Annotated in this window: 50 protein-coding genes, 1 other RNA gene, 1 pseudogene and 1 riboswitch (2 of these 53 only partly in view); of the genes and pseudogenes, 28 read left to right on the top strand and 24 right to left on the bottom strand. The window is 63.9% G+C overall.

The window, feature by feature from the left end:
* From AC07WT_RS04375 to cobA, 5 genes are all read left to right on the top strand, one after another.
* A protein-coding gene (locus tag AC07WT_RS04375) for a DUF934 domain-containing protein (protein ID WP_494946183.1) crosses the window boundary here: on the top strand, window positions 1-388 show its 3' portion. It extends 161 nt beyond the left edge of the window; 388 of the gene's 549 nt are visible here — the last part of the coding sequence; its start codon lies beyond the left edge, outside the window; the stop codon is at window positions 386-388.
* A complete protein-coding gene (locus AC07WT_RS04380; RefSeq protein WP_494946184.1) occupies window positions 385-1,131 on the top strand; it encodes a phosphoadenylyl-sulfate reductase in 747 nt (248 codons plus the stop codon). The genes AC07WT_RS04375 and AC07WT_RS04380 overlap by 4 nt, the downstream gene beginning before the upstream one ends.
* A 123-nt stretch (window positions 1,132-1,254) precedes the next feature.
* Window positions 1,255-2,217 (top strand): sulfate adenylyltransferase subunit CysD, encoded by a 963-nt coding sequence (cysD, locus tag AC07WT_RS04385; RefSeq protein WP_494946185.1) that lies wholly within the window; start codon window positions 1,255-1,257, stop codon window positions 2,215-2,217.
* Between the two features lie 96 nt (window positions 2,218-2,313).
* Window positions 2,314-3,630: a sulfate adenylyltransferase subunit 1 gene (locus AC07WT_RS04390; protein WP_492591183.1), complete on the top strand. Its 1,317-nt coding sequence runs from the start codon at window positions 2,314-2,316 to the stop codon at window positions 3,628-3,630.
* A gap of 54 nt (window positions 3,631-3,684) precedes the next feature.
* Window positions 3,685-4,440 carry a uroporphyrinogen-III C-methyltransferase gene (cobA, locus tag AC07WT_RS04395; protein ID WP_494946186.1) on the top strand — a complete coding sequence of 252 codons (756 nt, stop codon included), beginning with the start codon at window positions 3,685-3,687 and terminating at the stop codon, window positions 4,438-4,440.
* A gap of 82 nt (window positions 4,441-4,522) precedes the next feature.
* On the opposite strand, the gene AC07WT_RS04400 is transcribed toward cobA, so the two are convergent.
* Genes AC07WT_RS04400 through lptF form a run of 3 tightly spaced genes read right to left on the bottom strand, consistent with a single transcriptional unit; the run spans window position 4,523 to window position 7,164 of the window.
* The gene (locus AC07WT_RS04400) at window positions 4,523-4,903 is read right to left on the bottom strand and encodes a sirohydrochlorin chelatase (protein ID WP_494946187.1); all 381 of its coding nucleotides are present in this window, start codon (window positions 4,901-4,903) and stop codon (window positions 4,523-4,525) included.
* Window positions 4,904-4,914: 11 nt separating this feature from the next.
* Window positions 4,915-6,063, bottom strand: coding sequence for an LPS export ABC transporter permease LptG (gene lptG, locus AC07WT_RS04405; RefSeq protein WP_492591112.1), 1,149 nt, complete (start codon window positions 6,061-6,063; stop codon window positions 4,915-4,917).
* A gap of 3 nt (window positions 6,064-6,066) precedes the next feature.
* On the bottom strand, window positions 6,067-7,164 hold the full coding sequence (gene lptF / locus AC07WT_RS04410; RefSeq protein WP_494946188.1) for an LPS export ABC transporter permease LptF: 1,098 nt from the start codon (window positions 7,162-7,164) through the stop codon (window positions 6,067-6,069).
* 137 nt (window positions 7,165-7,301) lie between these two features.
* On the opposite strand from lptF, the gene AC07WT_RS04415 reads away from it, so the two are divergent.
* From AC07WT_RS04415 to AC07WT_RS04425, 3 genes are all read left to right on the top strand, one after another.
* Window positions 7,302-8,813 carry a leucyl aminopeptidase gene (locus tag AC07WT_RS04415; RefSeq protein ID WP_494946189.1) on the top strand — a complete coding sequence of 504 codons (1,512 nt, stop codon included), beginning with the start codon at window positions 7,302-7,304 and terminating at the stop codon, window positions 8,811-8,813.
* Between the two features lie 64 nt (window positions 8,814-8,877).
* On the top strand, window positions 8,878-9,294 hold the full coding sequence (locus AC07WT_RS04420; RefSeq protein WP_492591109.1) for a DNA polymerase III subunit chi: 417 nt from the start codon (window positions 8,878-8,880) through the stop codon (window positions 9,292-9,294).
* Between the two features lie 98 nt (window positions 9,295-9,392).
* A complete protein-coding gene (locus AC07WT_RS04425; protein WP_494946190.1) occupies window positions 9,393-9,989 on the top strand; it encodes a DUF2486 family protein in 597 nt (198 codons plus the stop codon).
* 62 nt (window positions 9,990-10,051) lie between these two features.
* Here AC07WT_RS04425 and AC07WT_RS04430 read toward each other — a convergent pair whose 3' ends face one another.
* On the bottom strand, window positions 10,052-10,390 hold the full coding sequence (locus AC07WT_RS04430; protein WP_494946191.1) for a c-type cytochrome: 339 nt from the start codon (window positions 10,388-10,390) through the stop codon (window positions 10,052-10,054).
* 171 nt (window positions 10,391-10,561) lie between these two features.
* Window positions 10,562-12,235, bottom strand: coding sequence for a dihydroxy-acid dehydratase (gene ilvD / locus AC07WT_RS04435; RefSeq protein WP_492591106.1), 1,674 nt, complete (start codon window positions 12,233-12,235; stop codon window positions 10,562-10,564).
* A gap of 209 nt (window positions 12,236-12,444) precedes the next feature.
* Here ilvD and AC07WT_RS04440 point away from each other — a divergent pair, with 209 nt between their 5' ends.
* Window positions 12,445-13,437, top strand: coding sequence for a LysR family transcriptional regulator (locus AC07WT_RS04440; RefSeq protein ID WP_494946192.1), 993 nt, complete (start codon window positions 12,445-12,447; stop codon window positions 13,435-13,437).
* 113 nt (window positions 13,438-13,550) lie between these two features.
* Window positions 13,551-14,456 carry a prolipoprotein diacylglyceryl transferase gene (lgt, locus tag AC07WT_RS04445; protein WP_494946193.1) on the top strand — a complete coding sequence of 302 codons (906 nt, stop codon included), beginning with the start codon at window positions 13,551-13,553 and terminating at the stop codon, window positions 14,454-14,456.
* A gap of 160 nt (window positions 14,457-14,616) precedes the next feature.
* On the opposite strand, the gene AC07WT_RS04450 is transcribed toward lgt, so the two are convergent.
* The 5 genes from AC07WT_RS04450 to AC07WT_RS04470 form a co-directional block, all read right to left on the bottom strand.
* Complete coding sequence (locus AC07WT_RS04450; RefSeq protein ID WP_492591103.1) at window positions 14,617-15,348, bottom strand: SIMPL domain-containing protein; 732 nt, start codon at window positions 15,346-15,348, stop codon at window positions 14,617-14,619.
* 207 nt (window positions 15,349-15,555) lie between these two features.
* Window positions 15,556-16,014, bottom strand: coding sequence for an EVE domain-containing protein (locus AC07WT_RS04455; RefSeq protein ID WP_494946194.1), 459 nt, complete (start codon window positions 16,012-16,014; stop codon window positions 15,556-15,558).
* A 94-nt stretch (window positions 16,015-16,108) separates the two neighbouring features.
* Window positions 16,109-16,290: non-coding RNA, 6S RNA (gene ssrS, locus AC07WT_RS04460), on the bottom strand.
* A gap of 104 nt (window positions 16,291-16,394) precedes the next feature.
* A complete protein-coding gene (locus AC07WT_RS04465; RefSeq protein ID WP_492591101.1) occupies window positions 16,395-16,709 on the bottom strand; it encodes a cell division protein ZapA in 315 nt (104 codons plus the stop codon).
* Window positions 16,706-17,062, bottom strand: coding sequence for an ATPase (locus AC07WT_RS04470; protein WP_492591100.1), 357 nt, complete (start codon window positions 17,060-17,062; stop codon window positions 16,706-16,708). Before AC07WT_RS04470 ends, AC07WT_RS04465 begins: the two co-directional genes overlap by 4 nt.
* A 207-nt stretch (window positions 17,063-17,269) precedes the next feature.
* Window positions 17,270-17,527, top strand: a riboswitch (cobalamin riboswitch).
* Window positions 17,528-17,558: 31 nt separating this feature from the next.
* On the opposite strand from AC07WT_RS04470, the pseudogene AC07WT_RS04475 reads away from it, so the two are divergent.
* The 7 genes and pseudogenes from AC07WT_RS04475 to AC07WT_RS04505 form a co-directional block, all read left to right on the top strand.
* Window positions 17,559-19,121, top strand: a pseudogene (locus AC07WT_RS04475) (TonB-dependent receptor domain-containing protein); the annotation flags it as partial.
* A 27-nt stretch (window positions 19,122-19,148) separates the two neighbouring features.
* Complete coding sequence (locus tag AC07WT_RS04480; RefSeq protein WP_494948379.1) at window positions 19,149-20,195, top strand: FecCD family ABC transporter permease; 1,047 nt, start codon at window positions 19,149-19,151, stop codon at window positions 20,193-20,195.
* Entirely contained in the window at window positions 20,192-21,031 is an 840-nt protein-coding gene (locus AC07WT_RS04485) for an ABC transporter ATP-binding protein (RefSeq protein ID WP_494946195.1), read from the top strand. Before AC07WT_RS04480 ends, AC07WT_RS04485 begins: the two co-directional genes overlap by 4 nt.
* 60 nt (window positions 21,032-21,091) lie before the next feature.
* Complete coding sequence (gene cobT / locus AC07WT_RS04490; RefSeq protein WP_494946196.1) at window positions 21,092-22,153, top strand: nicotinate-nucleotide--dimethylbenzimidazole phosphoribosyltransferase; 1,062 nt, start codon at window positions 21,092-21,094, stop codon at window positions 22,151-22,153.
* A gap of 78 nt (window positions 22,154-22,231) precedes the next feature.
* Window positions 22,232-23,008, top strand: coding sequence for an adenosylcobinamide-GDP ribazoletransferase (locus AC07WT_RS04495; RefSeq protein WP_494946197.1), 777 nt, complete (start codon window positions 22,232-22,234; stop codon window positions 23,006-23,008).
* Complete coding sequence (gene cobC, locus AC07WT_RS04500; protein WP_494946198.1) at window positions 22,993-23,583, top strand: alpha-ribazole phosphatase; 591 nt, start codon at window positions 22,993-22,995, stop codon at window positions 23,581-23,583. The genes AC07WT_RS04495 and cobC overlap by 16 nt, the downstream gene beginning before the upstream one ends.
* A gap of 219 nt (window positions 23,584-23,802) precedes the next feature.
* On the top strand, window positions 23,803-25,218 hold the full coding sequence (locus tag AC07WT_RS04505; protein WP_494946199.1) for a Fic family protein: 1,416 nt from the start codon (window positions 23,803-23,805) through the stop codon (window positions 25,216-25,218).
* A 24-nt stretch (window positions 25,219-25,242) separates the two neighbouring features.
* Here AC07WT_RS04505 and AC07WT_RS04510 read toward each other — a convergent pair whose 3' ends face one another.
* The 4 genes from AC07WT_RS04510 to cobU form a co-directional block, all read right to left on the bottom strand.
* On the bottom strand, window positions 25,243-26,154 hold the full coding sequence (locus AC07WT_RS04510; protein ID WP_494946200.1) for a cobalamin-binding protein: 912 nt from the start codon (window positions 26,152-26,154) through the stop codon (window positions 25,243-25,245).
* Window positions 26,151-27,176, bottom strand: coding sequence for a threonine-phosphate decarboxylase CobD (gene cobD, locus AC07WT_RS04515; protein WP_494946201.1), 1,026 nt, complete (start codon window positions 27,174-27,176; stop codon window positions 26,151-26,153). Before cobD ends, AC07WT_RS04510 begins: the two co-directional genes overlap by 4 nt.
* 76 nt (window positions 27,177-27,252) lie before the next feature.
* Window positions 27,253-28,188, bottom strand: a complete 936-nt coding sequence (gene cbiB, locus AC07WT_RS04520) for an adenosylcobinamide-phosphate synthase CbiB (RefSeq protein WP_492591092.1) — start codon at window positions 28,186-28,188, stop codon at window positions 27,253-27,255.
* Window positions 28,188-28,742, bottom strand: coding sequence for a bifunctional adenosylcobinamide kinase/adenosylcobinamide-phosphate guanylyltransferase (gene cobU / locus AC07WT_RS04525; RefSeq protein WP_494946202.1), 555 nt, complete (start codon window positions 28,740-28,742; stop codon window positions 28,188-28,190). Before cobU ends, cbiB begins: the two co-directional genes overlap by 1 nt.
* A 241-nt stretch (window positions 28,743-28,983) precedes the next feature.
* Here cobU and AC07WT_RS04530 point away from each other — a divergent pair, with 241 nt between their 5' ends.
* Together AC07WT_RS04530 and AC07WT_RS04535 are read left to right on the top strand one after the other, a co-directional pair.
* Window positions 28,984-30,444, top strand: a complete 1,461-nt coding sequence (locus tag AC07WT_RS04530; RefSeq protein ID WP_494948380.1) for a cobyric acid synthase — start codon at window positions 28,984-28,986, stop codon at window positions 30,442-30,444.
* Window positions 30,445-30,596: 152 nt separating this feature from the next.
* Window positions 30,597-31,025: a DoxX family protein gene (locus tag AC07WT_RS04535; protein ID WP_494946203.1), complete on the top strand. Its 429-nt coding sequence runs from the start codon at window positions 30,597-30,599 to the stop codon at window positions 31,023-31,025.
* 148 nt (window positions 31,026-31,173) lie between these two features.
* Here the strand turns inward: AC07WT_RS04535 and AC07WT_RS04540 are convergent, their stop codons facing one another.
* Window positions 31,174-31,593: a PaaI family thioesterase gene (locus AC07WT_RS04540; protein WP_492591089.1), complete on the bottom strand. Its 420-nt coding sequence runs from the start codon at window positions 31,591-31,593 to the stop codon at window positions 31,174-31,176.
* A gap of 208 nt (window positions 31,594-31,801) precedes the next feature.
* On the opposite strand from AC07WT_RS04540, the gene AC07WT_RS04545 reads away from it, so the two are divergent.
* Window positions 31,802-32,440, top strand: coding sequence for a ParA family protein (locus AC07WT_RS04545; protein WP_494946204.1), 639 nt, complete (start codon window positions 31,802-31,804; stop codon window positions 32,438-32,440).
* A 99-nt stretch (window positions 32,441-32,539) separates the two neighbouring features.
* Here the strand turns inward: AC07WT_RS04545 and panD are convergent, their stop codons facing one another.
* From panD to AC07WT_RS04565, 4 genes are all read right to left on the bottom strand, one after another.
* A complete protein-coding gene (gene panD / locus AC07WT_RS04550; RefSeq protein WP_006048527.1) occupies window positions 32,540-32,926 on the bottom strand; it encodes an aspartate 1-decarboxylase in 387 nt (128 codons plus the stop codon).
* A gap of 52 nt (window positions 32,927-32,978) precedes the next feature.
* Window positions 32,979-33,812 (bottom strand): pantoate--beta-alanine ligase, encoded by an 834-nt coding sequence (gene panC / locus AC07WT_RS04555; RefSeq protein ID WP_494946205.1) that lies wholly within the window; start codon window positions 33,810-33,812, stop codon window positions 32,979-32,981.
* Window positions 33,813-34,023: 211 nt separating this feature from the next.
* On the bottom strand, window positions 34,024-34,899 hold the full coding sequence (locus AC07WT_RS04560; RefSeq protein WP_492591086.1) for a segregation and condensation protein A: 876 nt from the start codon (window positions 34,897-34,899) through the stop codon (window positions 34,024-34,026).
* 4 nt (window positions 34,900-34,903) lie between these two features.
* Window positions 34,904-35,089, bottom strand: coding sequence for a DUF3460 family protein (locus AC07WT_RS04565; protein WP_492591085.1), 186 nt, complete (start codon window positions 35,087-35,089; stop codon window positions 34,904-34,906).
* A 386-nt stretch (window positions 35,090-35,475) separates the two neighbouring features.
* Between AC07WT_RS04565 and AC07WT_RS04570 the strand changes: the two genes are divergently transcribed.
* Together AC07WT_RS04570 and AC07WT_RS04575 are read left to right on the top strand one after the other, a co-directional pair.
* Window positions 35,476-37,338, top strand: a complete 1,863-nt coding sequence (locus AC07WT_RS04570; RefSeq protein WP_494946206.1) for an autotransporter assembly complex protein TamA — start codon at window positions 35,476-35,478, stop codon at window positions 37,336-37,338.
* Window positions 37,339-37,366: 28 nt separating this feature from the next.
* Window positions 37,367-41,815 (top strand): translocation/assembly module TamB domain-containing protein, encoded by a 4,449-nt coding sequence (locus AC07WT_RS04575; protein ID WP_494946207.1) that lies wholly within the window; start codon window positions 37,367-37,369, stop codon window positions 41,813-41,815.
* A gap of 108 nt (window positions 41,816-41,923) precedes the next feature.
* Here AC07WT_RS04575 and metG read toward each other — a convergent pair whose 3' ends face one another.
* A complete protein-coding gene (gene metG, locus AC07WT_RS04580; RefSeq protein WP_494946208.1) occupies window positions 41,924-44,059 on the bottom strand; it encodes a methionine--tRNA ligase in 2,136 nt (711 codons plus the stop codon).
* Window positions 44,060-44,443: 384 nt separating this feature from the next.
* Window positions 44,444-45,097: a YiaD family glycine zipper/OmpA-like lipoprotein gene (locus tag AC07WT_RS04585; RefSeq protein ID WP_492591081.1), complete on the bottom strand. Its 654-nt coding sequence runs from the start codon at window positions 45,095-45,097 to the stop codon at window positions 44,444-44,446.
* Window positions 45,098-45,348: 251 nt separating this feature from the next.
* Here AC07WT_RS04585 and apbC point away from each other — a divergent pair, with 251 nt between their 5' ends.
* From apbC to AC07WT_RS04610, 5 genes are all read left to right on the top strand, one after another.
* Entirely contained in the window at window positions 45,349-46,437 is a 1,089-nt protein-coding gene (apbC, locus tag AC07WT_RS04590; RefSeq protein WP_494946209.1) for an iron-sulfur cluster carrier protein ApbC, read from the top strand.
* A 120-nt stretch (window positions 46,438-46,557) separates the two neighbouring features.
* A complete protein-coding gene (locus tag AC07WT_RS04595) occupies window positions 46,558-47,091 on the top strand; it encodes a superoxide dismutase family protein (RefSeq protein WP_494946210.1) in 534 nt (177 codons plus the stop codon).
* 388 nt (window positions 47,092-47,479) lie between these two features.
* Window positions 47,480-48,049: a dCTP deaminase gene (dcd, locus tag AC07WT_RS04600; protein WP_013338490.1), complete on the top strand. Its 570-nt coding sequence runs from the start codon at window positions 47,480-47,482 to the stop codon at window positions 48,047-48,049.
* Window positions 48,050-48,135: 86 nt separating this feature from the next.
* Window positions 48,136-50,421, top strand: coding sequence for an Orn/Lys/Arg family decarboxylase (locus tag AC07WT_RS04605; RefSeq protein WP_494946211.1), 2,286 nt, complete (start codon window positions 48,136-48,138; stop codon window positions 50,419-50,421).
* Window positions 50,422-50,423: 2 nt separating this feature from the next.
* The gene (locus tag AC07WT_RS04610) at window positions 50,424-51,179 is read left to right on the top strand and encodes a lysozyme inhibitor LprI family protein (RefSeq protein ID WP_494946212.1); all 756 of its coding nucleotides are present in this window, start codon (window positions 50,424-50,426) and stop codon (window positions 51,177-51,179) included.
* A 96-nt stretch (window positions 51,180-51,275) separates the two neighbouring features.
* Here AC07WT_RS04610 and AC07WT_RS04615 read toward each other — a convergent pair whose 3' ends face one another.
* From AC07WT_RS04615 to zwf, 3 genes are all read right to left on the bottom strand, one after another.
* On the bottom strand, window positions 51,276-53,192 hold the full coding sequence (locus AC07WT_RS04615) for a bifunctional transcriptional regulator/glucokinase (RefSeq protein WP_494946213.1): 1,917 nt from the start codon (window positions 53,190-53,192) through the stop codon (window positions 51,276-51,278).
* Window positions 53,170-53,889 (bottom strand): 6-phosphogluconolactonase, encoded by a 720-nt coding sequence (gene pgl / locus AC07WT_RS04620; RefSeq protein ID WP_494946214.1) that lies wholly within the window; start codon window positions 53,887-53,889, stop codon window positions 53,170-53,172. The genes AC07WT_RS04615 and pgl overlap by 23 nt, the downstream gene beginning before the upstream one ends.
* Window positions 53,890-54,069: 180 nt before the next feature.
* Complete coding sequence (zwf, locus tag AC07WT_RS04625) at window positions 54,070-55,533, bottom strand: glucose-6-phosphate dehydrogenase (RefSeq protein WP_492591074.1); 1,464 nt, start codon at window positions 55,531-55,533, stop codon at window positions 54,070-54,072.
* Between the two features lie 554 nt (window positions 55,534-56,087).
* Between zwf and AC07WT_RS04630 the strand changes: the two genes are divergently transcribed.
* Window positions 56,088-57,154, top strand: partial view of an ABC transporter substrate-binding protein gene (locus tag AC07WT_RS04630; protein ID WP_492591073.1) — the 5' portion only. The gene runs 181 nt beyond the window's last position; only the first 1,067 of its 1,248 coding nucleotides appear in the window; its start codon is at window positions 56,088-56,090; the stop codon falls past the right edge of the window.

The raw sequence follows: 57,154 nt of genomic DNA on the forward strand, positions 1-57,154 counted from the left end.
GCGCAGCGCCGCGGAAATCGGCGTGTGGCTCGCGCCGGATAGCGAACCGGCGGATATCGTCGGCGACTTCGACAAGATCGCGCTGATCGGCGTGGACTTCCCGGTGTTCCGCGACGGCCGCGGCTATAGCATCGGCCGTTTGCTGCGCGAACGTTACGGCTACAAGGGCGAACTGCGCGCGATCGGCGACGTGCTGCGCGATCAGCTGGCGTTCATGTTCCGCTGCGGCTTCGACGCCTATGCACTGCGCGCCGACAAAGACTTCAATGATGCGCTGAAGGCGTTCGACGAATTCAGCGTGCAGTATCAGGGCGCGGTGGACAATCCTTCGCCGCTGTTCCGCCGTCGTGCGGCGGCTGCTTCGGCATCGGAAAAGGTTTCGGCATGAGCGGCGCCCAATCGCTCACGCCGGAACTCGCTGCGAAGGTCGCGCGCCTCGATGCGCTGCTCGATTCGATCGCCGCGCGTCACGCGAACGTGAAGCTCGCCAGCAGCCTCGCCGCGGAAGACATGCTGCTCACGCACGCGATCCTTTCGCGCGCCGTGAAGATCGGCATCTTCTCGCTGAACACCGGTCGTCTGCATGCGGAAACGCTCGGCATGCTCGATCGCGTCAAAGAGCGCTATGGCTACGCGATCGAACAGTTTCATCCGCAGGCGGCTGCTGTCGATGAATACGTCAATTCGCACGGTCTGAACGCGTTTTACGAAAGCGTCGATCTGCGCAAGCGTTGCTGCGAAATCCGCAAGGTCGAGCCGCTGAACCGCGCGCTGTCGGATGTCAGCGCCTGGGTGACAGGCCAACGCCGCGAGCAATCGGTGACGCGTGCCGAACTGCACGAGGAAGAGCACGACGCCGCGCGCAATATTGCCAAGTTCAATCCGCTGACGGACTGGACCGAAGCCGAGGTGTGGGCTTATCTGAAAGCCTTCGACGTGCCGGTCAATCCGCTGCATGCGCGCGGTTATCCGAGCATCGGCTGCGAACCCTGTACGCGTGCGATCCGTCCCGGTGAAGACAGCCGGGCAGGGCGCTGGTGGTGGGAGTCGCGCGATACGAAGGAATGCGGGCTGCACATCACCACGATTACGCCGATCGTCGTCGGCAGTGGCGAAAACGCTTCTGCTTGACGCAGCGATGAAGTCCCGGTGAATTCAGGTCTTGGCTTTCAACCTGAACGCCGCACATACCGATTTGAATACTTCCGCGACGCGAGCAACCGCTCGCGTCGCGAACCAACGAAGGACCCAAATATGAGCACCACGCTCGATTCCACTGTCAACGCTCCGCTTGCCAACACGGCGAACCGGATGGATCACCTCGATTGGCTCGAAGCCGAGTCGATTCACATCCTGCGCGAACTGGTCGCCGAATGCAGCAAGCCGGCGCTGCTGTTTTCGGGCGGCAAGGATTCGGTCGTGGTGCTGCACCTCGCACTGAAGGCGTTCGGCCTCGGCGCGAACCGCAAGACCGTGCTGCCGTTCCCGCTCGTGCACATCGACACCGGCCACAACTACGAGGAAGTGATCGACTTCCGCGATCGTCGTGCACAAGAGATCGGCGCGGAGCTGGTGGTGGGTCACGTCGAAGATTCGATCAGGCGCGGCACGGTGCGTCTGCGCCGCGAAACGGATTCGCGCAATGCCGCGCAAGCGGTCACGCTGCTCGAAACGATCGAACAATATGGCTATACGGCGCTGATCGGCGGCGCGCGCCGCGACGAAGAAAAGGCCCGCGCGAAAGAGCGCATCTTTTCGTTCCGCGACGAATTCGGCCAATGGGATCCGAAGGCGCAGCGCCCGGAACTGTGGAGCCTGTACAACGCACGTCTGCACAACGGCGAGCACCTGCGCGTGTTCCCGATTTCGAACTGGACCGAACTCGACGTGTGGCAATACATCGCCCGCGAGCAGCTCGAACTGCCGTCGATCTATTACGCGCATCAACGCGAGATCGTGCGCCGCAACGGCCTGCTGGTGCCGGTCACGCCGCTCACGCCGATGCGTGAAGGCGAGAGCAGCGAAACCGCGTTGGTGCGTTTCCGCACCGTGGGCGATATCAGCTGCACGTGCCCGGTGGAAAGCGATGCCGACGATCTCGAGAAGATCATCGCCGAAACGGCCGTGACCGAAATCACGGAACGCGGCGCGACGCGGATGGACGATCAGGTCTCCGAAGCCGCGATGGAACAGCGTAAGAAGCAAGGTTATTTCTAAGCATGGGACCGGAGTAAGTGCTATGGGACCAGAGTAGGCGCTAAAGCGCCAACTCTGGTCGACACGCTAACTCAGGTCGACAGAGGAACAAGGAACATCATGAATATTCATCAACCAGAAGACCTCGGCGTGCTGCGATTCATCACGGCGGGCAGCGTGGACGACGGCAAGAGCACGCTGATCGGCCGCCTGCTGTACGACAGCAAGGCTGTGCTCTCCGACCAGCTCTCGGCACTGTCGCGCGCGAAGAACAAGCGCACCGTCGGCGACGAAATCGATCTGTCGCTGCTGACCGACGGCCTCGAAGCCGAGCGCGAGCAGGGGATCACGATCGACGTCGCGTATCGTTACTTCGCGACGGCGAAGCGCAAGTTCATCATCGCCGACACGCCGGGCCACGAGCAGTACACCCGCAACATGGTGACGGGCGCATCGACCGCGCATGCGGCGATCATTCTGGTCGACGCGACGCGCGTGACCTTCGTCGACGGTGTCGCGCAACTGCTGCCGCAAACCAAGCGCCATAGCGCGATCGTGAAGCTGCTTGGCTTGCAGCACGTGATCGTCGCGATCAACAAGATGGATCTGGTCGAGTACAGCGAAACGCGCTTCAACGAGATTCGTGACGCGTATGCCGATCTAGCGCGTCACCTCGGTTTGAGCGACGTGCGTTTCGTGCCGGTGTCGGCGCTGAAGGGCGACAACATCGTGACTTTGAGCGAAAGCATGCCGTGGTACGCGGGCGAACCGCTGCTCGACTTGCTCGAAGCGCTGCCGGTCGAAGTGCCGACAGGCCAGGCGCTGCGTTTTCCGGTGCAGTGGGTGGCGCGTCAGGACGGCAGCCAGGCCGACGATTTCCGCGGCTACATGGGCCGCATCGAAGCGGGCGAAGTGAAGGTCGGAGACACGATCGTCGTGCTGCCGGCGAACCGCGAAGCGACGGTTGCCGAGATCATCGCGCCGGTGCCGGGCGGCACTGCGCAAGTGGACCGCGCGTTTGCCGGTCAAACGGTGACGATCCGTCTGGCGGAAGACGTCGACGTGTCGCGCGGCGACACTTTCGTGCTGAGCGAAGCGGCGCCCGAGCCGGCGAAGAAGCTGGAAGCCGATCTGTGCTGGTTCGACGACACGCCGTTGTCGACGCAACGCAAGTATCTGCTGAAGCAGACCACGAACACCGTGTTCGCGCGGATCGGTGCGATCAAGGAAGTGCTCGACGTGCATACGTTGTCGCAAGCCATCGATCGCAAGGAACTGGCGATGAACGACATCGGCCGCGTTGCGCTGACGTTGCAAAAGCCGCTGGTGTGCGACGTGTACGACTCGCATCCGGGCACGGGCGCATTCGTGCTGATCGACGAAGCGACGCATCACACCGTCGCGGCCGGGATGATCCGGGCGTTTTCGGCGTAAGCGGGCGACGCGCAGCAGCGCACCGTCAGCGCCCTAACGAACAGGTTGACGCAAATGGGTAAGGTTTATTTGATCGGCGCGGGCCCGGGTGCCGCGGACCTCATTACGGTGCGCGGTGCGCGGCTGTTGGGCGCCGCTGATGTCGTCCTGCACGACGCGCTGGTCGAGCCCGCGATGCTCGACTATGCGCCTGCTCACGCGCGGCGGATTGCTGTTGGCAAGCGTTGCGGACAGCTTTCCACGGCGCAGCAGTTCATCAACAAGCAGATGGTGGATGCAGCTCTCGAGCACGATGTGGTGGTTCGCCTGAAGGGCGGCGATCCGATGTTGTTCGGCCGGGCCGATGAGGAGATGCGGGCGCTTGAAGCCGCTGGCATCGAGTATGAGGTCGTGCCCGGCATTACAGCTGCGCTGGCTAGTGCTGCATCCTTGAAGCGGTCTTTGACTCTGCGGGGCGTGTCGCGCAGTGTCGCACTGGCGACTTTTAGCCGTGCGCCGGGGTCCGACGAGATTCGCGAGCAGGTGAATGCGGATTCGCTCGTGTTCTACATGGGCCGCGATAGCGGCGTCGAGATTGCCCAGCAGTTGATCGACGCTGGACGGGCGGTGTCTACGCCGGTGGCGATTGTCGAGGCTTGCAGTACGGAGCGTGAGCGGATGCTCACTCTTACGCTGGAGGAGCTCGCTTGCGGCGAGGCGCAGAAGTGGGTCGATGTTTCGCAGCCGAGCTTGCTGATGATCGGGGAAGCATTTGCGGCTCGACAGCAGCAAGTTGTCCGCTCCGCGGATGGGATGTTGGTGGCGGCTTAAAGTTTTTCTTGCGCGGAGCACGGACCTTACACGAACCCTGCATGGACCCTACGCGGGCTATAAGCGCCGCGCAGCAGGACAGTTAAACCTGGCGGAGGCAATACGCCGCCACAGCGTCCAGTACCGATTCGTCCTCGCCGACGGCGACGGCGCACCTGATTTCAACAGACGGATGCAACTCGCGGCAGTGCTCGATTATCGCGGGGAGATCCTTCCTGACATGTCCGCCCTGCCCGAAAAAAACGGGCACAACGGTGACCACATTGCACCCGCCGGAGACAAGTTCTTCGACGGCGGTGGGCAAATCCGGATCCATCAACTCAAGAAAAGCCAGCTTTATCAGGGTAGGCTCGCCGCCAGAGGCCCGAGCAGCCCGTAGCTTGTCGGCCAGCCTCTCAAACGGCTCGCGCCAGCGAACATCCCTCGCGCCATGCGCAAACAGCACAATCCCATGCGTGGCCATGAAAAAGGCTCCTAATGGCGATCAACCCACTTCAACCCGACTAGCCCCAGCACTAGATATACCAAACCCGGCGTAGCCGCAGTCAAAGGCGCGGGCCACGTATTCAACGTACCGATATGCGAGAACAGCGTGTTGAACAGCTGAAAACTCATCCCCAGCATAATCCCGCCGAAAACCTTCACACCCACCACGCCGGCTCGCGTATGCAAATACGCAAACGGTAACGACAGCACCAGCATCACGAACACCGCAAACGGATACAGCAGCTTGCGCCACAGCGCAATCTCATACCGTTGGGTGTCCTGGTGATTCTCCGTCAAATGCTGGATGTAGCGGAACAGGTTGAACATCGACATCCGGTCCGGCGACACCAGCAGCACCGACAAAATCTGCGGCGTCAGTTCCGAGCGCAACGAGTACTCGGGCAAGGCCACCTGCTTTGCGCGATACACCGGATTCAACGCGTCGGCCGGGGTGCCCGGCGGCGGCGGCACGTCGAGCAGTTGCGTGTCGGTCACGCCGGTCAGTTGCCAATGTCCCGGCGGCTGGTATTTGCCGCTTTGGGCGATCCGCACGTTCGACAGACGAAATTGCGAATCGAACTCGTAAATCCGCACTTTGCTGATGGTCGCGTCGGGTTTCAACTCGCCGACGTTCACAAAGCGCGTCACCTGCTCGCCGTCCGCGCGCGCAGTGAGCGTGTCCTTCACCCAGACGCCCGACTCGAAATTGCTCGATACCGACGACCCCAGCGCCTCCAGCCGTACGCGCTCGGATAGCTGATCCGTGTACGGACCGACCACTTCGCCGATCAGGTAGGTGAGGAACACCAGCGGAATGCCGATCTTCAGCAACGAGCGCAGCGCCTGGTTGGTCGCGAGGCCCGACACGCGGAAAATCGTGTACTCGGAGTTCGCCGCCATCTGCGCGAACACGTAGATCGCGCTGATCAGCGCGGCCACCGGAATGATTTCGTAGAAACGCGACGGCGTTTGCAAGGCGACGCGCAGCACCGCGTACTGGAACTTGTAGTTGCCGTGGCCGACGGAGTTCAGTTCGTTGATCAGGTCGAAAAAGAAGAACAGGCCCGAAAACGCGAACAGAATGAAGATGAACGTGAGGTAGACCTGACGCGCGAAGTACTTTTCATAGATGCGCATCGGTCAGGCCCCCTGCGAACGGTTGAACATCGCTCGCGTGAACAGCGGCCGATTGCGCACGCGCAGCCAGAAAATGACCGCGACGACCACCGTCACCACGATATGCAAGCCCACGAGCCCAACCCCGAACGACATCCTGCCTTGCTCGATCCACGACTGCACCACGTTCAGCAGATTCGAATACGTCAGATAGATCAGGACGGCCATCACCAGATTGATCGTGCGGCTGCGCCGCGGGTTCTGGTGCGCGAGCGGAATCGCCAGCAGCATCAGGTTGATCGCGATCAGCGGCAGCCCCGCGCGCCACGCAAATTCGGCGAGGTTTTCGCGAGTCGGGTTGCGGAACAGATCGAGCGTTGGCGTGCCGGTGGTGGTCGGCGTATTGACGACCGGCTGGCTCTGGATCTTCACGCCATAACGTTCGAATTCCATGATGCGGAAATCGGGGTGCCCCGGTTCGCCGTCGTACCGGCGGCCGTTTTCCAGCACCACGAAGCGGTCGCCGTTCTTGTGCGTCTCGGTATGGCCGTTCTTCGACACCACCACGTTGAGCTTGCCGTTCTCGGTGCTGGTCAGGAACACGTTCTCCACGTGCCCCTGGTCGGGCGACATCTTCTCGATGAAGAACACCCGGTGGCTCGTGGCCGATTCGCGGAATTGCCCCGGCGCGAGCAGCGAGACCTCGTCGCGCTGCTGGAAACGCGCGCGGATCAGCTTGCTCTGCTGGTTCGACCACGGCCAGCCGACGAACACGAAGAACATGATGAGGATGACGATCGGCGTGGCGAACATGCCGATCGGCTTGATGAAGCGGGTCAAACTGACGCCCGAGGACAGCCACACGACCATCTCGGAGTCTTTGTACCAACGTGTCAGGACGAACAGGATCGACACGAACAGGGTCGCGACGAGCATGATCGCCAGATAGCCGATCACGGTCAGGCCGATCAGCACCAGCACGTCGCGCGGATCGATCTCGCCCGAGGCTGCGAAGCCGACGATGCGGATCATCATCGTCGTCAGCACGAGCGTGAGGAGAACCATGAACACGGCACCAGCCGTATACGCGAGTTCGCGCTGGAGGGAGCGTTCGAAGATCATTATTGATGACGAGAGGGGGCGCTCTCGGTGGCGCGCGGGTTGGTTCCCGTTACGCCTCCGGTGCAGCCGCCGCGGGAAAAATAGCGGATAATTGCGGCTTTCATCCTAAGCCCAGATTTTATCCGAGGATAAGCGCGATGGACTTTAGCATAAAAGCCTGTGATTGGACCAAAGGCTCGACAAACGGTTTCCTGACCGGGAAATCCGATTGCATCGTAATCGGCGTGTTCGAGTCGCAAACGCTCTCGGGCGCTGCACTGGAAATCGACGCGGCCACCAAGGGCCTGTTGACCCGCATCATCAAGGCCGGCGACATGGACGGCAAGGCCGGCACCACGCTGTTCCTGCACGAAGTGTCGGGTATCGGCGCCTCGCGCGTGCTGCTGGTCGGCCTCGGCAAACAGGACACATTCGGTCAGAAAGCCTACGGCGAAGCCGTGCGGGCCGCCTGGCGCGCATTGCTGGCCACCAAGGTGGTCCAGGTCACCTTCACGCTCGCCCAACTGCCGATCCTCGAGCGCTCGGCCGATTGGGGCGTGCGCGCGGCGATCCTCGCACTGCGCGAGCTGACCTACAAATTCACGCAGATGAAGAGCAAGCCGGATAACGCGGCGCGCGCGTTGAAGCGCATCGTCTTCAGCGTCAATACCGGCGACGAGAAAGCCGCCAAGCTTGCCGCGAAGCAGGGCGCCGCGCTCGCCAACGGCATGGATCTGACGCGCGACCTCGGCAACCTGCCGAGCAACGTCTGCACGCCGACCCACCTCGCCAACACCGCGAAGAAGCTCGCCAAAGACTGGAAGCTGAAGGTCGAAGTGCTCGGCGAAAAGCAGTGCGAAGCGCTCAAGATGGGCTCGTTCCTGTCGGTCACGGCCGGCTCGGTCGAACCGGCGCAGTTCATCGTGCTGCAGTACCAGGGCGGCGCCGCGAAAGCCGCGCCGGTGGTGCTGGTCGGCAAGGGCGTCACGTTCGATACCGGCGGCATTTCGCTCAAGCCGGGCGAAGGCATGGACGAGATGAAGTACGACATGTGCGGCGCCGGTTCGGTGCTGGGCACGTTGCGCGCCGTCGCGGAAATGGGCTTGAAAATCAACGTGGTGGGCATCATTCCAGCAGTCGAGAACGTGCCGTCGGCGACCGCCACCAAGCCGGGCGACATCGTCACCAGCATGAAGGGTCTGACGATCGAAGTGCTCAACACGGACGCCGAAGGCCGTCTGATCCTGTGCGACGCGCTCACCTATGCCGAGCGTTTCAAACCGGCCGCGGTGATCGACATCGCCACGCTTACGGGCGCTTGCATCATCGCGCTGGGTCATCACAACAGCGGTCTGTTCTCGAAAGACGATGCGCTGGCGGGCGAATTGCTCGACGCCTCGCGCGAAGCATCCGATCCGGCATGGCGTCTGCCGCTCGACGAAGAGTATCAGGATCAGCTCAAGTCGAATTTCGCGGACCTCGCCAACATCGGCGGCCGTCCGGCGGGCAGCGTGACGGCGGCGTGCTTCCTGTCGCGCTTCACCGAAGCGTATCCGTGGGCGCATCTGGACATCGCCGGCACGGCATGGAAGAGCGGCGCGGCGAAGGGCGCCTCCGGCCGGCCGGTGCCGCTGCTCGCGCAGTTCCTGATCGACCGTGCCGCACAATGACGCGTTGCAGTAAAGTTGCGAGCGCGGTTGCGAGCGCGGTTGCGGACGCAAAGCGGAGCCGCCGATGACGAGAATCGACTTTCACTCGAACGTCGGCGATTCGCTGCTGTATGCGTGCCGCCTGATCCGCAAGGCGTATCAGGCGGGCCAGCCGACCGTCGTGCTGGCCGAGCCGCCGCGGTTGCGGGCTTTCGACGAGCAGCTGTGGACGTTCTCGCCGCTCGACTTCGTGCCGCATTGCATGGCGGGCACGCCGCTTGCCGTGCAGACACCGATCGTGCTGGCGTCGAATCTCGATGACGTGCCGCACCATCAGGTGCTGCTCAATCTCGGCGCCACGGTGCCGGCGCAATTCGCGCGCTTCGAACGACTGCTGGAAGTGGTCGGTAACGCACACGACGAACTCGCTGCGGGCCGCGAACGCTATCGCTTCTACCGCGATCGCGGCTATGCTTTGAACAACTACAAGCAGGGCAGCTAGGTTCCATCTTCCGCGTCGCGCGGCGTCCTTTCCTGTCGTGCCGGATTCGGCGCGCACGCGGCCCTGCTTCAGCTTCGACTCAAACACGGAGGGTGAGCGTGTCCGATCCCAACGACAATTCGATCCCGGTTCTGCACGAGATTCTCGTACCGGGCGATCCTGCTCAGGCGCGCCACGAGCCGGGCGCGGAGGCTGCGCCGGCGACGCAGCCGGTGTCTGAACCCGTCACCGCAAAAGAACCGGCCTTTGCGCCGGAGCCTGCGCACGAGCCTGAACCGGCTCATGCGCATCCAAAAAAACGCTCGAAGGCCCACCCGCATGGGGATTCGCGGCACGGGCAGGAACCGGAATTTGCGCCGTCAGCGGGCGTGTTCGATAGGACTGAGCCGCTTGCGCCGGCCGAAGCGGGCGCGATCGTGCCGCCGGATATCGCTCATGAAGCGCCGGCGCCTGCCCAGCAGAGTCTGGATGCCGACGTGATCGCCGAACGTCTGCGCGGACGGTTCGCGGGATTTCTGTGGGGAGAAGGGCGCGGCATCATCGAAGCGCGCTGCCGCGAAGCGTTGCAGGAACACACTGCATGGCTCGTCAACCAGATCACGAGTGAAGTGGCGCTGGCGCTTGAAACGGAGATGACCGGCTGGGTGCGCGAAGCGGTTGAAGAAGAGATTGCGCGGCGCTCGGGCGGCGCGTAAGCGGGGGAGGCGGCGTATCTTTATCCGGGCGCCGCTATTCGAGCGCCTTCATTTGAGTGTCTTCATTTGAGTGTCATCACCCAGCTCGCCAGCATGGCCGCCTGATCGGGCGTGAGCTGCGTATTCGCGGGCATCGGCACCGCACCCCACACGCCCGTGCTGCCGTCCATGATCTTGTGCTTCAGATACGTAGCGGCATCTTCGCGTCCGGCATATTTCGCGGCGACATCGTGAAGTGCCGGTCCCATGAATGGACGCGTCACCGAGTGACAGCTCATGCAGTTCTGCTGCTGGGCAAGTGCGAGGCCCTGAGCGGCCTCCGCGTGAGCCGAACTGCCCGCGCCTGACGCGGCGGCCAATGCGCCGGCCACCGCAAACGCCGCATACGACATTGATTTCATTCTGGTCTCCGTCGGTGCAGGTGCCTGACTCGTGGTGCAGGCATTATAAAAGGAAAGGGGCGCACGGTTTTCCGTGCGCCCCTTTTGCGCTCTTACGAAACGCTATGCAGCGCTTTTCGTAGCGCCGAGCCGCCTCGAATCGAGGCGAGTCTGCGCGTCCTCAATGCACGTTCAGCCCGTCACCGCGCCCTTGTTGGCAGGCAGCGCCAGCGCGGAGTACTTCGCCAGCACACCGCGCGTGTAACGCGGCTTCGGCTGTTGCCATGCGGCGCGGCGGCGTGCCAGTTCGGCGTCGTCGATGTTCAGTTGCAGGAGCAGCTTGTGAGCGTCGATGGTGATCGAATCGCCTTCCTGCACGAATGCGATCGTGCCGCCCACGAACGCTTCCGGCGCGACGTGGCCGACCACCATGCCCCACGTGCCGCCCGAGAAACGGCCGTCGGTGATGAGGCCGACGGTTTCGCCCAGACCCTTGCCGATGATCGCCGAAGTGGGCGCCAGCATTTCCGGCATGCCGGGGCCGCCCTTCGGGCCGAGGTAACGCAGCACCACGACGTCGCCAGCCTTGATGTTGTCGGCCAGAATGGCTTCCAGCGCACTTTGCTCGTCGTCGAACACGCGAGCCGGGCCGGTGATGACCGGATTCTTCAGACCGGTGATCTTGGCGACGGCGCCGTCTTCGGCCAGGTTGCCCTTCAGGATTGCGAGGTGGCCTTCCTTGTACAGCGCCTGCTCGATCGGGAAAATCACCTGCTGGTCCGCGCGCGGCTTGCTCGGCACGTCCTTCAGTTCTTCAGCGATCGTCTTGCCGGTGATGGTGATGCAATCGCCGTGGAGCAGACCTGCGTCGAGCAGGATCTTCATGACTTGCGGAATGCCGCCGGCCTTGTGCAGATCGGTCGCCACGTATTGGCCCGACGGCTTCAGGTTACAGATCACCGGCACTTTCTTGCGCATGCGCTCGAAGTCTTCAATGCTCCATTCCACTTCGGCCGCGTGTGCGATCGCCAGGAAGTGCAGCACCGCGTTGGTCGAGCCGCCGGTCGCCATGATCACGGCCACGGCGTTTTCGATCGACTTCTTCGTGATGATGTCGCGCGGCTTCAGGTCCTTCTTGACCGCTTCGACCAGCACGCGTGCGGATTCGGCTGCCGAATCGACCTTTTCCTGATCCGGATTCGCCATGGTCGACGAATACAGCAGCGACATGCCGAGCGCTTCGAACGACGAGCTCATCGTGTTGGCGGTGTACATGCCGCCGCACGAACCCGTCGACGGGCACGCGTTCTTTTCGACCCCTTCAAAATCTTCCTGCGACATCCGGCCGGCGGTGAATTCGCCCACGGCTTCGAACGACGACACGATGGTCAGGTCGGTGCCTTTCCAGTTGCCCGGACGGATCGTGCCGCCGTACACGTAGATCCCCGGCACGTTCATGCGCGCGAGGCCGATCATGCCGCCCGGCATGTTCTTGTCGCAGCCGCCGATCACGACCACGCCGTCCAGCCACTGGCCTTGCACGCAGGTCTCGATGCAGTCGGCGATCACTTCGCGCGACACGAGCGAGTACTTCATGCCTTCGGTGCCCATCGACATGCCGTCCGAAATGGTCGGCGTGCCGAAGATCTGCGGATTCGCGTCGGCGCCCTTGACCGCGGCGACCGCCGCGTCGGCCAGACGCTGCAGGCCGGCGTTACACGGGGTGATGGTCGAATGGCCGTTGGCGATGCCGATCATCGGCTTGTCGAAATCTTCTTTCTGATAGCCGAGTGCGTAGTACATCGAGCGGTTCGGCGAACGCGCCACGCCTTGCGTGATGTTCTTCGAACGACGGTTGTATGCCATGGGGAACTCCAATCTGTTTTGTTTTGATCCGTACTGCGTGTTCGGTTGCTGTTTTCCGGCAATGTTTGTTGCGGTTTTTGCCTTGCCGACGTGGGCTGTCGGCTGCATCAGTCCAGTGTAGTTCTGACGCGTTGCGCAAGGATGCAGTTTTGCGAAGCGCGTGTCCAATATATTATTCAGGCTCGATTAGGTCGTAAAATGTATTAATCATGCTGCCTGCTATCCCCGATCTGCGCCAATTGCGCTATTTCGTCACCGTTGCTGAAGAAAAACACTTCGGGCGGGCAGCCGCGCGCCTTTCCATGACGCAGCCGCCGCTCTCGCAGGCCATCCGGGCGCTCGAGGAGACGCTCGGCGTCGAGCTGTTCGCGCGGACCAAGCGCTCGGTCGAGTTGACGCCGGTGGGCGCCGATCTGCTGCCCGAAGTGCAGCGCCTGCTGGCGAGCGCGGAGGGACTGCGGCCGTTGGCGCAGAGTCTCGCGCGCGGCGAAGCGGGCGTATTGTCGCTGGCGTTCGTCTCCACTGCGGATTACGGCCTGCTGCCGCTGTTGCTGCGCGATTTCGGCGCGCGTCATCCGCGCGTGCGGCTCGAGCTGACCGAGGCGACCAGTGACGTGCAGGTCGACGAACTGGTGGCCGGGCGCATCGATGCGGGCCTTGTGATCGCGCCGCTGCCGTCGCGGCATGCCACCGAGCTCTCATGGCTGCCGATCGCGCGCGAGCCGCTGGTGATCGCGATGTCGTCGGAGATGGCGGCGCGTTTGGGCAGTGTGGCCGGGTCTGACGCCGGGTCTGGCGCAGACCCGCAAGCAGAATGGCTGGACACGCCGATCAGCCTGCGCGACGTCGCCGATGCGCCGCTCGTGATCTTCCCGAGACGTTTGGCGCCAGGCTTTTATGACATCATTATGGATTGCTACGGCGTGGCGGGCCTCGCGCCCCGGGTCGGCCAGGAAGCGATCCAGATGCAGACGATCGTGAGCCTCGTGTCGGCCGGCATGGGTGTCGCACTGGTGCCGCAATCGCTGCGTAATCTGCGCCGCACCGGCGTCGTGTACCGGCCGCTCAGCGAATCGGTGCCGGCGATCGAGACCGGCCTCGTCTGGCGCACGGCGGAGGTGAGCCCGGTGTTGGCGGGCTTCATCGAGATCGTGCGCGCGCATGCGGCCACCGTCGAGCCATATGGCGCACCGCGTACGTAGGTCTGCCGCGAACGCATTTCACGCCGAACCGTCCAATGCTTGCGCTGCACGATGCGCACGCCGCGCGCTACTGGAAAATCCGCTTCTGAACCTGAACTGCCCATAACAACACGATGCTCATTCACCCGAATTTCGACCCCGTTGCCATTCATCTGGGGCCGCTCGCAGTGCGCTGGTACGGACTGATGTACCTCGTCGCGTTCATCGCGGCGATCGTCGTCGGCCGGTTGCGGCTGCGTTTGCCGTACGTCGCCGCGCAAGGCTGGACCGCCAAAGATATCGACGACATGCTGTTCTATGGCGTGATCGGCACCATTCTCGGCGGACGGCTCGGCTACGTGCTGTTCTATAAGGCGAGTTTTTATTTCGCGCATCCGCTCGACATCTTCAAGGTGTGGGAAGGCGGCATGTCGTTTCATGGCGGCTTCCTCGGCGTGACGCTGGCGATGGTGCTGTTTGCGTATCAACGCAAGCGCTCGTGGCTGCAAGTCACCGATTTCGTCGCGCCGATGGTGCCGACCGGGCTTGCGGCGGGACGCCTCGGCAACTTCATCAACGGCGAGCTGTGGGGCCGTGTGACCGATCCGTCGGCGCCGTGGGCGATGCTGTTTCCGGGCGCCGCGCCTGATGACGCCGCTTGGCTCGCCGCGCATCCGCAGCTGGCCTCGCAATGGCATCTGAACGAAGTGTTCGCTCAATATCACATGCTGCCGCGCCATCCGTCGGAGCTGTATGAGATCGCGCTCGAAGGCGTCGCGCTGTTCTTCGTGTTGTTCTTTTTCTCGCGCAAACCGAAGCCGACGGGCGCGATTTCCGCGGTGTTCCTGATCGGCTACGGCCTCGCGCGCTTCACCGTGGAGTTCGCGCGCGAACCGGACGATTTCCTTGGGCTTCTGGCAATGGGACTCTCGATGGGCCAGTGGCTCTCGCTGCCGATGATTCTCGCGGGCATCGTGATACTGGTGTGGGCGTATCGCCGCGCGCGCCGTGAACCAGCTCAGACGGTCGGCGCGAACTGATCGCTACGGTTTGTCGTTTGTGTGGTTCCATGGTCATGCGCGCCGTGAAGCGGCGCGCGCGGTCGGCGCGAACTAACGCTACGCTTTATCGTAGCCAATAAAAAACGCCACGGCATGCCGCGGCGTTTTTTTTGCAGTAGTACGTGCGGCGTAAAACGCGTTATTTCATCTGCACCGAACCTGACACATTGACCGTCACCGTGGACGTGCCGCCTTCGATCGGCACCGGCGCCGAGGCCTTCGCGTCGGCGCTCATCGCACGTGCGCTCATCATCATCATCGGGCGCGGCATGATGCCGTTGCGCCCGACGTTGACCTCGCGGATCGAATAGCCGCTGTAGCCGAACGCCTGTGCCGACGAAGAAGCCTGCTCGCGGAACGACCTGATCGCTTCGCCGGTGAGCTTCTGTTCGGCGGCGCGCTGCGCTTCAGGCGACAGCGAGAATTGCACGTTGCCGACCTGCATGATCGATGCCATCTGACCCGCGAGCTTCGACGCGGCGGCGAAGTCGTGCGATTCGAGCACGATTTCCGTGCGGCCGCGCCACGCGGAAATACGGCCGTCGCGATCGGTTGACGGATAGATCGAGAACGAACCCGTGCGCGCGGTCACGCCATTCACGCCCTTGGCTTTTTGCAGCGCCGAATCGGCGCGCTGATTCAGCGTTGACGTGAGTGCCGACGGATCGCTCGCTTCCTGCTCATAAAACAGCGTGATATCGACGACGTCTTGCGGCACTTCCGCGCTGGCCTGCGCATTCAGCGACAGCACGCCCGAGGGCTGATATTGTGTCACGCCTTGCGCGCGCGCCATGGCCGGCGTCAATGCGAGGGCGGCAGGGGCCACGCACACGAGAGCGAGTGCGAGGGCACGTGCAGTGTTTTTTGTCATTCCCGGACTCCTTGCTTGAACAGGTTATGCGCGATTGGAGCAAATGCGCTGCAATGGCACGGCGTTTGCGTGTCCATTTGCGAGTCCGTTAGGCGCTTGTAACCTCGGCTTGGTTCCCCAATTTGACGTTGTTTCAAGGTCGGGTCCCGGTTTGCTCCTGCTTTGCACGCGCGGCAGTGACAACGTACCGCACATACACATGCAGCTTCAAACAAGCCGCTTCGTGATGAAACGCCATTCGGCTTCGGTCACCGGCGTGATCGACAAACGGTTGCCCTTCGCCAGCACGCGCATGTCCGCGAGTTCCTCATGCTCGCGCAACGCGGCAAGCGGGATCAGAGGGATCCTCTTCTTGAACACTACGTCGACGAGCAGCCAGCGCGGCGTTTCCGGCGACGACTTCGGGTCGTAGTAGGGGCTCTTCCTGTCGAACTGCGTCGGATCCGGATAAGCCGTGGACGACACCTCGGCGAGCCCCGCGATGCCCGGTTCGGGGCAGCTCGAGTGATAGAACAGCACACCGTCGCCGACCTGCATCATGTCGCGCATGAAATTGCGCGCCTGATAGTTGCGCACGCCGGTCCACGGCAGCGTGCGTTGCGGTGCATTGGCGAGATGGTCGATGCTTGCTTCGTCCGGTTCGGACTTCATTAGCCAGTAGCGCATGAATCGAATTGAACCTTAAGAAGGTGAAGATGCGAAAGAAACCGGAGGCCCAAAGAAAAACGGCACCGAACCGAAGTCCGATGCCGTTCTAAATAAGGTCCCCGCCTTAGCCGCTAGGCCGGCATCCTGAACCGGGGGTTCAGAATTGGTCGCAGTTAGCAGCACTTCGGGTACATCAGACAGAGTGACGCGCACACCCGTGCTACAAATTTCCACAACCGTGCACATGGCATTGGTTCAAGGAATATATGACCTTGGCGAACCAGGCAGGGAAGCTAAACCGATGAAGCTAAAACGATGGAACTCAAACGTTCGCGCGAGTCTTTGCTCATGCACTCCGCTTGAATCCGCGGCCGATTTCAGGCACGGCCACTAGACACTTACTGCATGCTGTACTGCTGAATCACAGTACCTAGCTGTTCATTCATTTGACGCATTGTACGCCGGATTTCCTCAGCGGGAAATGCTTCTCCGTGTCTCACGCTCGTTTGCAGCTTAAGCAGTTCCGATGCCAGCGACAGCGCAGCCATGACGGCAATGCGATCCGTGCCGCGCACGTTGCTGTGATTGCGGATCTTCGACATTTCAGCGTCTACGCGTGCCACCGCTTCGAGCAGCGCCGCTTCGGTTTCCGGCGAGCAGGCGAGACGATACGGCACGCCGAGAATCGATACTTCGATCTGCTTCGTGGTCATGCATTTTCTCCGTGGCGGGTGGCGGCGCTGTCCGCTTCGACCTCGTGTTGCTCGGGTTCGAGCAGATCGAGCTGATTGTCAGGCTCGGCCTGTGCGCGTGCCCGCGGCAGTTTTTCGAGAATCGCATTCAGGCGCACCTGTGCGTCGTCGATCTTTGCCGACAGCGCGTCGCGTTCCGCTTGCAGCGTATCGCGTTCCTCGCGCAGCAACGCGAGTTCGGTACGCGTGGCTTCCGCTTCAGCGCGCGTTCGGGCGAGCTGCTCTTCGAGCGCGAGCCGCGCTTCATTGTGGCGCTGGCTGATCGCAATCAGCTTGCCGATATTTTGTGAGAGTGATTCGAGTTCGGTGAGCATGTGCTGCGTCCTCTAAAGACATCGCATTTTAGCGCGGAATGTCGCAGGTTCCGACAATTGTCTCGTTTCGAGACGTAACAACCTCGCTTTGTGCAGGCTTTTATCGGCCTTATGACGAAAAACTGCGCCTGCATCGGACAATAACCTGCACTTAACAGAACGGATCGAGCAAGGATTAACCATTCTTGACGGGCCTCGAGGGCGCTCCTAAACTGGCCGCACTTTGGTGCCCGCGCGTGCTTTTCGACAGGGCGCGCAGTTAAACGGGAAGCAGGGCGCGACGTTCGCCTGAACGCGCCAGCCTGCGCTGCCCCCGCAACGGTAAGCGACCGCATGTCGTCATGCAAGTCGATCCCGATCGCGTGTTCGAAGCTGAACATACGAGTGTGCCACTGCGCGTCACGCGTGAGAAGGCGGGATCGATGTGTCGCCAGCCCGGATACCGGCCAGAGGGAGAGATTCGTCCAGCGCAGATTCATAGCAAGCGCGGGCGTCTCGTCACGCATCGTCCACCCAATCGTTGGTGTTGATCGACGGTGTCCGAGTCGATTCGGTCAGCCTCGGCGCACCGCAACTTGCGCAGATTCCGCTCGATCAGGTCGACCACGTCGAAGTGGTGAACGGCAATGGGTCCGCGTCATACGGCTCGGGCGCGATCGGCGGCGTCGTGCAGGTGTTCATGAAAGACGGCGGCGATCATCCGCCGCGTTTCAATTTCTCGGTGGGCTACGGCAGTTATCACACGCAGACGCAACAGGCCGGCGTGAACGGCGCGTTGGACAAAGACAGCAAGACCACCTTCAGCATCTCGCTCGCGCGCTCGAAAGGCGACGGCTTCTCATCGCTCAAACCAGCCCAGGCGCCCAACGCAAATCCGAATCCGAACGGCTATCTGAACGAGAGCATCTCCGCCTCGCTGCGCCACAAGTTCAATGACAAGTGGGACGCAGGCATCACATATTTCCAGTCGAACGGCAACAATAGCTACGACAACGCGTACGGCGTGCCGACCGATCTGAACAACCTCTACACCAAAGTGCGGCAGATGTCGGTGTTCGCCAGTGGCAAGGTGACCGGCTGGTGGACCACCCACTTCATCGTCTCCGAAGGCGACGATCGCAGCGTGTCGAACACCAACGGCATCTACAACGGCCGCTTCGATACCGACAATCGCCAGTACACATGGCAGAACGATTTCGCGCTCGCCGCGCAGCAGAAGCTGCAGGTCGGCTACGAGCATCTTGATCAGAGCCTCGATTCGGATACGTTTGCGGCGCCCGACCGGCATGTGAATTCGGGCTTCGTCGGCTATAGCGGGCGCTTTGGGTGCAATCAGATTCAGGCCAACGTACGGCGCGATCAGTATTCCGATTTCGGCGCAGCGAACAGTTACTATCTCGGCTACGGTTTCGACATCGCCGAGCATTGGAAGGTGAGCGCAAGCTATTCGGATGCGTTTCGCGCGCCGAGCTTCGACGATCTGTACTATCCGATCAGCGGCAATCCGTCGATCCAGCCGGAGCGCAGTCATTCGATCGAAGCAGCGTTGCAGTATGCGTCGAATGCGCTGGGCGTGATGCGCCTGAGCGCGTTCCAGGCGCGCTATTCGAATCTGATCGACTACCATCAGGTGACGCCCGGCATCTATCTGGCAGCGAACGTCGGTCATGCGAAGGTGCAAGGGCTCGAAGGATCGTGGAGCGGTCATGTCGGCAGGACGGATGTGCGTGCGTCGGTGACGCTGCAAAATCCCGTCGACCTCGACAGCGATGTCGACCTTGTGCGGCGTGCGCGGCGTTTCGCGTCGCTAGCGGTGAATCGCAGTATTGCGGGGTGGCGTGTCGGCGGCGAGTGGATCGTCAGCGGCGCGCGCGACGATAGCAGCGGCAAGCTCGGCGGTTACGGTGTGGTGAATCTGTCCGCGCGCTACGACATCACGAAAGCGTGGTGCGTGGCTGCGCAAATCCAGAACCTGTTGAACAAGGACTATGAAACGGCCTACTCGTATAACTCGCCGCGGCGCGGTGCGTATGTCACGGTCGGTTGGCAGCAGCAGTGACGGGTGCGCCTGCGTGAGATCGTGCGGATGAACCGCGGCTCGGGTCCGAGGGTCGCGACGGCGATGCCCATCATGAGCGCGAAGCGTGCGGCCGCGATCTGGCTCGCGCTCGCCGTGCTCGCGCTGATCGTGCTGATGGCGTCGCTCGCGCTCGGCAGCGTGCCGCTCGCGCCCGCGCGCGTGCTGGCGGCGCTCGTGCCTTCGCCCGCGGCATCGGCGGATCTCGCGAGCGAAATCGTGCGGACATTGCGTCTGCCGCGCGCGCTGGCCGGCTTCGCGTGCGGCGCGCTGCTCGCGTTGGCCGGCGCGCTGTTGCAGGTGCTGCTGCGCAATCCGCTGGCCGAGCCATACGTGTTGGGCGTTTCGGGCGGTGCGGCGACTTTTGCGCTGGTCGCGATGATCGCCGGTTGCGCGTGGTGGATCGTCGATGCCAGCGCGTTCGCGGGCGCGTTCGTGTCGATCCTGCTGGTGCTCGGTCTTGCGCGCCGCGAGTTGTGGCGGGGCGAGCCGCAGGACACGTCGCCGCGCTTGCTGCTGACCGGCGCGGTGATCGCGGCCGGCTGGGGCGCCGTCATCACGCTGCTGCTCAACCTTGCGCCTGACAATCGTCTGCGCGGCATGCTGTTCTGGCTGACCGGCGACCTCAACGGCGGCGCAATGCCATGGGCCGCGCTCGCCGCGCTCTTCGTCGTGCTGATCGCGATCTTGCCCGCTGCGCCGCGGCTCAATGTGCTGCTGCGAGGCGATGCGGCCGCGCAGGCGCTCGGCGTCGCGGTGATGCCGCTGCGCCTGCGTGTCTATCTGGTGGCGTCGCTGGCGGCGGCCGCGGCGGTGACGACAGCGGGCACCATCGGCTTTGTCGGCCTGGTGGTGCCGCATATGCTGCGGCTCGCGTTCGGCAACGATCAGCGCATGCTGTTGCCGGCCGCCGCGCTCGGTGGCGGTGTCGCGGTGATGGGCGCCGACCTGATCGCGCGCACGGTCATTGCGCCGGCGCAATTGCCGGTCGGCGTGATTACCTCGATCGTCGGCGTGCCGGTGTTTTTGTGGATGCTGCTGCGCAGGCGCCGATGATGCAGGCACACCACTCCGCCCATGCCGCGCTCAGCGCGCAACGCCTGACGTTGCGCGCCGGCTCGCGAACGCTGCTCGATGCGTTCACGCATACGTTCTACGCAGGCGAGATCTGGTGCGTCGCCGGCCCGAACGGTGCGGGCAAGACGACGCTGATCGCGACGCTCGCCGGCCTCTCGCATCCGGCGGCGGGGCACGTCGAGCTCGACGGCGCGCGTCTCGCCGACTGGCAACCGCTGCCACTCGCACAGCGTCGCGCGTTGATGCCGCAGAGCGCGCACGATGCGTTCAGCGCGAGCGTGCTCGATATCGTGATGCTCAACCGCTTTCCGCATCTGACCGGCTGGGGCTGGGAACGCGCCGCTGACCGCGCCGCCGCGCATGACGCGCTGGATGCGCTGGGCCTCGCCGAATTCGCAGCGCGCGACGTGCTGTCGCTGTCGGGCGGCGAACGGCAACGCGTCGCGCTGGCCGCGGTGTTGTGCCAGCAGGCGCCGTTGTTGCTGCTCGACGAACCGCTGTCGCATCTCGATCTGCATCATCAGATCGATTGCCTCGATGCGTTGACCGCCTGGACACGCGAGCCTGGGCGTACAGTCATGTTTTCGTGTCACGACCTGAATCTGGCGCGCCGCTTCGCGACGCATGCGTTGCTGCTCGACGGCGCCGGCGGCGCCTATGCCGGGCCGGTGCATGACGTGCTGACGCCGGCGCTGACGAGCCGTGCATTTGGGTACCCGTTGGTTCTGATTCGCGACGGCGAGCATGAGGCGTTGATTCCCGCGCCGCGCCCGCGTCACGAATCGCCTGGCGGTGATGACACGCGGGCAAGCTAAGCGCTTCATAAGCGTTTCATCATCGTTTCAAAAAAACATTCTCTCTTCCGAAAAACGTCTATGACTTCTTTGCCAGGTTTGCTGCAATTGCCCGAGGTCGAGCCGCTCGATCAAACGTTGCGCGCCGAACTGCAACACATCATCGATACCAAAACCAAGCCGCCCGGCAGCCTCGGCCGGCTCGAGACGCTGGCGCGTCAAATGGGTCTGATCCAGCGCACCACGCGTCCTACGGTCGAACGTCCGGCGATGATCGTGTTCGCCGGCGACCACGGTATCGCCGACGAAGGCGTGAGTCCTTATCCGCAAGCCGTGACCGCGCAGATGGTCGCCAACTTTCTCTCGGGAGGCGCGGCGATCAATGCATTGAGCCGCGTCGCCGGCGTCGAGCTCGAGGTGGTCAATGCGGGGATCGCGACGCCGTTGCCGTCCAGTGAAGGCCTGATCGACATTCCGGTCGCGCCCGGCACCCGCAACTTCGCGCACGAACCGGCGATGACGCATGACCAGGCGCTCGCCGCGATGCAAGCGGGCGCCGCTCGCGTGCGCCATCACGCGGCGCTCGGCAGCAACGTGATCGGCTTTGGCGAGATGGGGATTGCGAATACGTCGTCGGCTGCGTGCTTGATGAGCCGCCTGTGCGGCGTGCCGATCGACGAATGCGTCGGCCGCGGCACCGGTCTCGACAACGCGGGCCTGGCGAAAAAGCGCAACGTGCTTGCCTCGGCGCTCGCGCGCCACGCTGTCTCCGCGGCTCCGCTCGACGTGCTCGCCACGTTCGGCGGTTTCGAAATCGCGGTGATGGCGGGCGCGTATCTCGCTGCCGCCGAAGCGCGTATGACGATCCTCGTCGACGGTTTCATCGCGACTTCGGCGCTGCTGGTCGCCGATGCGTTCGCGCCCAACGTGCGCGAGTATTGCGTGTTCGCGCATGCGTCGAACGAAGCGGGGCATCGGCGCATGCTCGACCATTTCGGCGCGCTGCCGTTGTTGTCGCTCGATATGCGTCTCGGCGAAGGCACGGGCGCGGCGCTCGCGGTGCCGCTGCTGCGCGCTGCCGTTGCGTTCGTCAACGAGATGGCGAGCTTCGAATCGGCCGGCGTCGCCAATCGCGATGCTTAACCGATCTTGCAATACGTGGCCTTGCGATAGGTGGCCTCGCAATAAGCCGCCTCGCCGGATCGCAGGCTCGGCCCGCCCATGAATCCGCTCGCGGAACTGCGCTACTTCTTCACGGCGCTCGGCTATTTCACGCGCGTGCCGGTGCCGCGCTGGGTCGGCTACGAGCCGCACTACCTGAACGCGGCGGCGCGCTATTTTCCGCTCGTGGGCGTGCTGATCGGCGGCTTGAGCGCGCTGGTCTATCTCGCGGCGTTGCGCGTGTTTCCGGCGGGCGTGGCAGTGCTGCTCTCGATGGCCGCGTCGCTGCTCGTCACCGGCGCGTTTCACGAAGACGGTCTGGCTGATTGCGTCGATGCGTTCGGTGGCGCCTATACGCGTGACGACGTGCTGCGCATCATGCGTGATTCACACATCGGTGCATTCGGCGCTATCGCGCTTGTGATCGCGCTGGCATTGAAGTGGCAAGCGCTCGCCGCCATGCCGCCGATGCGCGCGGCAAGTCTGATGATTGCGGCGCATGCGGCCAGCCGCGCCTGCGCGATCAGCTATCTCGCCACGCTCGACTATGTGCGTGCCGAAGGCAAAGCCAGGCCGGTCGCGCAACGCCTGAGCGGTTCCGCGTTGATCTGCGCGGCGGTGTCCGGCTTGCCGTGGCTGCTCTGGCCGAGCTGGCGCGACGGGCCCGACTGGCGATTCGCGTGCGTCACATTCGCTGTATTGGCGGCGCTGCGTTTTGCTATGGGCCGTTATTTCGTCAGACGCATCGGCGGGTATACCGGCGACTGCCTGGGCTTTGCGCAACAGATTTTTGAATTGAGCATCTACCTCGTGGGGCTTGCATGGATATCGTCCTGATCCGCCATCCCGCCGTCGCGCTCGATGCAGGCGTGTGTTATGGCCATAGCGACGTGGCGCTTGCCGAGGATGTCGAGGTGTCCGCGATTGCGCTGGCCTTGAAACTCGCGACCTTGCAGGTGCCGCCGCCGCGCGTCTTGATGTCGAGTCCGCTGACACGCTGCGCGTCCCTCGCCGCTGCAATGGCGAACGATTTCGGCTGCGCGCTCAGTCACGACGACCGTCTGAAGGAAATGAACTTCGGCGCCTGGGAGCAGCAGCGCTGGGATGCCATCGATCGTGCGTTGCTCGACGAGTGGGCGGCGAACTTCGAACATGCGCGAGCGCATGGCGGCGAGAGTGTCGCGCAATTCGCCGCGCGGGTGCGCGCGTGGTTCGAGGCATTCGCGCAGACGCGCGAGTTGACGCCGGCGTATGTCGTCACGCATGCGGGCGTGATTCGCGTGATTGCGTCGCTGGTGCTGGATGTGCCGGTGGAGCGCTGTCTGAACTGGTCGCTGGGAATGGCCGGGATCGTCTGGCTGCGCCGGGACGATGACGCGCAGCAATGGTCGCTGGTGAGGTGGAATGCTTGAGTGCCGCGCCTGGGGCGGCTTGCCGCCTCCCGGCGGTCGGACACGCTAGCCGGTTGAGATACTATTCGCGCCACTTTTTCTGAAATTTGTCGCGAAAAACCTTATTCGTGCCACTCCAATCATTAAAGTGGCACGAATAGCCCTATTTGTGCCACAATAAGGTGAGAAAAGTGGCGCAAATAACGCTAATCGCGCCACATCGACTCTCTGGTGGCGCGCATGAACAGCAAGGGCATCAAACAGGAACTGGATCTGATCGAGCAACTCATCGCTACAAGCGGTGAGGGGTGGGGCGTCCGCGCGCTCGCCGCGGCACTCGCCGCGCGTCGCCATCCGATGCCGCGCCGCACGCTGCAACGCCGCCTCGATGCGTTGCTGGAAGCCGGCCGGATCGCGTCGGAAGGCGGCGGGCGAGCGGTCGCTTATAAGCGGATTTCCGCCTCGAGCGAGGCGGTTTCTCCTCCCCAGGCTTTCATAACCGCAAGCACTACAGGCGAAGCCTATGTGCCTGTGTCGAACGCAGGTCTGGAAGTTCGCGCAGAGGTGAACAGGCCGCTGCATGAGCGCCGGCCGGCCGGCTACAACCGCGCGTTTCTCGAGCGCTACCGCCCCAATCAGGACACTTACCTATCCCAGGCTCAGCGCGAACGCCTGCATGAGTGGGGCCGCACGTCGGCGGATGTGCGACCGGCGGGCACCTACGCGCGCGACATCATGAGCAGGCTTCTGATCGATTTGTCGTGGGCGTCGTCGCGGCTCGAGGGCAACACTTATACGCGGCTGGATACCGTGCGCCTGATCGAGCAAGGGCAGATCGCCGAAGGCAAGGACGCTCAGGAAACGCAGATGATCCTCAACCACAAGGCCGCGATCGAGATGATTGTCGAGAGCGCCGACGAGGTGGGTTTCAATCGCTTCACTGTACTGAACCTTCACGCGATTCTCTCCGACAACCTGATGTCGGACCCGTTCGCGAGCGGCCGTTTGCGCGCGCGCGAAGTGGAGATCAGTGGCACCGTATTTTTTCCGCTCGCCGTACCGCAACAGATCGCGGAATGCTTCGAGGCGCTGCTGAACAAAGCCGCACAAATCGACGATCCGTTCGAGCAGGCTTTTTTCGGCATGGTGCACCTGCCGTACTTGCAGCCCTTCGAAGACGTCAACAAACGGGTCTCGCGTCTAACGGCGAACATCCCGCTGATTCGGCAGAATCTGTGTCCGCTGTCGTTCGTCGACGTTCCCGAGAAGGCGTATATCGAAGGCACGCTCGGCGTGTACGAAACCAATCGCGTGGAATTGCTGCGCGATGTTTTCATCTGGGCCTACGAGCGGTCGTGTCAACGCTATCTGGCGATTCGACAATCGATTGGCGAGCCGGACGCGTTCCGGCTCAAGTATCGCAATGCGTTGATACAGGTGGTGCAGGAGGTGATTCGCGGCGGCCTGGCCGGCACGCGCGGCGAAATCGAAACGCTCGCGCGGAACCTGGCGGCCGCGGGAGACTTGTCCTCTTTCGTCGACGCGATCCAGTCCGATCTGGACCATCTCTATTTGGGTAACGTCGCGCGTTACCGGTTGCGGCTTTCCGAGTTCGAACGCTGGCCGTTCAAACGTCCGGATACTGCCAGGCGCTGACGGCTCGCCGCTCCTGTTTCGGCGTCACTGCGCGCCGCTCTTCCTCCGCGAACGCGCCACATCCAGGTCCTCGCATAACTGCTTCGCCCCTTGCGCGATGCGTGGCGCCGGGCGGTTGATCAAATCGCCGTCGATGGCGAACAGGTTGTTGTTCGCCACCGCTTTCAAGCCCGGCCATACGCGCCAGCTGTCGAGTTGCGGCAAGGTCGTGGCGGGCCTGGTCGCGCCGGGCGCGGCGGTGACGATCGCCTCCGGATTGGCGGCGAGCACCGCTTCAGTCGAGACGGTCGGCACCAGCGGTTCCAGTTTCGCGAACACGTTGCGGCCGCCGCACAGCGCAATCGCGTCGCTGACCATGTGCTCGCCGTTGAGCGTCATCAACGGTTGATCCCACACCTGGTAGAACACGCTGACAGGCGGCCGGCTCGCGTACCGCGTTCGCAATTGCGCGATGTCGTGACGGAACGCAGCCGCTGCGGCATCGGCGGTCGGCGAGGTGCCGAGCAATTGCCCGAGTCTGGTCAGCGACACGGCGACGTCGTCGAGATGATGCGGCTCGCTGAAGAACAACGGCACATGCATGTCGCGCAGACGGTCGAGTTGACGCTGCGCATTGCCATGCCGCCATACGACGATCAGATCGGGCTTCAACGCGGCGATGCGTTCGAGATCGAGCGCCTTGTTGTCGCCGACGCGCGGCAGTTGTTTCGCTTCAGGCGGATAGTCGCTGTAGGACACCGCGCCGACCAGTCTCGTGCCGCCGCCCGCGGCATAGAGCAGTTCGGTGACGTGCGGCGCGAGGCTGATCACGCGTTGCGCGGGGGCGGGCAGGGTGACGGTCGCGCCGGTGTCGTCGGTCACGGTGATTGCGGCGTGAGCGTGCAGCGCGCTAGCAAAAAGCGCGGCGGCGATGGCGAAGCGGGGGAGCCGGATCATCGGGCGCCGACGCTGTCGATCATGCGCATGCCCTCGCACAAACTCTCGTCGAAGCGCGTCCATTCAGCCTCGCTTGCCGGCAAGCCGAAGCGTACGCTGCCGGACGCCGTGAACAGCCGTGTCCAGACGCCGCGCCGCGCCAATTCGTCATGCAAAGCGGCGGCGCGTGCATCGGCGCACCATGCGAAAAGCGGCGTGCTGCGCGTGGCAAGACCTTGTGCATGCAACAGGTTCACGAGACGCGCGCTGTCGGCAGCGAGCCGGGCATGCATTTGCCGCTGCCAGGCTTCGTCTTCAAACGCGGCTTTGACGGCATGACGAGCCGGGCCGCTGACGGTCCACGCGCCGAGCGTACGACGCAACGCGTCGAGCAACGCCGGCGCGCCAAGTACGAAGCCCGCGCGCACGCCTGCCAGGCCGAAGAATTTCCCCGGCGAGCGCAAGACGATCAAGCCGTTGCGATCGGTGCATGAGGCGAGCGACGCCGACGGCATCGTATCGGCAAAGGCTTCATCGACAAGCAGTGAGCCGCCGCGCGCGCTCAGTTGCGCGTGCCATTGCAGCAGCCTGCCGGCGCTCAGATGCTCCGCAGTCGGATTATTCGGATTGACGACAACCCCATGCGTGAGCGCGTCGGGCAAGGTATCGCACGACACGTCCAGCGGCAAAACCCGATGTCCGGCCCGCTGGAAAGCGGGCGCATATTCGCTGTACGTGAGCGGCGCGATGCCGACCGTCGCGCGCGGCAGCAACGACGGCAGCGCGCGAATCGCCGCCTGGCTGCCGGCGACGGGCAGCACGTGCGCGGCATCGGGCGCGCCGTAGTAACGCGCGGCGCAGGCGGCAAAGCCGTCGCCTTCGTCGGGCAGGCGGCGCCATGCATCGGCGGGAACGGGCGGCACCGGATAGCCGAGCGGATTGATGCCGGTCGACAGGTCGAGCCATTGCGCGTACGGAATGCCGTAGCGCTCGGCGGCTTCGTGCAGGTTGCCGCCGTGGACCGCGGCGCTGGAATCGGCCATGAGCTCAGCCGTGCGCCCGGCCATGCGCTCATGTATGCGCTCGTTCATGCGCTCATTTATGTGCTTATTTATGCGCTCAACCATGAAAAGGCACGCTCAGCAAAGCCAGCACGATCAGCACCGCCAGCCAGAGAATGACCGTGCGCTCGACCAGCATCAACGCCGCCGTCACATGGCCGGCGTTCGCCGGCTGTCCGGCGCCGAGCGTCGGCCGATGTTCGAGCGCGCCGTGATAAACCGCCGCGCCGCCGATCAACACGTTCAGACTGCCGGCGCCCGCGGCCATCACCGGTCCGGCGTTCGGGCTGTCCCAGCGCGGCGCCTGCTCGCGCCAGCAACGCCATGCCGTGCGCGTGTCGCCGAGCAGCGCGTAGCTCGCCGCGGTGAGACGCGCGGGAATCCAGTTGAGCACGTCGTCGAGCCGTGCGGCGGCCCAGCCGAAGCGCAAATAGCGCGGTGTGCGATAGCCCCACATCGCGTCGAGCGTATTGGCCAGACGAAAACCGAGCGCGCCCGGGCCGCCCGCGATCGCAAACCAGAACAGCGCGCCGAAGATCGCGTCGTTGCCGTTTTCGAGCGCCGATTCGACGGCGGCGCGCGACAGCGCGGCTTCGTCGGCATGCGCGGTTTCGCGCGACACGATGCGCGAGGTCAGCAAACGCGCTTGCGCGAGATCGCGTTGCTGCAACGCCTGGGCGATCGGCGCGATGTGATCGTGCAGACTGCGCGCGCCGAGCGCGAACCACAGCAACGCGACGTGCACGGCGCAGGCCGCCAAAAACGGCAGCACGCTGACCAGCCACCAGGCGATCAGCACCGGCGGCATGACCGCCAGCGACCACGCGAGCAGCCCCTTGGGCCGCAAGCGCCGGCCGGTGTTGTAGCGCGCTTCGAGGCGCATCGCGAGTTTGCCGAAGCCGACCAGCGGATGCGCGAGGCGCGGCTCGCCGAACCAACGGTCGACGGCGACGCCGGCGGTCGCCAGCGTAACGAGCATGGGGAGCGAGAGCATCACGCGGGGCCCGCTGTTTTCAATGCGAGCGGCAAGCCCGCGACCATCATCGTGACCTGGGTGCTCAACGCGGCGATACGTTGATTGAGCCGCCCGAGTTCGTCGACATAGAGCCGCGTGGCCGCGCCGAGCGGCACCACGCCCAGGCCGATTTCGTTGCTGACCACGATGATCTTTCCTTTGGCGTCAAAAAGCGCGGCCTCGAATGCGGCGAGATAGGCAGGATAGCGGTCGATGGACACACCGTCGCCATCAGGCGGACACAATAAATTGGCGAGCCACAACGTCAGACAGTCGATCAGGATGCAGTGGCCGGGCGCGTCAGTTTGCGTGACGGCGCCGGCGAGATCGACGGGCGCTTCCAGCAACTGCCAGTGCGCCGGACGCCGCTCGCGATGATGCGCGATACGCGCGCTGAATTCGGCATCGTCAGCCACGCGCGCGGTGGCGACGTATGTGACGGCGCGCGCGCTGTCGTTCGCCAGCTGTTCGGCATGCACGCTTTTGCCCGAACGGGCGCCGCCGAGAACGAAGGTGAGGTCGCGGGAAATCATCGCGTGATTGTACCGGCGCGCACCCGCTCCCGGCGCGATGGGATAATGCCGCGTTCGAATTGCTTCATAGCCGCTTCATCGCTGCTTCATAGCCCGCTTCATAGCCGTTTAATTACCGCCTCATTGTCGCTTCGTCACGGCTTCGTTGCCGCTTGATTGCCTTTTTCACCGCTGAGCTCAATTTTCCGTGACCACCACTTCGACCGTGCTTGACGATGTACCCGTGCCGCGCGGCACGCTGATGATTCAGGGCACCACGTCCGATGCGGGCAAGAGCACGCTGGTCGCCGGCTTGTGCCGGCTCGCGCGGCGCGCCGGCGTGCGGGTCGCGCCGTTCAAGCCGCAGAACATGGCGCTCAACAGCGCGGTGACGGTCGACGGCGGCGAGATCGGCCGCGCGCAGGCCTTGCAGGCGGTCGCCGCGGGGATTGCCGCGCACACCGATCTCAATCCGGTGCTGCTCAAGCCCACCAGCGACCGCGGCGCGCAGGTGATCATCCACGGCAAGGCGCGCATGAATCTCGACGCGCGCGCGTATCACGACTACAAGCCGGTGGCGCTCGAGGCGGTGCTGGAATCGTATGCGCGTTTGCAAGCGGCGTACGACACGATTTTCGTCGAAGGCGCGGGCAGTCCCGCCGAAATCAATCTGCGTGATCGCGACATCGCCAACATGGGTTTTGCGGAAGCGGTCGATTGCCCGGTCGTGCTGGTGGCCGATATCGATCGAGGCGGCGTGTTCGCGCATCTGACCGGCACGCTCGCGTGTTTGTCGGCGAGCGAGCAGGCGCGCGTGCGCGGCTTCATCATCAACCGGTTTCGCGGCGACGTCGGCTTGCTGAAGCCAGGCCTCGACTGGCTCGAAGCGAAAACCGGCAAGCCGGTGCTGGGCGTCGTGCCGTATCTGCACGGTCTCACGCTCGACGCTGAAGACATGCTGCCGCCCGAACTGCGCGCAGCGCACAGCGGCGACGCCGGACGCATGTTGCGCGTGGTCGTGCCGGTGCTGCCGCACATCAGCAATCACACCGATTTCGACGCGCTGCGCGCCCATCCGCAGGTCGATTTTCATTACGTGAGAAGCGGCACGCCGCCACCTCCAGCGGATCTGATCATCCTGCCGGGTTCGAAGAACGTGCCGGGCGACCTGGCGTATCTGCGCGCACAAGGCTGGGACGCAGTGCTGGAACGGCATCTGCGGTACGGCGGCCGCGTGATCGGCATTTGCGGCGGCATGCAGATGCTCGGTCGCGAAGTGGCCGATCCGCATGGCGTGGAAGGTGCGCCGGGCACGTTCGCGGGCCTCGGCTGGCTCGACTATTCGACCGTGCTGACGCGCGAGAAAACGCTGAAGAACGTGACCGGACGCCTCGCGTTGCCGGGCGCGCCCGGGGTGGCAGGCTACGAGATTCACATGGGCGCGACGCAAGGCCCGGCGCTGGCTTCGCCCGCGCTGCAACTGGGCGAAGCGCAACACGCGCATCCCGACGGCGCGATTTCCGTCGATGGGCAAATTCTCGCCACCTACGTGCACGGTCTATTCGACACCCCGGCCGCCTGCGCCGCGCTGCTGGCGTGGGCGGGGCTGAGCGGCGCCGAGCAGATCGACTACCCGGCGCTGCGCGAAGCCTCGCTGGATCGCCTGGCCGACACGCTGGCCGCGCATCTCGATCTGCCGAAGCTGTTCATGGCGATTGGCTGATCTGTGTCAGCCGGGTTGCAGCCGGGCTGCGCCGATTAACTCTCAGTAAGAAATAATCAAAGCGTCAGAAAGGGTTTTTCGCTCGCGGAGGTTCGAATAAAGTTCTTTGCATCGACGGCCGAAATGCGCCGCCTCTCTCCACAGGACCTGCCATGAATTCGAACCGCTCCGCCGATCTGGCCGCTTTACTGCTTCGCCTCGCCTTGGGCGTTCTCTATCTCGCGCACAGCCTGCAGAAGATTTTTGTTTTCACGCTGCCTGGCACGGCGCAGTTTTTTGTTTCGCTGGGCCTGCCGGGCTGGCTCGGTTATCTGACGGCGTTCGTCGAGCTGATCGGCGGCATCGCTTTGCTGCTTGGCGTGCAGGTCCGCTGGGTTGCGCTGGTGCTGCTGCCGTTCATGCTCGGCGCGATGTCGGCGCATCTGCACAACGGCTGGGGATTCGCGTCGCCGAATGGCGGATGGGAATATCCGGCGTTCTGGGCGGTGACGCTGGCGGTGCAGTCGCTGCTCGGCGGCGGCGCGCTGGCGTTGAGCGGGGCGAAGGCGCCGCGCGCCGTCGCTGCTGGAAAGGCTGCTTGATACGCGCTTGATACGCCTGAAGCATGCCTGAACCGCCGCACTGGCGGTTCGTCGAACCGCTCTGGCGGTCCGGTCCACCGGGCAATAGAAAAGCACGCGCCGTGAGGCCGCGTGCTTTTTTCATGGCGCTGCGCGTCGCGCCATTCAGTCAATACAACACGATCTGGGTGCAGCGAAACAGCGCCATCGTCTTGCCGTTCGGATCGGTGACGGTGGCGTCCCACACCTGCGTGCTGCGGCCCAGATGCACGCTCTTGGCGACCGCGCGGATCGTGCCTTCGTTGGCGGTGCCGAGGAAGTTGCTTTTCAGCTCGATGGTCGTGAAATTGCGCGCCGTCTCGGGCAAATGCGCGAGGCACGCGTAGCCGCAGGCGGTGTCGGCCAGACCGATCACAGTAGCCGCGTGCAAAAAACCGTTCGGCGCGAGCAATTCGCTGCGCACGGTCAATTCTGCGGTCAAGGTGCCTTGCGCCAGTTCGAGGACATGCACGCCCAGCAAGCCGGGCAGCTTGCCCTGCTGGCGTTCGTGCAGGCGGTCTATCGTGTATTCGGGGCGCAGTTTGCTCATGAGATTCGGGTCCTCGATGGAATAATCGGCTGTAGCGGGCCGGTAATTAGCCGTCCGGGGCTTCGGCCCTGATGCATTTGTCGATATTATCAACGGCTGGATCGGCAAGTGCCCTGAAACCGGTGCGGATCGGGGCACACCAACGCAACTCTGAGCAAAAAGCGCGGCAAACCGGCTGGCAGCGCCGGCCTTCTTCCCGGGAGAATTCATGACGGTGATCGTGGTGGCGAATCCGAAAGGCGGCGTGGGCAAAAGTACGCTGTCGACCAATCTGGCGGGATATTTCGCGGCAGCAGGCGAATGGGTCGCATTGGCGGACCTGGACAGGCAGCAGTCCGCGCATGCGTGGCTGTCGCTGCGGCCCGCCACGCTGCCGGCCATCGAAACCTGGGAGGTCGACCAGGACGCACCGGTCAAGCCGCCGAAGGGCCTGGAGCATGCGGTGGTCGATACGCCGGCCGGGTTGCACGGCCACCGCCTGAATATCGCGCTGGATCTGGCGGACAAGGTGATCGTGCCATTGCAGCCGTCGCTGTTCGATATTCTCGCCACCCAGGATTTTCTCGAGCGCCTGGCGAAGGAAAAAGCGGTCCGGAAGGGCGCGATCGAGATCGGCGTGGTCGGCATGCGGGTCGATGCGCGCACGCGTTCAGCGGAGCAGCTGCATCGATTTGTCGAGGGTTTGCAGCTGCCGGTGCTCGGTTTTCTGCGCGATACGCAGAATTACGTGCAATTGGCCGCGCACGGCCTGACCTTGTGGGACGTCGCGAAAAGCCGCGTGGAGAAGGATCTGGAGCAATGGCAGCCGATCGTCGAATGGACGAACGGGGCCGGCAAGAAGGCCTGAGGGCGCGTTGGCGGAAGGGTTGGCAGGCGGGTTAGGCGGGTTGGTTTTAGCAGGCGGCGCGGCCGCCCGCTGCATGGAACCGCGCGATGGATCCCGGTCTCAGGTCCAGTTCTGGGTCGGCACGTGATCGCGGCTGCCCTTGATCTTGTTGTTCTCGTCGACGAACACCAGATCCGGCTTCCAGCCTGCCTTCAGCTCCGCTTCGTCGACCACCGCGAACGCCGCGATGATCACCAGATCGCCGAGCTGCGCGCGCCGCGCCGCCGAACCGTTCAGCGAAATCATGCCGCTGCCGCGTTCGCCCTTGATCGCGTAGGTCGAGAAGCGCTCGCCGTTGTTGATGTTCCAGATGTCGATCCGTTCGTTTTCGACGATGTTCGCGGCTTCTAGCAAGTCTTCGTCGATCGCGCACGAGCCTTCGTAGTGCAGCTCGCAGTGCGTGACCGCGACACGGTGGATCTTCGACTTCAGCATGTTGCGTTGCATGATCAATCCCTTGTGGCTTCTTGTGCGCGTTCGCGCGGACCAAGCGTCAGATTCAGATTTCGAGGTTGTCGATCAGACGGGTGGCGCCGAGCTTGGCGGCGGCCAGCACCACCAGTTCCGCGTTCTCGTCTTGCGGGCCCGGCGGCAGCAGGTTCGAGCGCTTGCGCACCGCGATGTAATCGGGCTGCCAGCCGCGCGCGGCCAGTTCCGCCATCGCCGCCTGTTCGAGTTTCGCGAAGTCGCGCTCGCCCGACAGCACCGCGTCGCGCACGCGATTGAGCTCGGCGGCCAGCATCGGCGCCTCGGCGCGCTCGGCGGCTTGCAGATAGCGGTTGCGCGAGCTGAGCGCGAGGCCGTCGGTGTCACGCACCGTTTCCGCGGCGATGATGTCGGTGGGCAGTGCGAACTGGTGGCACATGCTGCGCACGATCATCAGCTGCTGGTAATCCTTCTTGCCGAACACTGCGACGCGCGGCTGCACGCACGACATCAGCTTCATCACCACGGTGCACACGCCCTGGAAGAAGCCCGGCCGGAATTCGCCTTCGAGAATGTCGCCCAGATCGTGCGGCGGATGCACGCGGTACTCCTGCGGCTCCGGATACAGGTCGCTTTCCGTCGGCGCGAACAGCACGTAGACGTTTTCCTTCTGCAGCTTTTCGATGTCGGCTTCGAGCGTGCGCGGGTATTTGTCGAAATCTTCGTTCGGACCGAACTGCAAGCGGTTCACGAAGATACTCGCCACCACCGGATCGCCGTGCTGGCGCGCCAGACGCATCAGCGACAGATGACCCTCGTGCAGGTTACCCATCGTCGGCACGAAGGCGGTGCGATTCTGGCCGCGCAACTGGTCGCGCAATTCATGGATCGAGCTGATGACTTTCATGATCGGACAGGGATTTCCTCGCGCGGCGCGAGACTCGGTTGACGCAAAACCTTAGGGTATCGCGCGGGCCGCCGCCGCACTGGTAATGACAGGTTCGGAGCGCGGGATTGTAGTGGATTTGCGGCGGGGGCGCACCGAAACGAGGCATTGGCAGCTGTTCTGGCGCACGCAAGCTGCGCCTGGCACCCCCTTTGATGCCTGTTGTGACGCTTCATGCCGGCAGATAGGCAAGGCGCACATAGATCGGTGCGAACGGCTCGGCCTGCGTGATTTCGACCAGCGATTCGCGGCATAGCTCGAGCATCGCGATGAAATTCACCACCACCACCGGCACGCCTTTGCTCGTGTCGAACAGGTCGGAGAATTCCATGAAACGCGCGTTCTGCAGTTGCCGCAGGATCGTGCTCATGTGCTCGCGCACCGACAGTTCCTCGCGCGAAATCTTGTGGTGCTGGACCAGCTTGGCGCGTTTGATCACGTCGGCCCACGCGGCGCGCAGGTCTTCGCTGTTCACGTCGGGAAAGCGCGGCGTGATGCTTTGCTCGATGTACACCTCGGCGCGCAGGAAATCGCGGCCAAGCTGCGGCAACTGGTCGATGCGCTGCGCGGCGAGTTTCATCTGCTCGTATTCGAGCAGGCGGCGCACCAGTTCCGCGCGCGGATCTTCGGCTTCTTCGCCGCTATCGGCTTTCTTCACCGGCAGCAGCATGCGCGACTTGATCTCGATCAGCATCGCGGCCATCAGCAGATACTCGGATGCGAGTTCGAGATTGGTCTGGCGCAACTGGTCGACGTAGCCGAGATACTGCACCGTGACGTCCGCCATCGGGATGTCGAGCACGTTGAAGTTCTGCTTGCGGATCAGGTACAGCAACAGGTCCAGCGGACCTTCGAAGGTTTCGAGAAACACTTCGAGTGCGTCCGGCGGAATGTACAGATCCGTCGGCAGCTTGAAGAGCGGCTCGCCGTACAGGCGTGCGAACGCGATGCCGTCGACCGTGTCGGGCGTGGAATCGGTGGCGGGGGCGGCTAGCGCGGCGTCGGCCGGCGCCGGCGTAGCGCCGTGGGCCTCGTCGGCGTGACTCACGCGCTTAGAAGTTTTGATAGTACGAGTAAGACGTCTGTTCTACGCGCGAGGCTTTCTGTTCGGCGCGTTCTTCGAGGTCGATCGGCTGTTTGTCCCACAGCAGCGAACGGCCGCGGCGCTGTTCAGCTTCCAGATGCGGTTTTTGTTGCTTGAGCTGGTTCAGGAACTGGGTGATGTCCGATTGATACATGGCTCGACGTCCGTGATGGGTGAAATGGCGGCTGTCCTCGCGACCCCTGACAGGAATCCGCAAGGCAACCGCTTGGCGTTGACTGCGCGATTTTACCGCAAGCGCCGCGCACGGACGAAAAACGGCGGCAGGCGCGAGCCGCCGGCTGGCGAAAACGCCTGGAACCCAGGCGGCGGCGACGCGTCAAAGGCGGGCGCGCTCCCGGCTCGGGGGCATGTGCATCACGACGGATGCGGCGCGAGAGCGCGGCTCGCGCGCCGTCTGGCCATCCAGAGAGGCCGTTTCAAGAGATCGCGCGGCCTCGCCGATGTGGTCAAATAGCGAGCTTCGGACGCTGCGGCGAGCCCGAACCAAAGAATTTAATCAACCACGGCCGGAGGTCCTGTTTGGCGGGATGTGCGATCGAAACGCCGCGTGTACGGCGCGCTGAAGCCGGTGTGGCCGCTGCGGCCGGTGCCGCTGGCGGGCTGCACCGGCGCATGATGCCGGTTCGGCGTTGGCTGCGTGCGTGGCTGGCGTTCGGCATCGTCATGCTGACGCTGGCCGCGACCGACGCCCACGCCGCGCGCGCCAACGCCAGCTACAAGGTCGATATCGAGGCCTCGCCGCGCTCGCTGCGCAAGCTGCTCGAAGCGCATCTGGACATTGCGCGCTTCGCCAAACGCGCCGACATCAGCGACGAGCAGTTCGAGTTCCTCGTCACCGCGACGCCCCAGCAGGTGCGCGATCTGACCGCTACGCAAGGCTATTTCACGCCGGTCGTGCGCACCGACGTGCGAACCGTCGACGGCAAGAAGCGCGTCACCGTGAGCGTCGATCCGGGGCCGCAAACCACCATCGAGTCGATTTCGCTGTCGTTTCGCGGTCCGGTGCTGACCGAAGACCCGGCGCAGGAAAATGCCGCGCGCTTCGCGTTTTCGCTGCGCGAAGGCGATCCGTTTTCGCAAGGCGACTGGGACAATGCGAAAAACGCGTCGCTCAAGGCGTTGCAGGCGCGCCGCTATCTGGGCGCGAAGATTTACCACTCCGAGGCGCGGATCGACCCGCGCACGCACGAAGCGAAGCTGTCCGTCACGTATGACAGCGGGCCGACCTTCACGATGGGCAAGCTCGACGTGTCCGGCACGCGGCGCTATCCGGAGCGGATCGTCGATAACGTGAATCCGATTTCGGTCGGCGATATCTACGACGTGCAACGCGTCGCCGAATTGCAGCGGCAGTTGCAGAACACGCCGTATTACGCGAGCGTCGCCATCGACGTGGATAGCGATCCGGCCAAACCGGCCGAGACGCCGCTGCACGTGAAGGTGTCCGAATATCCGTACAACAGTATCCGCGGCGGGGTCGGCTACTCGACCGACAACGGTCCGCTGATCCAGGGCGCGTATTCGTATCTCGACACCTTCGGCAAGGCCTGGCCGTTCACGATCGACGGCCGGATCGACCAGGTTCAGCAGTACGGGCAAATCCAGCTGGCGATGCCGCCGGGGCCGCGTGGCTGGACTAATAGCGTGCTGGCGTCCTACACCACCACGGACGTTTCCGACACGCGCATTTACAGTGTCCGTGCCGGTGTGCAGCGGGCTCGCACGTCGCAATTCATCGACTACAACTACGCGATCCTGCTCTACCAGGACCGGCTCGACCAGAACGCGATTGCGCCGACCACCAGCCGGGCGCTGGTGCCGTCGTGGTCGTGGACCCGCCGCCATACCGACGACCCGCTGTTCCCGCGTTCGGGCAACCTGATTCACGTGGAAGCGGGCTTCGCGGTCAAGGGCGTGCTGACCGACCAGACGTTCATCCGCGGCTACGCCCGCGGCCAGCAGTATCTGCCGATCGGCAAGGAAGACCTCGTGCTGGTCCGCGCCGAGCTCGGCGGCGTGTTCACGAGCGGCAGTTCGAGCGGCATTCCGGCTTCGCTGCTGTTCCGCGCGGGCGGCTCGAATTCGATCCGCGGCTACAGCTATCAGAGCATCGGTAATAACGTCGACGGCTCGGTGCTGCCGACCAAATATCTGGCCACCGCGTCGGCCGAGTATCAGCATTGGTTCAGTCACGATTGGGGCGCGGCGGCGTTCTTCGACGTCGGCACCGCCACCGACACCTGGGGCGAGAAAGTCTTTTATCCTGGCGTCGGTGTGGGGGCGCGCTGGCGCAGTCCGGTCGGGCCGGTCAACGTCGATATTGCCTACGGGATTCGCAACAGGAGCGTGCGGCCGTATCTGACCCTCGGGATCGCCTTCTGATGGACACCTGCATTCACATGATCCACGCATGACCACGGACGTTTCCGCTCAACCACCCGCAGAGCCGGGCGATCGCCCGGCGGGGCCGCCGCCTTCTGCGCCGCCGCCCAAGCGCCGGCTCGGCCGTTTGCTGCTGAAAACGTTCGCGTGGACGGTCGCGGTGCTGGTGTTGCTGGTCGCGGTGGCGATCGGTCTGCTGTACGGCGCGCTGACGACCGAGCGCGGCACCGGCTATACGTGGCAGGCGGCCGTCAAGCTGCTCGGCGGCAGGCTGACAGGCACCCTGGAAGGCGGCGCGCTCGCGCAGGGCGTGCAACTGCGCCAGGTGCGCTGGCGCAGCCTCGACGGCAGCGGCACCGATATCCAGATCGACCGTGTGGCCGGCCGTTGGGGCCTCACGCGCGCGCCTTGGCGCTTCGCCATCGACTATCTGCATATCGGCACGATCGACGCGCGGGTGGGTTCGTCGCCGAGCACCAGCGGACCGCTGACGCTGCCGCAAGACTTGCGCTTGCCGCTGCAACTCGACATCCGCGACGTGCAGGTCGACAAGCTCCTCCTGCGGCAGGGGGCATCGACTACCGAGTTTTCCCGCTTCGTCTTTCATGGCCGCAGCGACGGACGCCATCACGAGGCCGCCATCGACCGGCTCGACACGCCGTTCGGCGCGGTGACCGCGGCGGCGAAGCTCGACGGCGTGCGGCCGTTTCCGCTGAGCGGCGATCTGGGCTATTCGGGCAAGGTCAACAACGAGCCGGTGCAGGTCGGCGGGCATCTGACCGGCTCGCTTGAAACATTGACAGCCGAGCTGGATGCGAGCGGCATGAAGCTTTCCGGCCATGCGCAGGTCGAAGCGACGCCGTTTGCGGACGTGCCGCTGCAACGCGCGACGCTGACTTTCGATCACGTCAACCCGCAGGCGTTCGCGCCCGGTGCGCCGCTGGCGGATCTGGCGGTGCGGGCGGAGTTGCAGCCGGTAGCACAGGGCGAGGCGGGGACGGTGGTGTTGGGTGCGGCCGCGGCCAGCGCTGTGAACGGGCAGGCGCATGCTGGATCGAGTGCGGCGAGTTCCGTCAGCGCTTCCGGCGCCGTGAGTGCGGCCAGCGCTTCCGGCGCCGTGAGCCCGGCCAGCTCCCCCAACGCCGCCAGCGTCCCGCAGGCCGCCATGGTTAAGAACGGCAAAGGTGGCGTCAATACGGAGGCGTCGCAGAAAGCCGCTGCGGGTTTCGCGGTCGCCGGCCACGTTTCGATCGTCAACGCCAAACCCGGCGCGATCGACCAGAACCTGCTGCCCCTGATCGACGCCCGCGCCGACGTGCGGCTCGACGCGCAGACGCAGCGCATCTCCAATCTGACCGTGCGGCTCGTGAAGAGCGCCACGCTCACCGGCGGCGGCGCGCTGGCCGGCAAGCGCGGCCAGTTCGATCTGCAAGTCGCCGGGCTCGATCTGAACGCGCTCGAAGCGAGCGTGCGGCCGACGCAGCTTGCCGGTTCCATCGGTATCCGTCTGAATGACGACATACAGAGCCTCACGCTCGATCTCGCCGACCCGAAAGCGGCGTTGCGCGCCCAGGGCAAGGTGACGTTCGATCCTGCGCGGATGAGCTTCAACGACGTGCGCGTCACGTCGGGTATGGGCCGCATCGACCTGTCCGGTGCGCTCAAGCACGACGCGAATTCCACCTACAACCTGAAAGCGCAACTGACCGATTTCGATCCGTTGACACTGACTTCGCAAATGCCGTCGCGCGCGGCGGCGACTGGCCCGGCGCCGTCGGCGAGTAAGTCAGCGAATAAGTCAGCGAATAAGTCGGCGAATAAGTCGGCGAGTAACGTCAAGCGCACGCAAGGCGCGGCTCAGGCGGCCAGCGCCGCCGGCGCGAAAAGCGCGGCGCCTGGCGACAAAGCTGCCGCTGCGGTGAAAAACACGGCTAAGGCCGCGGTGCGGGCCGAAGAGGTGCAACGCAAGACGCCGCCTAAGCGCGGCGCGCCGCCCGCCCGCAAGATCGAGGCGCGCGTGAACGGCACGCTGACGGCGGCCGGCGTGCTCGGCCCGACCTTCACCACCAAGGCCGAATTCAAGCTCGGCCCAAGCGTCTACGACGGCCTGCCGCTGACGGGCGGCGGCACGGTCCAGCTGGCCGGTTCGCGGATTCTGCCAAGCCGCGCGAATCTGTCGGTGGCGGGCAACCAGGTCGATCTGCAAGGCAGCTTCGGTGAGCGCGGCGACCGGTTGCGCTTTCGCGTCGATGCGCCGCAACTGGAGCGCCTCGGCTTCGGCCTCGCGGGGCTCGTCGCGGCGGATGGCGACGTCACCGGCTCGTTCGCGCATCCGAACGTCGTGTTGAACTACAAGGCCGACAGCGTCGCGTTCGGCACCAACCGGATCGGCCATGCGGAGGGCCACGCCGAACTGCGCGACGGCGTGAACGGCGCGCTCGTCTTTACCACCGACGCGCGCAACCTGAGCGCGGGCGGCGTCGATCTGACCACGCTCACGGCGCGCCTGTCCGGCACGCGTGCGAACCACACGCTCGAGGCGGCGGCTACCGGCAAGCTGCAGGACCGTCCGCTCGATCTGACGCTCGCCGCCAACGGCAAGCTGACCGAAGCGCGCGACGGCACACGTTGGGACGGCACGGTGAGCCGCCTGCAGAATCGCGGCACGCCGGCGCTCAATCTCGAGTCGCCGCTCGCCGTCAGCGCTGGGCCGAAGCGCGTCACATTGGGTGCGACGCGCCTTACGCTCGAAGGCGCGGTGCTAAACCTCAAATCGTTCGCGCTCGACCACGGCAAGATCCAGTCGGCGGGCAGCTTGACCGACATTTCGCTGGCGCGCTTGCAGGATTTGCGGCGCGAGATCACCGGCACGCCGCCGGCCGTCAAAACCGATCTGGTGTTCGACGGCGACTGGGACTTCGCGCTTGGCAGCACCGCGAGCGGCCACATCCAGTTGAAGCGCCGCGGCGGCGACGTCACGGTTGAAATCGGCCGCGGCCTCGCGTCGCTGGGCATTACGGATATCACGGCGCGCGCCGAATTCAGCGGCGGCAACCGGCTCAACGCCACCGTGCGTGCGCAGGCCAGCCGGATCGGCGTGTTCGACGCCGATGGGCATACCACGCTCGTGATGCGCGACGGCTTTCTCACGCTCAACGAAGAGGGCGCGCTGAACGGCAACGTAAACGCGAACGTGCCGTCGCTGAAAACGACCGGCGGCCTGTTCGGCCCGAGCTATCTGCTCGACGGCCACCTGGCGTTCAAGCTCGCGCTCGGCGGCACGGTCGCCAAGCCGAATCTGTCCGGCTCGCTGCTCGGCGACGGACTGTCGGCGACGATGGTCGACCAGGGTGTGCAACTGAAAGACGGGGTGGTGCGCATTGCGCTGTCGGAAAATCTGGTGGACTTCCAGCAGGTCGAATTTCACGGCGCGAGCGGCACCTTGCGCGCCACCGGCCGGGTGCGGCTGGACAGCGCGCAGCCGGATCTGACCGCCAGCATCGTGGCCGACAAGCTGGAACTGTTCGCCGCGCCCGACCGCAACCTGTCGCTGTCGGGCAGCGCGAGCGTCGCGAACGCGGGGCCGCAGGGCGGCATGGCGATCAACGGCAAGTTCGTGGTCGATCACGCATTGTTCGACATGCCGGAGCAGTCCGCGCCGAAGCTCGGCGACGACGTGGTGGTGGTGCGTCCGGACGGCACGGTGGCGGGCGAGCGGCCGGTCCCGGTGGACGGCACCAACAAGCCGGTCGGCCCGTTCGCGCCGCGCGCGAACATCGACATCAGCCTCGGCAACAACTTCCGTTTCCGCGGGCAAGGCGCCGATCTCGGCCTGACCGGCACGATCACGGCGATGAGCGCGCCGAACCTGCCGCTGCGCGCCGTCGGCAATGTGCGCGTGACGCCAGGGTCGACCTACACCGCATTCGGCCGCAAGCTCGGCATCGAGAACGGCTTCTTCACGTTCAACGGACCGGTGGCCAACCCCGGCATCAACATCCTTGCGATGCGCCGCAATCAGCAGGTCGAGGCGGGCGTGCAGGTGACGGGCACGATCCAGGCTCCGGTCGCGAAGCTGGTGTCGGAGCCGAACGTGGCGGACAACGAAAAGCTCTCGTGGCTGCTGTTCGGTCACGGCACGGACCAGGGCAATAACCTCGGTCAGCAAAGCACCATGACGACGGCGCTCGCGTTGCTCGGCAGCGCGAGCGGCAAGCGGATTGCGCAGACCTTCGGGCTCGACGAGTTTTCGATCGGCCGAAGCGACGTCGGGCTAACCGATCCGCAGGTGGTGATGGTGTCGAAAGCCATCAACGAGTGGCTCGTGATCGGCTACGAGCAGGGTCTGCAGTCGGCGAGCAATGCGATCAAGGCGACGGTCAATCTGACGCGGTACTGGTCGGTCGCGGCCTATGGCGGCACGTTCGACGGCCTCGAGCTGCTTTACACGCGGCGCTTCGACCGGATCAGCTGGTGACGAGAGGAGAAGGCGGTTTGAGCAGAGCAACGGCATAAAAAAACGGCACGCCTTTTAAAGCGTGCCGTTTTTGCTTGTGGCGACCGCGGTCGACGCCGCGCGTCTGTTTTACTTCACGCGCATACCCGGCTTCGCGCCGCTGTCCGGTTCGAGCACGTATAGGCCCGGTTCGGCTTTTTCGTCAGTGGCCGATGCCGCCAGCACCATCCCCTCGGACAGGCCGAACTTCATCTTGCGCGGCGCGAGATTCGCGACCATCACCGTCAGCTTGCCGACCAGCTGCTCCGGCTGATACGCGGACTTGATGCCCGAGAACACGTTGCGCGTTTTTTCTTCGCCGACGTCGAGCGTCAGTTGCAGCAGCTTGTCCGACCCCTCGACGGCCTTGCAGTCGACGATCTTCGCGACGCGCAGATCGATCCTCGCGAAGTCGTCGATCGAGATGACGCCGGGCGTTTCATCCTTCTCGGCGACGGCGGTTGCGTTTGCCTTCGATTTGGTCTTGGCGCCAGCCGGTGCGGCGGCTTCCGGCGTGGCCTGCAGCGAATCGCGATTGGCCGCCAGCAGCGCTTCGATCTGTTTTGGATCGACGCGCGTCATCAGGTGCTTGTACGCGTTGATCGGGCGCGCCGAACTCAGCGGCACATTCGCGTCGGCCCACACCAGCGGCTCGATGCCGAGGAAGGCTTCGACCGCTTCGGCCAGCTTCGGCAACACCGGCTTCAACGCCAGCGACAGCAGGCGGAATGCCTCGACGCTCACGCTGCAGGTTTCATGCAGCGCAACCGCGTTCGCCGGGTCTTTTGCCTGATCCCACGGTTTGGCGGCGTCGACGTAGGCGTTGACCGAGTCAGCCAGTTCCATGGTGTGACGCAGCGCGCGGTTGTACTCGCGCGCTTCATAGTTCGCGGCGATCTGCGGCACGGCGGCGCGCAGCGTGGCGAGCAACGGATGCTGCATGGCGCTGTCCTGCACGCAGCCGTCGAAACGCTTGATCAGGAAACCCGCCGCGCGGCTCGCGATGTTCACGTACTTGCCGACCAGATCGCTGTTCACGCGCGCCTGGAAGTCGTCGAGGTTCAGGTCGAGGTCTTCCATCGTGCTGTTCAGCTTCGCCGCGAAGTAGTAGCGCAGCCATTCCGGATTCAGGCCGGTGTCGATCACGCTTTGCGCAGTGATGAAGGTGCCGCGCGATTTCGACATCTTCGCGCCGTCAACCGTCAGGAAGCCGTGCGCGAACACGTTGGTCGGCGTGCGGTGGCCCGAAAACTCGAGCATGGCCGGCCAGAACAGCGTGTGAAAATACAGAATGTCTTTACCGATGAAGTGGTACTGCTCGGTCTTCGAGCCCTTGCGAACCCAGGCGTCGAAATCGAGGCCGCGCTTTTCGGCGAGATTCCTGAAGCTCGCGTAGTAACCGACCGGCGCATCCAGCCACACATAGAAATACTTGCCCGGCGCGCCTGGAATCTCGAAGCCGAAATACGGCGCGTCGCGCGAGATGTCCCAGTCGGCGAGCCTGGCTTCGCCGGCGTCGCCGAGCCATTCGCGCATCTTGTTGGTGGCTTCCGGCTGCGCCAGACCGCCCACCCACTCGCGCAGGAAATTCTCGCAGCGCGGATCGGACAAGCGGAAGAAGTAGTGCGTCGAGGTCTTGCGAATCGGCGTGGCGCCCGAGACGACCGAATACGGATTGATCAGCTCGGTCGGCTGGTAAGTCGATCCGCATACTTCACAGCTGTCGCCGTACTGGTCTTTCGCGCCGCACTTCGGGCATTCGCCCTTGATGAAGCGATCCGGCAGGAACATTTCCTTGACCGGGTCATACGCCTGTTCGATGTCGCGTGCTTCGATCAGGCCGGCTTCCTTCAGCGCGAGATAGACCGATTCGCTCAGGACGCGGTTTTCCTCGGAATCGGTCGAGTAGTAATTGTCGAACGAAATCCCGTAGCTGTCGAAATCGCGCTTGTGCTCTTGCCAGACGCGGTCGATCAGCTGCTTGGGCGTCAGACCTTCCTTTTCCGCGCGCAGCATGATCGGCGTGCCGTGCGTGTCGTCGGCGCCCACGTAATAGACCTCGTGACCGTGCATTCGCAACGTCCGGACCCAGATGTCCGTCTGGATATATTCGACCAGATGGCCGATATGGATTTGCCCGTTCGCATACGGAAGGGCCGACGTGACGAGAATCTGGCGACGGCCCGACGGCGCGCCTGCGGAGAGATCGGTTGCGGGTGCTGACATAAGGATGGTGGGAGCCTGCGGTGGGACGAAAGGTTGATTCTAGCAGGGCAGGCGACCGGCGCGGGACGGGCCGGCTGGGCTGGGGCCGCGCTGCTGCCGGGCGGGACGGTGCAGAAGCGGTACACACCGCGGGTACAAAACGCGCGCCCAAAAAAAACCGGGGCTGCTAACCCCGGAGCAACAACGACAAGAGGAGAATGGTGACGCAGCGGCATAGCCAGCCACGTACCGTAAAGAGAGACAACGGATTTCCGGCAGAGTTCGAAATTTTTTTCGACCTCGTGTGGAAACCCGTTCGTCAGACTCCTACGGCGCTCCGGACACCGGCCGATTCACGGTAAAGGGGTCCGGCGCCCGGCTGATCCATCCCCTCGAGCCTTGTCCTTATTGCGTCGCGTGCTGTGCCGTGGCGCGCAGATAGATTTCCACACGACGGTTTGCCGCGCGGCCGGCTTCGGTGTTGTTGTCGGCGATCGGCTGGGTCTGGCCCATGCCTTGTGCCGACAGGCGTTGCGGCGAGATGCCGCGCTGCCCCAGGTAGCCCGTCACGCTTTCAGCGCGGTTGACCGACAGCGTCTGGTTGTAAGCCGGCTGGCCGGTGCTGTCCGTGTGGCCGACCACCTGGGCGATCAGCTCCGGATTCTGGGTCATGGTCTGCGTCAGCTGATCCAGCACCGGCGCGAACGACGGCTTGACCGCGTAGCTATTGGTGTCGAAGGTGACCGAGCTCGGGATGTTCAGCTTGAGCGAACCGTCCGGCTGCTCGGTGATCTGTGTGCCGGTGCCCTTGGTGGCGCCTGACAGCTTGTTATGAATCGCCTGCCAGTTGTAGCCGGTGATGCCGCCGACCGCCGCGCCGACGCCCGCGCCGATCGCCGCGCCCTTGCCGCCGCCGAAGATCGCGCCAAGCGCCGCGCCGGTGCCGGCGCCCACGCCCGTACCGACCGCCGTGTTGGTGCCTTGTTGGGTCGCGCAGCCAGCCAGCAACGAACCGGCGACGGCGAAGACGGCCAGGCGAGTCATGATTTTTGCATTCATTTTGATTCCTTTCTTGAGTGAAGCGAGTAAAGCGGTCCGACAGCGAAGAAGGGTCTTCCGGCAAGGCTTGGCGCCAACCACTACAATGATGACAGAAGTACGCAGCGATGCGACCCCATGGCGTTCCGCCTGCCCGAAGGGTGCCCGGCATACCTGGTTTTCGCAATGCTGTCTAACAATTTTTTTCAAATTCCGGCGTGTGGCCGAGACTTCGATTCCGCCGCGCCGCAAGCGTTCCCCACGGAGTGTCAATGAGTATCGATCGGGCTTTGGTCGACGCTGCCCTCGCGGCCGTCGCTGACCCCAATACCGGCCGACCGTACGCGGCCGCCAAGAACATCAAGAACGTGGTTGTGGAGGGAGACACGGTTAGCGTCGACGTGGTACTCGGCTATCCGGCCGCGCGCCAGTTCGAAGCCATCCGCACACAGTTCGCCGACGCGCTGCGAGCCGTGCCCGGCGTAGCCGACGCGCGTGTCCAGGTGTCCCAGCAAGTCGCCGCGCATACCGTGCAACGCGGCGTAAAGCTATTGCCGAACGTCAAGAATATCGTTGCGGTGGCGTCGGGCAAGGGCGGGGTCGGCAAGAGCACGACCGCCGTGAACCTGGCGCTGGCGCTGGCGAGCGAAGGCGCCTCGGTCGGCGTGCTGGATGCCGACATCTACGGTCCGTCGCTGCCGATGATGCTCGGCATCGTGGGCCGTCCCGAGTCGCCCGACGACAAGTCGATGAACCCGATGACCGGCCACGGCCTGCAGGCCAACTCGATCGGCTTTCTGATCGAGCAGGACAACCCGATGGTGTGGCGCGGCCCGATGGCCACTTCCGCGCTCGAGCAACTGCTGCGGCAGACCAACTGGCAAGATCTCGACTACCTGATCGTCGACATGCCGCCGGGCACCGGCGACATTCAGCTGACCTTGTCGCAACGCGTGCCGGTGACGGGCGCCGTGATCGTCACGACGCCGCAGGACATCGCGCTGCTCGACGCCAAGAAGGGTCTCAAGATGTTCGAGAAGGTCGGCATTCCGATCCTCGGTATCGTCGAAAACATGGGTATGCATATCTGCTCGAATTGCGGTCACGAAGAGCATATCTTCGGCGCCGGCGGCGGCGATCGGATGGCGAAGGAATATGGCGTCGAGGTGCTCGGCAGCCTGCCGCTCGATATCGCGATTCGCGAGCAGGCCGATTCGGGCCGGCCGAGCGTCGTAGCCGAGCCGGAAGGACGTATCGCGGAGATCTACCGGTCGATCGCGCGCAAGGTCGCGGTCCATATCGCCGAGCGGGCGCGCGACATGACTTCGAAGTTTCCCAACATCGTCGTGCAGAACACCTGAGCGGCCATTCGGACGAGGGCGCAAGGCATCAATTTGGGCCTGCTCTCGCGGTATCATGTCGACTTCACAAGTTCGGCCCGGCGGCCGCAGGGGCGGCCGCCGGGCCGACAAGAGGATCGCATGGGAAAACGAATCGACGGACAGGCGGTGCATGCGTTCATCGTACTGGCTGCCAGCAGTGTGCTGTTATGCGGCTGCAGCGTCTTCCTGAGGCCACAGGAAAAGCGCGCCGACGCGCAGTTGCTGCCCACCGTGGGCAATCAGGCGCGGGGGCTCGTGACGTTTATCGAGCGCTCGGACGGCGTACAGGTCACCTACAACCTCACGGGCTTGCCGCCCAATAGCGACCACGCGTTGCAAGTGCATGAACGCGGCGACTGCAATGCCGCGGACGGCTCCAGCGCCGGCCAGGTGTTCTCGCCGGCAGCCGAGCGTCTGAAGGCGGGCGCGCGGGTCGAGGGCGATCTCGGCAACATTCATGCGGACGCGAACGGCGTGGCCACGGGTTTCATCGTCGCGCCGGATGTGTCGCTCGACGGTATCCGCTCGGTGTTGCAACGCGCTGTGCTGCTGCATCACGACGCTACCGATCCGTATGCCTATCCGCAGCATGGCGCGGGCCCGGCGCTCGCATGCGGTTCGATTCGCCAGTGAAGGCGGGGCGCAGCGCGTGTCCCATCCGCATACACCTGGCCGCTAGCTGCCGCGCAAGCAGAGGTGCGTGCAGGTGTCGCAGACCGCTCTCAAACCCTACCCGCAGCAGCATTCTCACGATCGCGTAAAATAAGCGCCTTTCGTCGGGGACGCCCAGTCGGGGACGCCTGGTCGGGGACGCCTGGTCGGGGACGCCTAATCGGGGGTGCCTGGTCCGGAACGCCTGGCCCGGGAAGCCTGGTCAGCACGCACAGTCCCCCGTGGCGGCCCGCCAAGGCGGCGCGCCGCTCAGGCCGCTACCCGACACTTAGCCGAACCCGTTGCCCGGTCCCGATACCGGGTTGTTACCCGTCACACATCTGTCACTCACGTCGAGCAGCGTTCACCTATGACCATCAAATCCGACAAGTGGATCCGGCGCATGGCCGAGTCGCACAAGATGATCGAGCCGTTCGTGCCCGATCAGATCCGCGTCTCCGAAGACGGCCGGAAGATCGTCAGCTACGGCACCTCGAGCTACGGCTACGACATTCGCTGCGCCGACGAATTCAAGATCTTCACCAACATCAACTCGACCATCGTCGATCCGAAGAACTTCGACGAGAAGTCGTTTGTCGATTTCAAGGGCGACGTCTGCATCATCCCGCCGAATTCGTTCGCGCTGGCCCGCACGGTCGAGTATTTCCGCATTCCACGCAGCGTCCTGACCGTGTGTCTGGGTAAATCCACGTATGCGCGTTGCGGAATCATCGTCAACGTGACGCCGTTCGAACCGGAATGGGAAGGGCACGTCACGCTCGAATTCTCAAATACGACACCTTTGCCTGCGAAAATCTACGCGAACGAAGGCGTCGCGCAGGTGCTGTTTTTCGAAAGCGACGAGATTTGTGAGACGTCGTATGCGGATCGCGGCGGCAAATATCAAGGTCAGCACGGCGTCACGTTGCCTAAAACGTGACGTCGGCAGCGCACTGACCCACTAGCTATTCGGGTGACCGCTGCACTTTACAAAGCGCAGCGGTCGTTCTTTTTGGAGAATCGCCCATGAAGTTTCGTTTTCCCGTCGTCATCATCGACGAAGATTTCCGCTCCGAGAACATCTCGGGTTCCGGCATCCGGGCCTTGGCCGAAGCAATCGAGAAAGAAGGCGCGGAAGTGCTCGGGTTGACGAGCTATGGCGATCTGACTTCGTTCGCGCAGCAATCGAGCCGCGCGTCGTGCTTCATCCTGTCGATCGACGACGACGAACTGCTGCCGTACGTCGATAACGTCGTGGTGGAAGGCGAAACGCCGGAACTGGCCGCCGCGATCGTCGCGCTGCGTGCGTTCGTGACCGAAGTGCGCCGCCGCAACGCGGACATTCCGATCTTCCTGTACGGCGAAACGCGCACCTCGCGCCACCTGCCGAACGACATCCTGCGCGAACTGCACGGCTTCATTCACATGTTCGAGGACACGCCGGAGTTCGTCGCGCGCCACATCATCCGCGAGACCAAGGTGTATCTGGATTCGCTCGCGCCGCCGTTCTTCAAGGAACTGGTGCAGTACGCGGACGAGGGTTCGTACTCGTGGCATTGCCCGGGGCACTCGGGCGGCGTCGCGTTCCTGAAGAGTCCGCTCGGCCAGATGTTCCATCAGTTCTTCGGCGAGAACATGCTGCGCGCCGACGTCTGCAACGCCGTCGACGAACTCGGCCAGCTGCTCGATCACACGGGGCCGGTCGCCGCGTCCGAGCGCAACGCCGCGCGCATCTTCAGCGCCGATCACGTGTTCTTCGTCACCAACGGCACGTCGACCTCGAACAAGATCGTCTGGCACGGCACGGTTGCGCCGGGCGACATCGTGCTGGTGGACCGCAACTGCCACAAGTCGATCCTGCACGCGATCACGATGACCGGCGCGATTCCGGTGTTCCTCACGCCGACGCGCAACAATTTCGGCATCATCGGCCCGATTCCGCGCAGCGAATTCGAGCCGGAAAACATCCGCAGGAAGATCGAGGCGAATCCGTTCGCGCGTGAGGCGCTGGCGAAGAACCCGAATCTCAAGCCGCGCATTCTGACGATCACGCAGAGCACCTACGACGGCGTGATCTACAACGTCGAGATGATCAAGGACATGCTGGGCGATCTGCTCGACACGCTGCACTTCGACGAAGCGTGGCTGCCGCACGCCGAGTTCCACGAGTTCTACCAGGACATGCACGCGATCGGCGCGGGCCGTCCGCGCATCGGCGCGATGGTGTTCGCCACGCACTCCACGCACAAGCTGCTGGCCGGCATTTCGCAGGCGTCGCAGATCGTCGTGCAGGACTCGAAGAACAGCCGCTTCGACAAGCACCGCTTCAACGAAGCGTATCTGATGCACACGTCGACAAGCCCGCAGTACGCGATCATCGCGTCGTGCGACGTGGCCGCGGCGATGATGGAAGCGCCGGGCGGCACCGCTTTGGTCGAAGAGTCGATTGCCGAAGCGCTCGACTTCCGCCGTGCGATGAGCAAGGTCGACGCCGAATACGGCGACGACTGGTTCTTCAAGGTGTGGGGTCCGGACCAGTTCGCCGACGAAGGCATCGGTTCACGCGAAGACTGGATGCTGCGCCCGAACGATGCGTGGCACGGTTTCGGCCCGCTCGCCGAAGGCTTCAACATGCTCGACCCGATCAAGGCGACCATCGTCACGCCGGGTCTGGATATGGACGGCGGTTTCGGCGAGTCGGGCATTCCGGCAGCGATCGTCACGAAGTATCTGGCCGAGCACGGCATCATCGTCGAGAAGACCGGCTTGTACTCGTTCTTCATCATGTTCACGATCGGCATCACGAAGGGCCGCTGGAACTCGATGGTCACCGAACTGCAGCAGTTCAAGGACGACTACGACAACAACCAGCCGCTGTGGCGCGTGCTGCCCGAGTTCGTCTCGCATCATCCGATGTACGAGCGGGTCGGCCTGCGCGATCTGTGCGAGCAGATTCACAGCGTCTATCGTGCGAACGACATTGCGCGCCTGACGACCGAGATGTACCTGTCGAGCATGGAACCGGCGATGAAGCCGTCCGACGCGTTCGCCAAGCTCGCCCATCGCGAGATCGACCGGGTACCGATCGACGAACTCGAAGGCCGCGTGACGTCGATTCTGTTGACGCCGTATCCGCCCGGCATTCCGCTGCTGATTCCGGGCGAGCGCTTTAACAGGACCATCGTCAACTATCTGCGTTTCGCGCGCGAATTCAACGAACGTTTCCCGGGATTCCACACGGACATCCACGGGCTTGTCGGCGAAATGATCAACGGGCGCATCGAATACTTCGTCGATTGCGTGCGCGCCTGACGATGTGGACGGTGAAGTCCCTGCTGGGTGCCGACGGCTGGCGGCGCGCGCGCTGCGCGCTGGCTTTGACGTCGGCGGCCGTGCTTGGCGCGATGTTCGGCGCCGTGTTCGGTGTAGCGCCCTCGGCGGCGCATGCCGAAGTCGGCGCTGCCGATCCGATCGACGCGGCGATGCGCACATGTCTCGCGCGCAGCGACATGTCGTCGACGGCGGGGCAGGTGCAGTGCATGGACAACGCGCGGATCGGCTGGAAGGCCGCGTTGGACAACGCGTGGCAGCAGCTTCAGCCGAAGTTGCCGCCCGCGCGGCGCAAGCAGTGGGAAAAGAGCCAGGCGAGCTGGCAGGCCTCACGCGACGCCGAGAAGCAGTTGCTGGCCGACGTGTTCGCGACGACGCGCGGCACGATGTATGTGCTCGCCGAAGCCGATATGCAGTTGCAGCCGGTGCGCGACCGGGCGCTGGCGCTGCGCAGCGCTGCGGCGAGGATCAGCGCCGGCGGCGATGCGCCGCGCCGTCCGCGCGCCTGTACCGCGGATGCGCATTGCGAACATGCGATGTTCGATCTGAACCGTTACTACCGCCGCTTGCAAGCGAAGATGCCGGCGCACGCGCGGCCGACCCTGGTGCGCGCGCAGAAAGCGTGGACGGCGTATCTCAATGCCACCACGCCGTTGGTCGACGAGCGTGGCCGCATCGACATCATTGGCGCGCGGGTTGCGACGCTCAAGCGTTTGTCGGAGACGGCCGGCAACGATTAGGGACGCGTTGCGGTTCGAGCGTGCGGCGCGCGGTGCGCTCAAGCCGCCGCCGTAGGCGCGCAATCCCAAACCGCCGCCAAAGGCAGAACCCCAACCTCAATCCCGTGCCGAAGAAGCCGCCCCATGGCTTAACCAGTCCAGCACTGCCGAAGCATCGTCATCGGCGCCCTGCCGCGCGCTGGCGATTGTTTCAGCCACATCCGCGCTAGGCACAGCGCGCCGAATCGCCACGCCAACGGCGAGAATATCGATCATGACGAGATGCAAAATCCGCGAAATCATCGACAACTGCGACTCGCGAATCTCGATGTGATCGGTCTCCAACGCGACGGTGGCCCGCTTGGCCAGAGGCGTATTGCTGGAAGTAATGGCAATGACCTTGGCTCCAGCCTGCATGGCGACATCCAGAACACGCAGCAGTTCAGGCGCACGTCCCGACTTCGACACAGCCACGATCACGTCGCCCTTGCCGAGCAAAGCAGCAGACGCCGCCTGCATATACAGATCGCCATAGGCAATGGTCGGAATGCCGAACCGGAAAAACTTGTAATGCGCATCCTGCGCGACGATGTTCGAATTGCCGAGCCCATAGAACTCGATGCGCCGCGCGCCGTTCAACAGATCGATCGCGCGCTCGACATGCTCGAAATTCAGATGCTCGCGCAACTGCAAAATCGCCGACACGGTGTTGTCCAGCACCTTCGCGCCGAAGTCCGTCGCGGTATCGCCCAGGTGCACCTGGCTATGACTGACCGGAATCGTGCCGGTCAAACCCGTCGCCAGCTTCAGCTTGAAATCCGACAACCCCTGGCAGCCCAGCGAGCGGCAAAAGCGGATCACCGTCGGCTGACTCACGTCGGCCTTGCGCGCGATATCGACAATCGGATCGTTGATGATCGAGCGCGGATGATTCAACGCGAGATCTGCCACGCGGCGCTCGGCCGGCGTCAACGCATCGCGCATCTGGCGAATCCGTTCGAACACGGCCGACGAGCTGCCGCCCGCGCGGTTCGACAGCTGCTCCGCGAGAATCGCGGAGACGCCGAGAAACGCCGGGTACTCGGCGGTAATCACGTAGGTCGGCACGTTCTGCAGATACGCCTCGAAGCGGCCCTTCGCTTCAAAGCGCTTGCGGAACGACGAACGCGCGAAGAATTCGCCAAGCCGCGGCACCACACCGCCGCCGATGTAGATCCCGCCTAGCGCGCCGAGCGTCACCGCGATATTGCCGGCGAAGGTGCCGAGAATCCCGCAGAACACATCGACCGATTCCGCCGCCAGCGGCTCGCCCTCCAGCGCGCGCTTGACGATCTCGCCCGTGCCGACGTTCGCGGCCACGCGCTTCTTGTCGCGGCCCGCCAGCGCACGGTAGATCACTTCGATGCCGGGGCCCGCCGCCACGCGTTCGAACGACACGTGCGGCCACTTCTTGCGCGCGTAGTGCAGCACGATGTCTTCGCGTTCATCGGCCGGTGCGAACGTGGCATGGCCGCCTTCACTGCCGAGCGCGATCCAGCGGTCGTCGGCGGGAATCAGGCCGGAGACGCCCATGCCGGTGCCCGGGCCGAGCAAACCGATCACGCTGTTCGGACGGCGCGTGCCGCCGCCCACCTGCACGCGTTGCGTGTCGGTGAGTCCCGGCAGCGCCATCGCCAGCGCGGTAAAGTCGTTCACGACCAGCAGCGTGTCGAAGCCGAGCGCGCGGCGCGTCGCTTCGATCGAAAAGCTCCAGTCGTGATTCGTCATGCTCACCTGATCGCCGTCGACCGGGTTCGCAATCGCAATCGCCGCATGATTCACGCGGCCGATCTTCGTATCCTTCAGGTACTTCTTGATGACTTCGGCGACGCCCGGATAGTCCGCGCACGGATAGACATGCACGGACGTGATCTCGCCCGGGCCGGTCTCGAGCGCGAAACGCGCATTGGTGCCGCCGATGTCGGCCAGTAGCCTCGGTCCATCGGCGTGCTGGCCCGCGCCCGGAACAGCCTTAGTTTGCACACCAGTAGACATCGAGTCTCACTCCCTTGTCGTTTGCCAACTTCGAGATGGCATTTTTTTGTGGCGCAGCGGCGGCGGCATTCAGCACGTCCAGCTTGCGCGGTCCGGCGATCAGCAGATACAGGTGCTTGACTTCTTTCAACGCGGACAGCGACCAGCTCACGCGCGCATGCGGCGCGGCGCCGGGATGCACGGCAACGAAGCGTTCGGTGGTGGTGATCGCGTGATCCCATTCGGGCGCATCCGCGAAAATCGACGCGGTGTGGCCGTCTTCGCCCATGCCGAGAATCGCAACGTCCGGCACGGCGCTGAAGCGCGGGTCGGCGTTCAGCGCGGCAATGTGCGCATTCAGGTCTTGCGCGGTGTCGACCAGCGGCCAGAAAGCGGCGGTTTTCGCGGCGTTCTGCGACAGCGTGTCGCGCACGAGTTGCGCATTGCTCGCGCTGTCCGTTTCCGGCACCCAGCGGTCGTCGACCAGCGTCACGGCAATGCGCGCCCAGTCGAAGGGTTGCGTGGACAACGTCTGCAGGAACGGCCGCGGACTGGTGCCGCCGGACACTGCAAGCGTTGCAGGGCGCGCGCTAGTGGACGTGCCGGCTGCGGTCGCGGCCGCCTGTGCGGCGAGCGACGCATGTAACGCGTCGCCAACCGCCTTCGCCAACGCGTCGGATTGGGCGCGTTGATCGTCGAAAGCGTGAAGCTCGATCACTTCTCCTCCGTGCTGCTTTCTTGTTAGATCTGCGGAATGTGCCGTGCTGCTCCCGCGAAGACGCCTGCAAGGTGGATGACTCGCAGGCGCCCTCGAGATACCGGCGCCATTCCGTTCGTTCGTCGGTAGGTCTTACGGGCGATGCGCCGTGTTCGATCGAGCACGGCACGCCGCCGTGCTTCAATTCTCTTCTTCGAGCCAGCAGGTGCCGTGCTGCGCCAGCATCGCGCTCGCGGCCGCCGGTCCCCACGTGCCTGACGCATACGGCTTGGGCGGCTTGTTCGACGCCGCCCATTCGTTGAGGATCGGTTCGACCCAGCGCCATGCGGCTTCCTGCTCGTCGCGCCGCACAAACAGCGCGAGGCGCCCGTTGATCACGTCGAGCAACAGACGCTGATACGCCTCCATCTGCCCTTCGCGGAAGAACTGGTCGAACGCGAGGTCGAGGTGGACGCTGGCGAGATTCATGCCTTCGCCAGGCTGCTTTGCGAGGCAGTAGAGGCGAATGGTTTCGTTCGGCTGCAAGCGGATCACGAGACGATTGGCGCCGGCGCGCAACGCCGACGCGCCCAGCGCCGAATGCGGCACCGCACGAAAATTCACCACGATCTCGGCGACGCGATCCGCGAGCCGTTTGCCAGTGCGCAGGAAGAACGGCACGCCGGCCCAGCGCCAGTTTTCGATCTCGACCTTCAAGGCAACGAAGGTTTCAGTCGTGCTGTCCGGCTTCACGCCCGGCTCGGTCGCGTAAGCCGGCACCGAGGTGCCGCGAATCACGCCCGCATGATACTGGCCGCGCACCGCGACCTTGCTGATCTCGCCTGGATCGATCGGCTTCAACGCACGCAGCACGCGCAGCTTTTCGTCGCGCACCGAATCGGAGTCCATCGAGTGGGGCGGTTCCATCGCGACGATCGAAAGCAGTTGCAGCAAATGGTTCTGCACCATGTCGCGCAATGCGCCGGTGTTGTCGTAGAAGTCGCCGCGCGCTTCGACGCCGAGTTCTTCGGCGATCGTGATCTGGATGCTTTCGACCCATTCGCGGCGCCACAGCGGTTCGAACAGCGCATTGCCGAAGCGCAGCGCGAGCAGGTTCTGCACCGGCTCTTTTCCGAGGTAGTGGTCGATCCGGTAGATCTGCTCTTCAGCGAAGATTTCGCCGACCGCGTCGTTGATCGCGTTGGATGACTTCAGGTCGTAGCCGAGCGGCTTTTCGAGCACGATGCGCGCATTCTGGTTCAGCCCCACCGAAGCGAGCGCGCGGCAGATCGGCACGAACAGCGACGGACCGGTTGCCAGATAGAACACGCGAATGCCGGGCAGGTCTTTGACGGCGTCGCGCAGCAGCGCAAAGTCTTCCGGATTGCCCAGATCGATCTTCGCGAACTCGATGCGCTGCAAAAAGCTCGCCCACGCGGCCTCGTCCACACCGTTCTTCGACACGTGCGGCTTGACGTGCTCATTGACCCATTCGAGGTACCCGGCGCGATCGGACACATGCCGCGCCACTGCGACGATCTTGCCGCTGGCAGCCAGCATGCCGCCTGCACGGTGTGCTTCAAACAGAGCGGGGAGGATCTTGCGCATCGACAGATCGCCGGTTCCGCCGAAGAGAACGAAGGTGAAACTTGAATCGGTTTGCATGAGTCTCCGTCGATGTCCTGGGGCCGCCGTGGTGACCGGAAAGGGCGACCGTAGTCCGATAAAATTTTTTTTGACACTGAATTGTAGTTTAACTACAATCCAAATCAAGAGGTAGCGCTAATTCGATGAAAAAAGCGTGCGCTGTCAGGCTAGATGCGCGTTTTCCCGAATCGGCAGGCGTCCCCTGCATGTTAACGGACATTGCGTGTCGGCACGTGCCAGCATGCCCCGGCGGCCCTTACGGAAAGCCGGACGGTTAAATGGCTGGCAGAGCGGTTGTCAGGCGATTGACCGGTTAGCGTGCGAGGCACCTCGAGTCTGTGCCGCGCGCGACGCGGGCAGGCAAAAATCAAAAGAGGAGACAGTCAGTTGCATCCCGAACCACTCATCTCTTGAGCTTCCAGCGGCCGAACCCCGGTCCGCCGGCCCATGCTTCGCGCATGCGCCCGACCGTGCTCGATCGCCCAGTGTTTTGCCTGTTTGAACCAACCACAGCACCCTGGCGACATCAGGGGCCATTTGTTTTTTGTTCAGGTGTCTGGAGGAGATAAGCAATGAAATTTCGCGCGATCATGGGCGCTTTGTGCGCCGCGGGTCTGATGTGTGGCGTGTCGGCCGTGCAGGCTGCCGAGTCGGTCGAAGTGTTGCACTGGTGGACTTCGGGCGGCGAATCGAAAGCTGTCGGCGTCCTCAAGGACGACATGACGAAGCAAGGCTACACGTGGAAGGACTTCGCGGTTGCTGGCGGCGCAGGTGCGGCTGCCATGACGGCACTCAAGACGCAGGTGATCTCGGGCAACGCGCCGAGCGCTGCGCAGATCAAGGGTCCGCTGATCCAGGACTGGGCTTCGCAAGGCGTGCTGGTGCCGGTCGACGCGGGCGCGGGCGACTGGAAGAAGAACCTGCCGCCGGAAATCGACAAGATCATGCACGCGGACGGTCACTATGTCGGCGCGCCGTTCTCGGTGCACCGCGTGAACTGGCTGTATATCAACAAGGCAGCACTGGACAAGGCAGGCGGCAAGGCGCCGACCACGTGGCCTGAATTCTTCGCCGTGGCCGACAAGATGAAAGCCGCCGGCATCCAGCCGATCGCGATGGGCGGTCAACCGTGGCAGGACCTGACGCTGTGGGAAGACGTGGTGCTGTCGCAAGGCGCCGATTTCTACAGGAAGGCGCTGGTCGACCTCGACGAAAAGACGCTGACCTCGGACAAGATGGTCGGCGTGTTCGACACGGTCCGCAAGATCCAGGGTTACTTCGACGCGGGCCGCACGGGCCGTGACTGGAACCTGGCCACGGCCATGGTCATCAACGGCAAGGCCGGCATGCAGTTCATGGGCGACTGGGCGAAGGGCGAATTCGCCAACGCCAGCAAGAAGTCGGGCTCGGATTACGTGTGCGCCGCCGTGCCGGGTACGGAAAAGTCGTACACGTTCAACGTCGACTCGTTCGTGTTCTTCCAGCAGAAGGGCCAGAAGACGGCAACGCCGGGTCAACTCGCGCTGGCCAAGACGATCATGTCGCCGGACTTCCAGGAACAGTTCAGCCTGAACAAGGGTTCCATCCCGGTCCGTCTGGGCGTGTCGATGGCCAAGTTCGACGACTGCGCGAAGAAGTC

It is taken from the genome of Paraburkholderia sp. GW821-FHT02A12 (assembly GCF_059422005.1).

Bases quoted from the DNA above. Each gene is read 5' to 3' on its own strand.
- AC07WT_RS04380 (WP_494946184.1), top strand. From the start codon at position 385: ATGAGCGGCGCCCAATCGCTCACGCCGGAACTCGCTGCGAAGGTCGCG.
- cysD (WP_494946185.1), top strand. From the start codon at position 1,255: ATGAGCACCACGCTCGATTCCACTGTCAACGCTCCGCTTGCCAACACG.
- cobA (WP_494946186.1), top strand. From the start codon at position 3,685: ATGGGTAAGGTTTATTTGATCGGCGCGGGCCCGGGTGCCGCGGACCTC.
- AC07WT_RS04400 (WP_494946187.1), bottom strand. From the start codon at position 4,903: ATGGCCACGCATGGGATTGTGCTGTTTGCGCATGGCGCGAGGGATGTT.
- lptG (WP_492591112.1), bottom strand. From the start codon at position 6,063: ATGCGCATCTATGAAAAGTACTTCGCGCGTCAGGTCTACCTCACGTTC.
- lptF (WP_494946188.1), bottom strand. From the start codon at position 7,164: ATGATCTTCGAACGCTCCCTCCAGCGCGAACTCGCGTATACGGCTGGT.
- AC07WT_RS04415 (WP_494946189.1), top strand. From the start codon at position 7,302: ATGGACTTTAGCATAAAAGCCTGTGATTGGACCAAAGGCTCGACAAAC.
- AC07WT_RS04420 (WP_492591109.1), top strand. From the start codon at position 8,878: ATGACGAGAATCGACTTTCACTCGAACGTCGGCGATTCGCTGCTGTAT.
- AC07WT_RS04430 (WP_494946191.1), bottom strand. From the start codon at position 10,390: ATGAAATCAATGTCGTATGCGGCGTTTGCGGTGGCCGGCGCATTGGCC.
- ilvD (WP_492591106.1), bottom strand. From the start codon at position 12,235: ATGGCATACAACCGTCGTTCGAAGAACATCACGCAAGGCGTGGCGCGT.
- AC07WT_RS04440 (WP_494946192.1), top strand. From the start codon at position 12,445: ATGCTGCCTGCTATCCCCGATCTGCGCCAATTGCGCTATTTCGTCACC.
- lgt (WP_494946193.1), top strand. From the start codon at position 13,551: ATGCTCATTCACCCGAATTTCGACCCCGTTGCCATTCATCTGGGGCCG.
- AC07WT_RS04450 (WP_492591103.1), bottom strand. From the start codon at position 15,348: ATGACAAAAAACACTGCACGTGCCCTCGCACTCGCTCTCGTGTGCGTG.
- AC07WT_RS04455 (WP_494946194.1), bottom strand. From the start codon at position 16,014: ATGCGCTACTGGCTAATGAAGTCCGAACCGGACGAAGCAAGCATCGAC.
- AC07WT_RS04465 (WP_492591101.1), bottom strand. From the start codon at position 16,709: ATGACCACGAAGCAGATCGAAGTATCGATTCTCGGCGTGCCGTATCGT.
- AC07WT_RS04470 (WP_492591100.1), bottom strand. From the start codon at position 17,062: ATGCTCACCGAACTCGAATCACTCTCACAAAATATCGGCAAGCTGATT.
- AC07WT_RS04480 (WP_494948379.1), top strand. From the start codon at position 19,149: ATGAACCGCGGCTCGGGTCCGAGGGTCGCGACGGCGATGCCCATCATG.
- AC07WT_RS04485 (WP_494946195.1), top strand. From the start codon at position 20,192: ATGATGCAGGCACACCACTCCGCCCATGCCGCGCTCAGCGCGCAACGC.
- cobT (WP_494946196.1), top strand. From the start codon at position 21,092: ATGACTTCTTTGCCAGGTTTGCTGCAATTGCCCGAGGTCGAGCCGCTC.
- AC07WT_RS04495 (WP_494946197.1), top strand. From the start codon at position 22,232: ATGAATCCGCTCGCGGAACTGCGCTACTTCTTCACGGCGCTCGGCTAT.
- cobC (WP_494946198.1), top strand. From the start codon at position 22,993: ATGGATATCGTCCTGATCCGCCATCCCGCCGTCGCGCTCGATGCAGGC.
- AC07WT_RS04505 (WP_494946199.1), top strand. From the start codon at position 23,803: ATGAACAGCAAGGGCATCAAACAGGAACTGGATCTGATCGAGCAACTC.
- AC07WT_RS04510 (WP_494946200.1), bottom strand. From the start codon at position 26,154: ATGATCCGGCTCCCCCGCTTCGCCATCGCCGCCGCGCTTTTTGCTAGC.
- cobD (WP_494946201.1), bottom strand. From the start codon at position 27,176: ATGGCCGATTCCAGCGCCGCGGTCCACGGCGGCAACCTGCACGAAGCC.
- cbiB (WP_492591092.1), bottom strand. From the start codon at position 28,188: ATGCTCTCGCTCCCCATGCTCGTTACGCTGGCGACCGCCGGCGTCGCC.
- cobU (WP_494946202.1), bottom strand. From the start codon at position 28,742: ATGATTTCCCGCGACCTCACCTTCGTTCTCGGCGGCGCCCGTTCGGGC.
- AC07WT_RS04530 (WP_494948380.1), top strand. From the start codon at position 28,984: ATGATTCAGGGCACCACGTCCGATGCGGGCAAGAGCACGCTGGTCGCC.
- AC07WT_RS04535 (WP_494946203.1), top strand. From the start codon at position 30,597: ATGAATTCGAACCGCTCCGCCGATCTGGCCGCTTTACTGCTTCGCCTC.
- AC07WT_RS04540 (WP_492591089.1), bottom strand. From the start codon at position 31,593: ATGAGCAAACTGCGCCCCGAATACACGATAGACCGCCTGCACGAACGC.
- AC07WT_RS04545 (WP_494946204.1), top strand. From the start codon at position 31,802: ATGACGGTGATCGTGGTGGCGAATCCGAAAGGCGGCGTGGGCAAAAGT.
- panD (WP_006048527.1), bottom strand. From the start codon at position 32,926: ATGCAACGCAACATGCTGAAGTCGAAGATCCACCGTGTCGCGGTCACG.
- panC (WP_494946205.1), bottom strand. From the start codon at position 33,812: ATGAAAGTCATCAGCTCGATCCATGAATTGCGCGACCAGTTGCGCGGC.
- AC07WT_RS04565 (WP_492591085.1), bottom strand. From the start codon at position 35,089: ATGTATCAATCGGACATCACCCAGTTCCTGAACCAGCTCAAGCAACAA.
- AC07WT_RS04575 (WP_494946207.1), top strand. From the start codon at position 37,367: ATGACCACGGACGTTTCCGCTCAACCACCCGCAGAGCCGGGCGATCGC.
- metG (WP_494946208.1), bottom strand. From the start codon at position 44,059: ATGTCAGCACCCGCAACCGATCTCTCCGCAGGCGCGCCGTCGGGCCGT.
- AC07WT_RS04585 (WP_492591081.1), bottom strand. From the start codon at position 45,097: ATGAATGCAAAAATCATGACTCGCCTGGCCGTCTTCGCCGTCGCCGGT.
- apbC (WP_494946209.1), top strand. From the start codon at position 45,349: ATGAGTATCGATCGGGCTTTGGTCGACGCTGCCCTCGCGGCCGTCGCT.
- AC07WT_RS04595 (WP_494946210.1), top strand. From the start codon at position 46,558: ATGGGAAAACGAATCGACGGACAGGCGGTGCATGCGTTCATCGTACTG.
- dcd (WP_013338490.1), top strand. From the start codon at position 47,480: ATGACCATCAAATCCGACAAGTGGATCCGGCGCATGGCCGAGTCGCAC.
- AC07WT_RS04605 (WP_494946211.1), top strand. From the start codon at position 48,136: ATGAAGTTTCGTTTTCCCGTCGTCATCATCGACGAAGATTTCCGCTCC.
- AC07WT_RS04610 (WP_494946212.1), top strand. From the start codon at position 50,424: ATGTGGACGGTGAAGTCCCTGCTGGGTGCCGACGGCTGGCGGCGCGCG.
- AC07WT_RS04615 (WP_494946213.1), bottom strand. From the start codon at position 53,192: ATGTCTACTGGTGTGCAAACTAAGGCTGTTCCGGGCGCGGGCCAGCAC.
- zwf (WP_492591074.1), bottom strand. From the start codon at position 55,533: ATGCAAACCGATTCAAGTTTCACCTTCGTTCTCTTCGGCGGAACCGGC.